This window comes from Streptomyces sp. NPDC002156 (assembly GCF_053593675.1).
Window position 1 is genome coordinate 1 of the sequence record NZ_JBSFDA010000057.1, and the last position, 57,671, is coordinate 57,671.

A 57,671-nucleotide genomic window follows, 5' to 3' on the forward strand; every position below is an offset into this window, starting at 1 on the left:
GGGGTCCGGCGTCCCCCGCCCGCCGCCGCTCAGTGGCCCGTGGCGGCCGGGGTCGCCGGCGTGTTCACGGGCATCACGGGCAGTTCCCTGATCCGGATGTCACGGAAGGACACCTGGTCGTCGGCTCCGTGGTTCTGGATGCCGATGTGGCCGTCCCGCAGGCTGCGGGCCGGATCGGTGTTGGTGAAATCGTTGATCTGCACGCCGTTGAGCCAGACGCGGAGTCGTTCGCCCTCCACGCGGATCTCGTACGTGTTCCACTCCCCCGGCGGATTCAGCGCGCGGTCGCGCTTCTTCACGTCGGCGGACTTGAACCCGTACACGGCCCCCGTGGTGCGGTCGGGGGCGTCGGTCGCGTCGATCTGGATCTCGTAGCCCTGGGAGACGGCCGACCAGGGGTCGTCCGAGGGCGGGAAGCCCACGAACACCCCGGAGTTGTCGTCGCCTTGGGCCTTCCAGTCCAGCTTCAGCGAGTAGGCACCGAAGCTGCGGTCGGCGTACCAGAGCATGCCCATCCCGCCCGACGACGTCAGGGTGCCGTCGTCGGAGAGGGTGAAGGTGCCCGGGCCCGCCTGTCTCCAGCCCGTCTGGGAGGTGCCGTCGAAGAGCGGCTGGTAGCCGTTCTCCGGGCGGCAGTCCGCCTGGGCCTTGCCGGTGGCCCAGCGCAGGCCGCCCAACAGGTGCTGCCGGAGGGCGGGTTCGGCGTACGCGGACGACAGGTGGCCGACGCCGGTGTAGAAGGAGCGTCCGCCCGCGTAGTTCTGGCACCAGGCGATCGGATGGTCGCCGTTCATCGTGCCGCCGGTGTACGAGGACTCGTCGAGGGAGGCCAGGACACGTACCGAACTCCGGGGATTCGAGCGGTAGTTGTACCACTCGTCGATACGGTTCCAGTCCGCGCCCAGGGCCGAGGTCGCCGGGTGGGCGCGGTCCTCGACCACGGTCCGGGCCGGCTGGATCGCCGGATGGCCCTGGAAGTAGGCGCCGACCAGGCCGCCGTAGAACTGCCAGTCGTACTCCGTGTCGGCCGCCGCGTGGATGCCCACATAGCCGCCGCCGTGGTGGATGTAGCTTTCGAAGGACCATTGTTGACGGTCCGTCAGGACATCGCCAGTCGTCGAGAGGAAGACGACGGCCGCGTACCGGCGGAGGTTCGCCGGGTTGAACGCGGTCGCGTCCTCCGTCGCGTCGACCCGGAAGCCGGCGCTCGCGCCGAGTTCCTTGAGTGCAGCGATGCCGTCGGGGATCGAGTCGTGCCGGAAGGCCGCCGTCTTGGAGAAGACGAGCACCCGGTCGGTGTGCCGTGGTGCGGGCTTGGAGGCGGCCGGGGTCGACACGCATCCGAGGAGTAGTGCCGTGCCCACAACAGCGGTGATGGTTCGGCCTGTTGGTCGCATGGCGCACTCCCCTCAGCCCGTTGTGAAGTGGAAGTCGTCGACCTCGTACAGGTCGCCGCTCGCCGCTCCCTTGAAGACCAGGTAGAAGGTGGTCGTGCCCTTCGGGGTGTGGGAGAGGGGGGCGGTGACGTCCTGGTAGGTGTCCCAGCCGCCGGTCGCCGGTACGGTCGTCCGGCCCAGCACCTTGCCGGTCGGCGAGCCCGCGCGGATCTCCAGCTTGCCGCCCGCGCCGGCCGAGGCGACGCGTGCCGTGAGCGACTTGGCGTTGCTCAGGACGTACGGCGTGAAGGCGATCCAGTCGCCGTTGTCGATGTCGCCGACGGTCTTGGCGCCGTTCGCCGACTCGCGTGAACTCACCGCCGTGCCAGAGGAGTTGTTGAAGTGCTCGGCCTGGCGGTGGGTGGGCTGGACGACGTTCTGGTCGTGGGTGGTCAGGGGTGCCTGGCCGCCGCCTCCGAGGTCGGTGTACTGGGCGTCGAAGACCCCGAAGATGTTGGCGTTGGGGTCGTGGCCGCCGTCGGCGCTGGTCTGGATGGTGCCGGAGCAGCCGTTGGCCGAGGTCTGCGGGTGGCCGTGGCTGTCGTGCCCGAGGATGAAGGTGACCTCGACCTTCGAGCAGTCGATGTTCCGGCCGTCCTCGCGGTCGGTGACCTTCACCTTGAACGGGATGGCGTCGCCGAACTCGAACAGCTGGCCGTCCTGCGGGAGTTGGAGGACCACCTTGGGCGCGGTGTTGCCGACGACGACCTGGACGCTCGCACCGCCGGTGCGACCGGAGGCGTCCTTGGCGGTCACCGTCGCCGTGTACGTGCCGTTCGCCCTGTACTTGTGGGTGGGGTTCGCCGAGGTCGACGTACCGCCGTCGCCGAAGTCCCAGCTGTAGGTGAGGGCGTCGCCGTCCTGGTCGGTGGAGCCGGCGGAGGAGAACTTCACCCTCAGCGGGGCCTGTCCGGAGGTGACGTCCGCGGCGGCCTGGGCGACCGGGGAGTGGCCGTCGGTGGCGTTCTCGATGCGGTACAGGGCGGAGTGCTCGTCGCCGCCGAACCAGGAGATGCCGTAGTCGAGGACGTACAGCGCGCCGTCCGGGCCGAAGGCCATGTCCATCACCTGGGTGCCGGTCCACGGAATGTCGTTGATGGACTGGACGGTCCCGTCGGCGTCGCTGCTGATCCGCTTGATCCAGCGGCGGCCGAACTCACCGGCGAAGAAGTCGCCGTCGTAGGCCTCCGGGAACTTGACCGGGGAGTCGAGCGAGGGGTCGTAGTGGTAGACCGGGCCGCCCATCGGAGACTCGGAGCCGTCGCCGAACTCCGGTACGGACGCGCCGTTGTACGGGATCCAGGCGGCCTGCGCCGGGGGAAGGTCGGTGAGGCCGGTGTTGTTGGGCGAGGTGTTCTTGGGGGCGGCGCAGTCGAACTTGGCGCCCGAGGTGCCGGTCGCGAAGTCGTAGTCGACGTAGGCGTCGTTGGCGCCGGTGCAGTACGGCCAGCCGAAGTTGCCGGGGCCGGTGACCCGGGCGAACTCGACCTGGCCTGCGGGGCCTCGGTTCGGGTCGGCGGCGCCCGCGTCGGGACCGTACTCGCCGATGTAGATGATGCCGGTCGCTTTGTCGACGCTGAAGCGGAACGGGTTGCGGAAGCCCATCGCGTAGATCTCGGGGCGCGTCCTGTCCGTGCCGGGCGCGAAGAGGTTGCCGGCCGGGACGGCGTAGGAGCCGTCCGCGTCGACCTTGATACGCAGGATCTTGCCGCGCAGGTCGTTGGTGTTGGCGGACGAACGCTGGGCGTCGAAGGCCGGGTTGCGGCCCGCGCGCTCGTCGATGGGCGTGAACCCGTCGGACTGGAAGGGGTTGGTGTCGTCGCCCGTCGACAGATACAGGTTGCCCGCCGCGTCGAAGTCGATGTCGCCGCCGACATGGCAGCACAGGCCGCGCGAGGCCGGGACGTCGAGGATCTTCGTCTCGCTGGCGTTGTTCAGGGTGCCGTCGGCGTTGAGGACGAACCGGGAGAGCCGGTTGACGCCGTCGAAGGGCGCGAAGTCGGCCGCGGTGCCCGTCTCGGGGGCGTCGCCCGCCGGGGTGTTCAACGGGGGTGCGTAGTACAGGTAGATGAAGCGGTTGGTGCTGAACTCCGGGTCGACGCCGATGCCTTGGAGGCCCTCCTCGTCGTGGGAGTAGACGTCGAGCTTGCCGGCGAGCCGGGTGTTTCCGGCGGCGTCGGTGATACGGAGTTCGCCGTCGCGCGAGGTGTGCAGGACCGAGCGGTCGGGGAGGACGGCGAGCGACATGGGCTCGCCGACCTCCGGTTCGCCCTTGGCGAGGGTGACCTGCTGGAAGTCCTCGGCGGCGGCTGCTCCCACGGGGGCGGCCGCCTTGTCGGCGACGGCTGCGCCGGCCTGGGGAACGGCCAGTGTCAGTGACGCTCCCGCGAGCACCGCGCCCGTGAACAGGGCGAGCGCTCTGCGGAATCCGGGGTGTCGTCTGTGACTCTTGGTTCTGCCGGTGCGGGTGGTGCCGTCTTTCGCGTGCACGAATGCCTCCGAATGGGGCTCGTTGTACATGCGGGTGCGATACGCCGGGGTGCGCCGTCACCCCGGAACAATTCGGGAAGTACTCCGGAACATTCGGGAAGTACTCAGGCAGGGCTCAGTCGTTGCTGCCGAACGCCGCGTCGAACGAGGCCGACGGCGGCTCGAAGTCGTACGCCTTGAGGTGCGCCAGTGCCTCGGGGGCGCCCTGGAGCCGGTCCATGCCGGCGTCCTCCCACTCCACGGAGATGGGCCCCCGGTATTCGATGGAACGCAGCATCCGGAAGACGTCCTCCCAGGGGACGTCGCCGTGGCCCGCCGACACGAAGTCCCAGCCGCGGCGCGGGTCGCCCCAGGGCAGATGCGACCCGAGACGGCCGTTGCGGCCGTCGAGCCGCTTGCGGGCCTCCTTGCAGTCGACGTGGTAGATCCGGTCGCGGAAGTCCCACAGGAAGCCGACCGGGTCGAGGTCCTGCCACACGAAGTGCGAGGGGTCGAAGTTCAGACCGAACGCCGGCCGATGGTCAACTGCGGCCAGAGCACGCTGGGTTGTCCAGTAGTCGTAGGCGATCTCGCTCGGGTGGACCTCGTGCGCGAACCGCACACCCTGGGCGTCGAAGACGTCCAGGATCGGGTTCCAGCGGTCGGCGAAGTCCTGGTAGCCGCGGTCGATCATCGACTCCGGGGCGGGCGGGAACATCGCGACCAGATGCCAGATCGCGGAGCCGGTGAACCCGATGACGGTGTCGACGCCGAAGGCGGCCGCGGCCCGCGCGGTGTCGGCGATCTCGGCCGCCGCCCGCTGCCGTACGCCCTCCGCCTCGCCGTCGCCCCAGATGCGCGCGGGCAGGATCGCCTGGTGGCGTTCGTCGATGATGGCGTCGCAAACGGCCTGGCCGACCAGGTGGTTGGAGATCGCCCAGCACTTGAGGCCGTACTTGTCGAGGAGTTGGTGGCGGCCGTCCAGATAGGAGGGGTCCGCGAGCGCCTTGTCGACCTCGAAGTGGTCGCCCCAGCAGGCGAGTTCGAGTCCGTCGTAGCCGAAGTCACGGGCGAGGCGGCAGACCTCTTCGAGGGGCAGGTCGGCCCACTGGCCGGTGAAGAGAGTGAAATCGCGCGGCATTCTCGTCGAGCCTCCTCAGACCGATACGGGCGAGACCGTGGTGGATGAAACCGTGATGGGCGTGTAGACGGAGTTCTTCTCCGCGCTCTCCTCGACCGCCGCCAGGACGCGCTGCACCTGGAGTCCGTCCGCGAAGGACGGCCGGGGCCTGCTGCCCGTCGCGATGGCGTGGACGAGGTCGCGGGCCTGGTGGACGAAGGTGTGCTCGTAGCCGAGGCCGTGGCCCGGCGGCCACCAGGCGTCCAGGTAGGGGTGGTCGGGTTCGGTGACGAGGATGCGGCGGAAGCCCGCGTGCGTGCCGGGTTCGGTGCCGTCGTGGTAGGCGAGTTCGTTGAGGCGCTCCAGGTCGAAGGCCAACGAGCCGTGTTCGCCGTTGAGTTCGATGCGCAGGGCGTTCTTGCGGCCGGTCGCGTAGCGGGTGGCCTCGAAGGAGGCGAGGGCGCCCGAGGGGAAGCGGCCGGTGAACAGGGCCGCGTCGTCGACGGTGACCTGTCCGACGCCGGCGGTCGCGGCGGCGGAGAGGCCGCCCGTCGGGGCGCCGGGCAACGGGCGTTCCCGTACGAAGGTTTCGGTGAGGGCGGAGACTCCGGTGAGTTCCTCGCCCGCGAGGTACTGGGCGAGGTCGACGATGTGGGCGCCCAGGTCGCCGAGCGCGCCCGACCCCGCCGCCTCCTTGCGCAGCCGCCAGGTGAGCGGGAACTGCGGGTCCACCAGCCAGTCCTGAAGGTACGTCACCCGGACGTGCCGCAGGCTGCCGAGCCTGCCCTCGGCGACCATGGAACGGGCGAGCGCGGTGGCGGGCAGGCGGCGGTAGTTGAAGCCGACCATCGCCAACTGGCCGCGCTGCTCGGCCTGTTCGGCCGCCGCCACCATGGCTTCGGCCTCCTCGACGGAGTTCGCGAGGGGCTTCTCGCACAGGACGTGTTTGCCTGCGGCGAGGGCGGCGAGGGCGATCTCGGCGTGGCTGTCGCCGGGGGTGCAGATGTCGACGACGTCGACGTCGTCCCGTTCGATCAGGGCGCGCCAGTCGGTCTCGGCCGCCGCCCAGCCGTGGCGGTCCGCCGCGGCTTTGACGGCGTCGGCGTCACGGCCGCAGATCGCGGCGAGCAGCGGGCGCCGGGGCAGGTCGAAGACGCGGCCCGCTGTGCGCCAGCCCTGGGAGTGGGCTGCGCCCATGAACGCGTATCCGATCATGCCGATGCCAAGTGTCGGCTTGTTGGCCTCGCCGGCCGCCGCGTCGTCTGCCTCCGGCAGTCCCATGCGGATGTCCTCCTCGTCGTTGGCGCTGTGTGGGGGGTGTGCTCCGGGGCCAGGTGCGGTGGTGTTTCGGCTGCCGGCGCGTTGTGGCTGGTCGCGCAGTTCCCCGCGCCCCTTTGGGGCGCGACAGAACCGCACACCTGAGAAATCGCCCCCAACCCCTGACCCGGGTCCTCTACTTGAAGCCCGTCGGCATGTACTGGTCGACGTTGGTCTTGTCCACGACCGCCGAGTAGAGCGTGATGGACGACGGGATCTCGAACTCGGCGAGGCCGCTCACGCCCTTGGTCTGGCCCAGGGCGCGGGCCAGGTCGATGGCCGAGGCGGCCATGGTGGGTGGGTAGAGCACCGTCGCCTTCAGGACGCCGTTGTCCTGCTTGATGGCCTGGAAGGCGGAGAGGGCGCCCGCGCCGCCGACCATGAGGAAGTCGTCGCGGCCGGCCTGCTCGATGGCGCGGAGTGCGCCCACGCCCTGGTCGTCGTCGTGGTTCCACAGGGCGTTGAACTCGGGCTGGGCCTGGAGGAGTTGGGCCATCTTGGCCTGGCCCGACTCGACCGTGAACTCGGCGGCCTGGCGGGCCACCTTCTTGATGTTCGGGTAGTTCTTCAGGGCGTCGTCGAAGCCCTTGGTGCGCTGCTGGGTCAGTTCCAGGTTGTCGAGGCCCGCGAGTTCGATGACCTTGGCGCCGTCCACGTCCTTGAGCTGCTCGCCGATGTAGTGACCGGCGTTGAGGCCCATGCCGTAGTTGTCGCCGCCTATCCAACAGCGGTACGCCTGCGGGGTGTTGAAGATCCGGTCCAGGTTGACGACCGGGATGCCGGCGCGCATCGCCTTCAGGCCGACCTGGGTGAGCGCCTTGCCGTCGGCGGGCAGGATCACCAGCACGTCGACCTTCTTGTTGATCAGGGTCTCGATCTGGCCGATCTGCGCGGCGGTGTCGTTCGAGCCCTCGGTGATCTCCAGGGTCACGTCGGAGTACTTCTTGGCGCGGCTCTTGGCGTTGTCGTTGATCGCGTTGAGCCAGCCGTGGTCGGCCTGCGGTCCGGCGAAGCCGATGGTGACGGCCTTGCCGGGGGTGTCGCTGGCGGCCGGCTGCTCGTTGGTCGCGGGCTCGTCGTCGGACTCGTTGCTGGTGCAACCGGAGAGCAGGACTCCCGCCCCGACGGCGGCGGTCCCGAAGAGCAGCCCTCTGCGGCTCGTGAAAGGCGTCGACTCTGGCATGGCGGTGAACCCTTCCCTCAGGTCGTGCTTGCGGTACGGCGCTGGACGAGCACGGCGGCGACGATGATCGCGCCCTTGGCGATCTGCTGTACGTCGCTCTGCAGGTTGTTCAGGGCGAAGATGTTGGTGATCGTGGTGAAGATCAGGACGCCCAGGACGGAGCCGACGATGGTGCCGCGACCCCCGCTGAGCAGGGTGCCGCCGATGATCGCGGCGGCGATGGCGTCCAGCTCGTACAGGTTGCCGTTGGTGTTCTGGCCCGAGCCGGACAGGATGATGAGCAGGAAGGCGGCGATTCCGCAGCACAGTCCGGACAGCAGATAGAGGTAGAGGCGCTGGCGGCGTACGTCGATGCCGGCCAGGCGGGCCGCCTCCGCGTTGCCGCCGACGGCGACCGTACGGCGGCCGAAGGTGGTGCGGTTCAGGATCAGCCAACCGATGATCGTCACTACCGCGAAGACCAGCACCAGCGGCGGGATGCCGAGGATGTACGCGTCGCGCTCGCCGAGGTCCAGGACGCTGTCGATCGTGACGATCTGCGTCGCGCCGTCCGTGATCTGGAGGGCGAGTCCGCGCGCCGAGGCCAGCATGGCGAGCGTGGCGATGAACGGGACCATCCCGCCGTACGCGATGAGCAGCCCGTTGACCAGGCCGCAGCCCACTCCGACGAGCACCGCGGTGAAGAGGATGCCGGCGAAGCCGTACTCCTGGGTGGCGACGGTGGTCGCCCAGACCGAGGCGAGGGCGACGATCGCGCCGACCGACAGGTCGATGCCGCCCGACATGATGACGAAGGTCATCCCGACGGTGACGACACCGATCACCGAGCCCTGGGTGAGGACGAGTTGGAGGTTGCGGGTGTCGAGGAACTCGTCGGGCTTGGTGATGCCGCCGACGACGATCAGCGCGGCGAGCACGCCGAGAAGGGAGAGGGTACGGACGTCGGCGCGGGCCACCAGGCCTTTCCAGGCAGGGAGTTGACCGGTCGACGGCACCTTGTCGGTGCTGTCGCGCGGCGGGGAGACGGGCTGCGTCATGATGCCGGGCCCCTTTCACCGTCCGCAGGGCTACCGGCCGCGGGGTCACTCGGGTCTGCCTCGCGAGGTGCATGCGGGTCAGTCGGGCCGACCTGTTCTTCTGCCGGGGGTCCGGGAGTCGTCCCCCGGGAAGATGCAGCACCGTCCGCGGAGCCACGGGGTGCGGGGATGCTCGGGTCTGCCTCGCGAGGTGCACGCCGGTCTTCCGGGCCGACCTGTTTTCCTGCCGGGGGTCCGGGGGACGCCCCCCGGGAAGATGCAGCATCGGCCACAGAGCTGCCGGCCGCTGAGCTTGCGCTGGCCACAGGGGCTCCTTCCATCACGAGGTCGAGTACGCGGTGTTCGTCGAGTTCGCGGGCCGGTGCCGTGTGCACGACGCGTCCCTCGCGCAGTACGAGCACCCGGTCGGCGAGGCCGAGCACCTCGGGCACTTCGCTGGAGACCAGCAGCACGGCGAGGCCCTCGTCGGCGAGGCGGCGGATCACCGCGTACAGCTCGGCGCGGGCGCCGACGTCGACGCCCCGGGTCGGTTCGTCGAGCAGCAGGACCCGGCAGCCGCGCAGCAGCCAGCGGGCGAGGACCGCCTTCTGCTGGTTGCCGCCGGAGAGGGTCCGGACGGGCACGGAGGGGTTGTCGGGCCGCAGCGACAGTTCACGGGTGGCGGCGCGGGCGGCGCCGAGTTCGGCGCCCCGGTCGATCCAACCCCCTCGTGCGAAACGGGACATGGAGGAGACCGAGACATTGCGGGTGACGGACTCCAGCATCAGCAGGGCCTGCGCCTTGCGTTCCTCGGGGGCGAGGCCGAGTCCGGCGCGCACGGCGGCCCGTACGCTGCCCGGCCGCAACGCCTTGCCGTCGACGCAGACTTGACCGGCTGTCGGCTTGCGTGCGCCGTAGATCGTCTCCAGGATCTCGGAGCGCCCGGATCCGACCAGTCCGGCAAGGCCGACGATCTCACCGGGTCGCACGGTGAGATCGACGGGCGCGAACTCGCCTTCTCTGGCCAGCCCTTGGACTTCGAGGACCGGTGTGCCGACCGCGTCCCTCGGGGTCGCCGGCCGCTCCGGGAAGACGTACTCGACGTTCCGTCCCGTCATCAGGGCGACGACCTCGCGGGTCGGCGTGGACTTCGCGGGGAGTCCGCCCGCCACCGCCCGGCCGTCCTTGAGGACGGTGACGCGGTCGCCGATGCGGCGGATCTCCTCCAGCCGGTGCGAGATGTAGACGACGGCGACCCCGTCGGCGGTCAGGTCCCCGACGATGCGGAAGAGGTTGTCGACCTCCTCCGGGTCGAGCGCGGCGGACGGCTCGTCCATGACGATCAGCCGTACGTCGTGGGAGAGCGCCCGCGCCATCGACACGATCTGCTGCTGCGCCGCCGACAACTCCCCCACCAGCCGCCCGGGATCGACCTCAGGATGACCAAGTCGCCTGAGCAGTGCGGCAGTCGAGGACTTCGCCGCCTTTCCTCGTACGACGAATCCGGCGGTCGTGGGTTCATGGCCGAGGTGGACGTTCTCGGCGACCGACAGGTGTTCCACCAGGTCGAGTTCCTGGTAGATGGTGGCGATGCCGAGGCGCATGGCGGCGATGGGCGAGCGCAGGTTGACCGGTTCGCCGCGCCAGGTGATGGTGCCGTCGTCGGGCTGGTGGGCGCCGGCCAGGACCTTGATGAGCGTGGACTTCCCGGCGCCGTTCTGGCCGAGCAGACAGTGCACTTCACCGGCCTGGACGTCGAGGTCGACGCCGTCGAGGGCCCGGACGCCGGGGAACGACTTGGTGATGCCGGACATGCTGAGCAGCGGTGGTTCTGGTGCCATGACGGTTCCCCTTGGCGGGCGTGCGGGCCGGTTGCAGGGCAGATCCCAAGGTGGGCAAGTCGCTTGCTGAGCAGGCGTTTTCGAACAGGGCAGGGCAGAGCAGGGCGCTGTACTGGTGAGCCGTAGGTACGGGACTGATGATCCGTAGGTACGGAGTGGCTACGCGGGTGAGAACAGGTGGTCGCTGATGAGCCGGGCCGCGCCGATGACTCCGGCGGTGGGGCCCAACTCCCCCAGCACGATGGGCAGGTTGCCGGTTGCCAGCGGCAGTGACTGCCGGTAGACCTGGGTACGGATCGCGGCGAGCAGGGTGTGGCCGAGGCCGGTCACCCCGCCGCCGATCACCACCAGGCCGGGGTTGAAGAAGCTGACCAGGCCGGCGATGACCTGCCCGGTGCGGTTGCCGCCCTCGCGGATGAGGTCGAGCGAGGTGGCGTCCCCGGCGGCAGCGGCGGCGGCGACGTCGACGGCGCTCAGGGCGCCGCTCGCCTCCAGCCGGGCCGCGAGTTCCTCCGAAAGTCCCTGCTGGGCCGCCTCTTTGGCGTCACGGGCGAGTGCGGCGCCGCTGAAGTGGGCTTCCAGGCAGCCCCGGTTGCCGCAGGCGCACGGGCGGCCGTCGGGCACGGCCTGGATGTGTCCGATGTCGCCGGCGCTGCCCGTCACCCCGCGGTGGACCTCACCGCCGACGACGATGCCGCAGCCGATTCCGGTGCCGATCTTGACGCAGAGGAAGTCGCCCACGGAACGGGCGACGCCCGCGTGCTGCTCCCCCATCGCCATCAGGTTCACGTCGTTGTCGACCATGACCGGGCAGCCCAGTTCCTGGCTGAGCGCCTCCCGTACGGGGAAGCCGTCCCAGCCGGGCATGATCGGCGGGGCGACCGGTACGCCCTCGGGGAAGCGGACCGGGCCCGGGACGCCGATACCGGCGCCGTCGAACCCCTCCGCGAGCCCGGAGGCCCTCAACTTGGCCGCCATGGACAGGACTTGCTCGAAGACCGCGACCGGGCCCTCGCGTACGTCCATGGGCTGGTTGAGGTGTCCCAGCACTTCCAGTTCGGCGTTGGTGACCGCGATGTCGATCGAGGTCGCGCCGATGTCGACGCCGAGGAAGCGCAGGGCGGGGGCGAGCCGGATGTTGTGGGAGCGGCGGCCACCGCGCGAGGCGGCGAGTCCGTCGGCCACGACCAGGCCCGTCTCCAGGAGCCGGTCCACCTCCACGGCCAGCTTGGACCGGGACAGGTCGACCTGGTCCCCCAGCTGGGCCCGGGAGTTGGGCCCACCGTCACGCAACAGCCGCAGCAGCCGGGCCTGATGGGCGTTCGCGGGTCGTGCGGTCATACGTCTCACGAGCCCCTCCCCGCCTAGTCAGGCACCAACCAGCCATGATTTCCGGCCACTTCGCCGGGCTTTCGAGTGGAACGTAGCAGCGGCTGCCGGGACTGGGAAGAAGTTGCGCACAGATTGCCGCCGACTTCTTCCTCTGAGAGGACAAAGGAGGGGCGCGTACCGACGCCGGGCGCATTACCTCGCGGGTCATCGACCCGGCCCGCCCGCGACAGCACACTGGCGAAGCCCGCGCCCGTCACCGTGAGAGGACAGCCATGACCACGCCGCCCGAAGCTCCCCGCCCCGGCGAACTCGCCGCCACGATCCTCGCCGCGCTGCCCTTCGCGGGGGAGCTGGGCATCGAGCTGGAGGAGGCCGGGGCCGAACGCACCACGGGCGTGCTGGCGTGGTCCGAGCGGCTGTGCACGGTGGGCGGCACCCTGCACGGGGGTGCGCTGATGGCGTTCGCGGACACCGTCGGTGCGGTGTGCGCGTTCCTCAATCTGCCGCCGGGCGCGGGGACTTCGACGGTGGAGTCGAAGACCAACTTCTTCCGAGGCGTCCGCTCGGGCAAGGTCAGGGCCGAGGCACGGCCACTGCATGTGGGCCGGTCCTTCGTCGTCGTACAGACGGATCTGTACGACGACGAGGGCAGACGGGTGGGCCAGACGACACAGACGCAGGCGGTGCTGGGCGGCAAGTAGGGCATGCGGCACACGACCCGAAGAAACCCCAGACGCCGGAAGCCCGGCGGAGCGCTCAGTCGCGCGGGCGCTCGTGGTACGTCTTGCGGGTGTGTTCCGTATGGGCCCGCATGACCTCCGTCGCCCGCTGCCCGTCACCGTCCGTGATCGCCGCGATCAGTTCGCGGTGCTCGATCCACGACTGCCGACCGCGCTGCCGGGCCACCGGCGTGTAGTACCAGCGCACCCGGCGGTCCACCTGCGCCGCCAACTCCGCCAGAACCGTGTTGCCGGCCAGCTCCATGACCTTCGCGTGGAAGCGGGCGTTCAACGCCACCGCACCGTCCACATCGTCCTCCGTCACCGCCCGCTCGCCCTCGGCGCACAGCTGCTCCAGCACCTCGATGCCGGCACGGTCGGCGCCCGTGGCGGCGAGCCGGGCGGCCTCGGCCTCCAACAGGGTGCGGACGGTGAGGAGTTGGTCCGCCTCCGCCTCCGTCGGCTCGTGCACGAAGGCGCCCTGGGCCGGCCGCAGATCGACCCACCCGTCCGTGTTGAGCCGCTGGAGCGCCTCGCGCACCGGCTGCCGTGACACCCCCAGGTGCCCGGCGAGTTCGCTCTCGACGAGGTGCTGACCAGGTTGCAGGGCACGGGTGGTGATCAGTTCGAGCAGCGCCTCGTACACCCGGTCACGGAGCGGACCGGGACGTTCGAGCTTCGGTACCGCGCCCTGCGGCAGTCCTGTCGTCGAGAACATCGCGGTCCCCCTGGGTCAGCGCCGCGCAGAGCAGCCGGGACGCCAGTATGGATTGTCTTTCGTCTACAGTCCACGGTGCACAGGAGCCGGAGGGCGCACGGACACCGGGGCACTCAGGGACAGCGGACGACCTGTCCGGCGTACGAGAGGTTGCCGCCGAAGCCGAACAGCAGGACCGGGTCGCCGGTGGAGATCTCGCCGCGCTCGACCAGCTTCGAGAAGGCGAGCGGGATGCTGGCGGCCGAGGTGTTGCCGGACTCGACGACATCGCGGGCCACGACGGCGTTCACCGCGCCGATCTTCGCGGCCAGCGGTTCGATGATGCGCAGGTTGGCCTGGTGCAGGACGACGGCGGCGAGGTCCTCGGGGGCCAGGCCCGCGCGCTCGCAGGCCTGGCGGGCGATGCGCGGCAGCTGGGTGGTGGCCCAGCGGTACACGCTCTGCCCCTCCTGCGCGAACACCGAGGGCGTGCCCTCGATCCGTACCGCGTGCCCCATCTCGGGCACGGAACCCCACAGCACGGGCCCGATTCCGGCGGGACCGTCCGCGTCCGCCGGACAGGCCTCGACGACCGCCGCGCCCGCGCCGTCCCCGACGAGTACGCAGGTCGTGCGGTCGGTCCAGTCCGTCACGGCGGACATCTTGTCGGCGCCGATGACGAGGGCGCGCTGCGATCCCCCGGCCCGTACGGCGTGGTCGGCCGTGGCCAGGGCGTGGGTGAAGCCGGCGCACACGACGTTGAGGTCCATCGTGGCCGCCGAGGGGATGCCGATCCGGTTCGCGACCCGGGCGGCCATGTTCGGGGAGCGGTCGACGGCCGTGGAGGTGGCGACGAGGACGAGGTCGATGTCGCTCGCGGCCAGGCCGGCCGCCGCGAGCGCCTTGGCGGCGGCGTGCGCGGCCAGCTCGTCGACGGGCTCGTCGGGGCCGGCGATGTGGCGCGTACGGATGCCCACCCGGCTTCTGATCCACTCGTCGTTGGTGTCGACCAGACCCGCCAGGTCCTCGTTGGTGAGCACCTTGGCGGGCTGGTAGTGACCGACGGCGGCGATGCGCGAGCCGTTCATGAGTGGGTCCCCTTACTGCATTTCGGTAGCGGGATCCACCAGTCTGATCAGTGACTCACCAGTACGACGGCACGCGATGCCACAGGATTCGCGCGGCAGGGTTGTCGGCTTCCATCAGACCCCATGGCGACCGAACACCTACCCCGTGAACAGCTGTGTCGCCTTCTGTACCAGTTCGTAGACCCCGTAGCAGAGCGGGGCCCCCACCCATACCCAGGCGAACGCGATCAAGGGCCGCCGGTCGGGCGGTCCCGCGCTCTCAGACGGACTGCTCTCGCCGGCCATCGGCGGCCTCCTTCGGTGCGGGGATGTGGTGGCGGGGGTCGACGGGACGGACGAGTTCGTTGGCGACGAAGCCGACGGCGAGCAGTCCGATCATGATGTAGAACGACATTCCGTACAGGGCGGAGCCGGTCTTGCCCGCCTCCTCCTGCCGGTCGGCTATCCAGTTGACGATCAGCGGGCCGAGGACACCGGCCGTGGACCAGGCGGTGAGCAGCCGCCCGTGGATCGCGCCGACCTGGTAGGTCCCGAAGAGGTCCTTCAGATAGGCGGGGATGGTGGCGAAGCCGCCGCCGTAGAAGGAGAGGATCACCAGCGCGCACAGGATGAACAGCGGCTTGGAGGAGTCCCCGAACCAGGCGATCGAGGCGTACATCAGCGCGCCCACGCCCAGGTAGACGCGGTAGATGTTCTTGCGGCCGATCAGGTCGGAGGTGGACGACCAGCCGATCCGGCCCGCCATGTTGGCCGCCGACAGCAGCGCGACGAAGCCGGCCGCCGCCGACACCGAGACCGGTGTGGAGCTGTCCGCGAAGAAGTCCTTGATCATCGGCGCGGCCTTCTCCAGGATGCCGATGCCCGCGGTCACGTTCATGCAGAGGATGACCCACAGGCACCAGAACTGCGGGGTCCGCACGGCACTGCGCGCGGAGACCTGGACGCCCGAGAGGGCACTGGGCCCGCTCGCCCCGCCCGCGGCGGGCTTGTCGCCGCGCGGCACCCGCACGAGGAGCACCCCGAGGGACATGAACACGGCGTACGACAGTCCGTGCACCAGGAAGGCGAGCGCGATCCCGGAGCTGTCGGAACCGAACGACTCCAGCATCTGCGCCGACCAGGGCGAGGCGATGAGCGCGCCGCCGCCGAAGCCCATGATGGCGATGCCGGTGGCCATGCCGGGCCGGTCGGGGAACCACTTGATCAGGGTGGAGACGGGCGAGATGTACCCGATGCCGAGGCCTATGCCGCCGACGAAGCCGTAGCCGAAGACGATCAGCCAGTACTGCTCGGTGGCGGCGCCGAGCGAGGCGATCAGGAAACCGGAGGAGAAGCAGACCAGGGCGACGGTCATGGCCCAGCGCGGGCCGTTGCGCTCGACGAGGGTGCCGCCGAACGCGGCGGACAGGCCGAGCATGACGATGCCGAGCTGGAAGGGCAGCGCGCTCTGCGTGCCGCTGAGGCCGAGGGCGGACTCCAGGGGCGGCTTGAAGACGCTCCAGGCGTAGGCCTGGCCGATGGAGAGATGGACCGAGAGGGCGGCCGGAGGAACGAGCCAGCGGCTCCAGCCGGGTGGCGCTACGGGGGGACTCATGATCCCGGACGATAGGAACCGGCCGCATGGTTGGGAAGACGGCCCGTCGAACTCGCCGACCGTATGCGGTGAGCGGTATCCGGGGTGCGCCGAACGGTCGTTCGGACCGGACGAACGGCATCGCCGGGGCAGCGCCGAACACCGCTTCCGAGCCACGGACACCTCGCGCGGCCCGTCCGACCCGTGTCACACCTCTTGCCGCACCCCTTGTCGAGGCAACTACCATACTGTAGACAATATTCGCCGCACATTGTTCCTCGCCCGTGCAGGACAATGAGACCGTGAAGGCCACCCACCAGCACGTACAGAACCGGGGCTGATCAAGGACATGGGACGAGTCACGGAACGACGCAAGGTGATCCGCATCCGGGACGGCGCGGTCTCCGCCCGTCCGGACACCCTCGTCGCCGAGGAACCCATGGAGATCCGGCTGAACGGCAAGCCGATCGCCATCACCATGCGGACACCGGGCGACGACTTCGCGCTCGCCGCCGGCTTCCTGGTGAGCGAGGGCGTGCTCGCCGAGGGGCGCGAACTCCAGAACATCGTGTACTGCGCGGGCGCCACGGAGGACGGCTCGAACACGTACAACGTGGTCGATGTGCGGACGGCTCCGGACGTGGTGCTGCCCGACATCACGCTGGAGCGGAACGTGTACACGACGTCCTCGTGCGGACTGTGCGGCAAGGCCAGTCTGGACGCCGTCCGTACGACGGCCCGCTGGCCCATCGACGACGGCGCCGGCGCTCCCCCGGTCCGGCTGGCACCCGAACTGCTCGCGAGCCTCCCCGACCGGCTCCGCGCGTCCCAACGGGTGTTCGACCGGACCGGGGGCCTGCACGCGGCGGCCCTGTTCACGGAGGAGGGCGAGCTGCTCGACATCCGTGAGGACGTCGGCCGGCACAACGCGGTCGACAAACTGGTCGGGCGGGCGCTGCAGAACGGCCGGCTGCCGCTGTCCCGGACGATCCTGCTGGTCTCGGGGCGGGCCTCGTTCGAGCTGGCGCAGAAGGCGGTCATGGCCGGGATTCCGGTGCTGGCGGCCGTCTCGGCGCCCTCGTCGCTCGCCGTCGACCTGGCGGCCGAGTCGGGGCTGACGCTGGTGGGGTTCCTCCGGGGCTCCAACATGAACGTGTACGCGGGCGAGGACCGTATCGCCCTGACGGCCGCGGCCTCCCAGGGCTGACCGGCCGCCAGGGCTGACCGGCTTCCCCGCGGCACGGCGGCGGGGCCCCGAACGGCGGGGAGCGCCCCCTGCGCCGCTGGGGCCCCGCCTCTACCACCGGTCCGCCGCTACCCGGCGCCCGAGACCCGGGTGAGCAGGGACGTCAACAGTTCGCGTTCCACGACGGTGAGCGGCGCCAGCAGCTCGTCGTTGGCCTTGCGCGCGGCCCGTTCGCAGCGGGCCAGCAGCCGTCGTCCGTCCGCGGTGAGCGTCACCGCGTTCTTGCGCCGGTCGTGCGGGTCGGGTGCGCGGACGACCAGTCCGGCGTCCTGGAGGTCGTTGAGCACGCCGACCATGTCCTTGGCGTCGAGCCCCACCCCGCGCACCAGTTCGGCCTGCGCGACCGGGCCCAGCTCCGCGACGGCGGAGAGCACCACGTGATGCCACATCTTCAGCCCTTCACGGGCCAGCGCGGCGGCGACCAGCGCCCGCCCGCGGTCGGCTGCCCTCCCCAGGATCCAGCTGGGGAGGACGCGTATCGAACGAAGTTCGGCAGACATAAGAAAAGCCTAGCGAATAATCATTGGACCTCCCAACGGTTATATGTTTATCGTTGGGACTCCCAACGGTTCTCACGGAGGTGCGGTGTCGAGGTGCGGTGTGGTCGATGTCGACGGCGTGGCCCTGCCCGGCCGAATAGCAAGGTTGTCCTGATACCGCGTCACGCGGTTCTTGTGGGGCAGCTGAGCAGCCAACTACCGTCTGGTGCGCGCAAGTTGGACGTAGGTTGTCCGGATTTCCGGATGCCCTGTTGTTCAGATGTCCAGACCTCTGAAATCACCGACTCACGTTCCGAACTCTGAAGTCCAGACGCATGAAGTCCAGACGTTGAAGGGCAGGGCCGCACATGCCGTCAAGTCTTCGCGCACGTCTCAGATCCACCCTCACGGCCGTGTTCACCACGGCCGCTCTGCTGTTCGCACTGCCGAGCCCCGCGGGCGCCGAACAGTCCACCCCGACGGCCACGTTCGAGCAGCAGGTGCTCTTCCGGGCCTCCCAGGACCCCGGCTACGCCTGCTACCGGATCCCGGCCGTCGTCCGGACCCTGAAGGGCACGCTGCTGGCGTTCTCCGAGGGGCGGAAGGACAACTGCGGGGACGCCGGTGACATCGACATCGTCGTCAAGCGGTCCACCGACGACGGGGTCACCTGGGGCCCGCTCCAGGTCGTGGACGACGGCGGGGTCGACACCCACGGCAACCCGGCGCCGATCGTGGACCGGGAGACCGGCCGCATCCTCCTCGCGGAGACCTGGAACACGGGCCGGGGCGGCGGCAACTGCCCGGTGCCCTGCGACCGCAGCCCCCATCTGCAGTACAGCGACGACGACGGACTGACCTGGTCCGAGCCGCGCGACCTCAGCGCCGAGATCATGCCACCCGAGTGGAACTCCTGGTACGCGACGGGCCCCGTGCACGGCATCCAGCTCACCCGGGGGGCGCACGCGGGCCGGCTCGTCTTCGGCGTCAACACCGAGACGTGGGACGGCAGCCGGATCAGCGCCAACCACGCCGCGCTGATCATCAGCGACGACGGCGGCGACCACTGGAAGGTCGGCGCGACCGACACCTGGCCGATCGCGACGGACGGCACCTTCCGGCAGAAACCGTCCGAGGTGACGCTCACCGAGCGCCAGGACGGGGTGATCCTGGTCAGCGGGCGCGAACAGGACGGTACCGATCTCGGACACCGCACCCAGGCCTTCAGCGCCGACGGCGGCAGCAGCTTCCAAACCCCGTTCCACGCGCTCCCTGACCTCTACGCGCCCCAGGTCCAGTGCTCCACCGTCGACTTCGGCGCCCGCGTACTGCTGGCCTGCCCGGGCGATCCCGACCGGCGCCGGACGATGATGATCCGCTCGTCGTACGACGGCGGGCGCACCTGGGACAGCGTGGACCGGGGCACGGTCGTCACCCGGGACTGGTCGGGCTACTCCGATCTGGTGAAGATCGACAACACGATGGCGGGCCTGCTGTACGAGGGCGGCACCGTCGACGCCCGCGACGAGATCCGCTTCGCCCGCTTCTCCGAGGACTGGCTGACCCCGGCGCGCGGCCCGGATCCGACCACCCGTGACCTGGCCCCGGGCGCCCGTCCGGCCGCCGTCCTCGGCGGCGCCGCGCGGACCGACGGTGTGTTCGGCGGCGGCGCACTGGAGTTCGACGGCGTGGACGACGCCGTACGCCTCCCGTACAGCAACCGGCTGCCGCTCGGCACGAAGGACTTCACGGTGGCCCTCTGGTTCCGGACCACGGCGACGACGGGCGACCGGCCGCTGCTGTGGATGGGCGGGGTCGGCTCCACCCAGCCGCAGGTCTGGCTGCGCGCCGAGCCCGCGAGCAACCGTGTCCGGGGGCTGATGACCGTCCGGGACGGCGCGTCGGCGGTCAGGACGGCGTCGGCGACCTCCGTGGGCACCTACAACGACGGGCAGTGGCACTTTGCCGCTCTGCGTCGCGGCGGTGGCCAGTTCACGCTCTTCGTCGACGGTACGGCGGTGAGTGTGGCGGACGTGACCGGTTCTGTGAGCCGCAACTCGGCGTTCGGGGTGCATGTCGGGGAACGGATGGACAGTCTGCAGCACTTCAGTGGTGCGATCGACGATGTCCGGGTGTGGGACCGGGCGTTGGGCACGGCGGAGCTGTCCGCCGCGGCCATGACCGCGACGGTGGATCCGGGTGCGGCCACTAGCGATACGGTGCTTTGGCTGCCATTGGATCAGGTGACCGCGGGTCGCTCCGGGCGGTAGGCGGTTCGTCGGCCGCGGGCCGGTGGGGGCTTGTCGCGCTCACGCGGCGGAGCCGCAGATCGATACAGCCCCGCGCCCCTATCGGGGCACGCCGGTCCGCGGCCCAGCCGGTATGCGGGGCTCTGCCGCCAGGTCCGGCTCTGCGGCCACCGGGTCGTGGGCGCGGCGTTTGGCTATCACCGCGCAGACCATCAGTTGCATCTGATGGAAGAGCATCAGGGGCAGTACGGCCAGTGAGGCCTGGGGGCCGAACAGGACGCTCGCCATGGGGAGTCCGGCCGCCAGGGACTTCTTGGAGCCGGCGAACTGGATCGCGATCCGGTCCTCGCGGTTGAAGCGGAGCGCCTTGCCGCCGTACCAGGTGAGCGTCAGCATCACCGCGAGCAGTACGGCCTCGACGACCAGCAGTCCGGCGAGCCGCGCCGGACTGACCTGGTGCCAGATGCCCTCGACCATGCCCTCGCTGAACGCGGTGTAGACGACGAGGAGGATCGAGCCCCGGTCGACCAGCCCGAGCACCTTCTTGTGCCGGGTGATGAACGCGCCGATCCACCGCCGGAGCAGCTGCCCGGCGACGAACGGGACCAGCAGCTGCAGCACGATCTCCAGGAGCGAGTCGAGCGAGAAGCCGCCGCCGGTGCTGCCGAGCAGGGTGGCCGCGAGCAGCGGCGTGACGACGATGCCGACGAGGGAGGAGAAGGAACCCGCGCAGATCGCGGCGGGCACATTGCCCCGGGCCATCGAGGTGAAGGCTATGGACGACTGGATCGTGGACGGTACGAGGGTGAGGAAGAGCAGGCCGGTGTAGAGGTCGTGGGTCAGGAACACCGGTTCGAGTCCACGGGCGGCGAGGCCGAGCAGCGGGAAGACGACGAACGTACAGGCGAGGACCGTGACGTGCAGCCGCCAGTGCTTCAGCCCCTCCAGCGCCTCGCGGGTGGAGAGGCGGGCGCCGTAGAGGAAGAAGAGGAAGGCGATGGCGGCCGTGGAGGCACCGGATGCGACGTCGGCGCCCGTCCCGCGCGCCGGGAGGAGCGCCGCGAGGCCCACCGTCCCGAGCAACAGCAGGATGTAGGGGTCGATCGGCATCCAGCTCGGCCACTTCAGGCGTTTCACGGTGCTCCACTACTCGGGGACAGGGACGTCAGGTTCAGGGACGGTCGTGCCCTTTCCATCGTCCTCCTCCGGTTCGTGATCGGGAATCCCGTACACCGCTCTGACTGTCATCACGTTTCGCGATGACGCGCTAGCGTGGAGGGTGTGTACGACCCCTCTCATCTGCGGACCTTTCTGACCGTGGCCCAGACGCTCAGTTTCACGCAGGCCGCCCGGCGGCTCGGGCTGCGTCAGTCGACGGTCAGCCAGCATGTGCGGCGCCTGGAGGACGCGACCGGACGGCAGCTGTTCACCCGGGACACGCACTCCGTGGAGCTGACCGAGGACGGCGAGGCGATGCTCGGTTTCGCCCGCCGGATCCTGGACGTGCACGAGCAGGCGACGGCGTTCTTCACGGGTACGCGGCTGCGCGGCCGGCTGCGGTTCGGCGCGTCGGAGGACTTCGTGCTGACCCGGCTGCCGGAGATCCTGGAGGGCTTCCGGTACGACCATCCCGAGGTCGATCTGGAGCTGACCGTGGAGCTGTCGGGCACCCTGCACGAGCAGCTGGCGGCCGGAAAGCTGGACCTCGTGCTGGCCAAGCGGCGCCCGGAGGATCCGCGCGGCGAGCCGGTGTGGCACGACGAGCTGGTGTGGATCGGCGCGGAACGGCTCCGGCTGGACCCCGACCGCCCGGTGCCGCTGATCGTGTACCCGCCGCCGGGCATCACCCGCGCCCTCGCCATGGAGGCGCTGGAGCAGCAGGGCCGGGCCTGGCGCGTCGCCTGCACCAGCGGCAGCCTCAACGGGCTGATCGCGGCGGCCCGGGCGGGCCTCGGTGTGATGGCCCACTCACGCGGACTGATCCCGCCCGGCCTGGTCCGCGTACCCGACCGCTTCGGGCTGCCGGAGCTGGGGCGCGTCGACTTCGTCCTGGTCCACGGCCGTCGTCGTACGTCGGCCCAGAGCGCGGCGGACGCGCTGGCGGCGGCGATCCTCACGAGCGGGGACCGGCTGCACCGGCGTTAGCCGCGACAGTCTGGATCCAGGTGCGATCCAGGTGTGACAAAAACGGCGTCCGGGGCGCAGACAGAGAGGGCGAAGCGGTCGCCCGAAGTGCCCCTGGAACCTTAAAGAGCGTCCCAAGAGGCCTGGTACGGGCGGTGATCGGCTCGGTCGGATTCGGTGGAGATTACGGGACCGGAACTTACTTCGACGTAAGAAATTCTGTCCGTCCCCTACCCATACAGACGTATTTTCCGCCCGGTGGCGGCGTCGAAGCTGAACACCGCTCGGTTTGGCACCCCCTCCCGCGGCACAGGGCTGTGAGGTAGCTTTCACCGCGCCGAGCCGGAGCGTCACTAGGAGCGGGTTTGCGCGAATTCACCAACCCTCCGTTGGCGTTGGCGCCGCCCGTGGGCGGACTGGCCGACGTGGTCTACGAGCATGCCCAGGAGGACCCCCTCCGGGTCGCGCTCGGTCGCAAGGACGAGGCCGGCCAGTGGCGGGACGTGACCGCGGGCGAGTTCCGCGACGAGGTCCTCGCCCTCGCCAAGGGCCTGCTCGCCCAGGGCATCCGGTTCGGGGACCGCGTCGCGATCATGTCCCGTACACGCTACGAGTGGACGCTCTTCGACTACGCGCTCTGGACGATCGGCGCGCAGGTGGTGCCCGTCTATCCGACGTCCTCCGCCGAGCAGGTCTTCTGGATGCTGTACGACGCCGAGGTGACGGCGGCGATGGTGGAGCACGAGGACCACGCGATGACCATCGCCACGGTCATCGACCGCCTCCCCCAGCTGCGCCAGCTGTGGCAGCTCGACGTGGGCGCCGTGCAGGAGCTGTACGAGGCCGGAGCGCACCTCGACGACGAGATGGTGCACCGGCAACGCCTCGCGGTCACACCCGATTCGACGGCGACGATCATCTACACCTCCGGCACCACGGGCCGCCCCAAGGGCTGTGTGATCACCCACGCCAACTTCATGTTCGAGGCGGACACGGTCATCGAGCGCTGGGAGCCGGTGTTCCACTCCAGGAAGGGCGACGAGGCGGCGACGCTCCTCTTTCTCCCCCTCGCGCATGTCTTCGGCCGGATGGTGCAGGTGGCCGCGATCCGCGGTGGGGTGCGTTTCGGCCATCAGCCGCAGCTGAACGCGGCGGCCCTGTTGCCCGACCTCGCCGCCTTCAAACCCACCTTCTTCCTCGGGGTGCCGTACATCTTCGAGAAGGTCTTCAACGCGGCCCGCCGCAAGGCCGAGCGGGAGGGCAAGTCGGGCCCCTTCGAGAAGGCCGTCGAGGTCGCCGTGCGCTACGCGGAGGCCGTGGAGGAGAAGGCCTGGGACCTGGGCCCCGGCCCGTCGGCGGGCCTGCGGATGCAGCACCAGCTCTTCGAGAAGCTCGTGTACTCGAAGATCCGGGCCGCGATGGGCGGGCGCGTTCGCCACGCCATGACGGGCGGTTCGGGAATGGACCGGCGGCTCGGGCTCTTCTTCGCGGGCGCGGGCGTCCACATCTACGAGGGTTACGGCCTCACGGAGACGACGGCCGCGGCCACCGCGAACCCGCCCGAGCGCACCCGCTACGGCACGGTCGGCCAGGCCATTCCGGGCATGACCGTGCACATCGCGGACGACGGCGAGATCTGGCTGCGCGGCGACAACGTCTTCCAGGGCTATCTGAACAACCAGAAGGCGACGGACGCGACCCTGCACGACGGCTGGCTCGCCACCGGTGACCTGGGCTCCCTCGACGACGACGGCTTCCTCACGATCACCGGCCGCAAGAAGGAGATCCTGGTGACCTCGGGCGGCAAGAGCGTCTCCCCCGGGGCCCTGGAGGAACGCGTCCGGGACCACCCTCTCGTCGCCCAGTGCATCCTGGTCGGCAACGACCGCCCGTACATCGCGGCCCTGGTCACCCTGGACCAGGAGGCGGTCGAGCACTGGCTCACGATGCGCGACAAGCCCCAGCTGACGCCGACGGAACTGGTGCGCGACCCGGACCTGGAGAAGGAGGTGCGGCGCGCGGTGGTCGCCGCGAACACCCTTGTCTCCAAGGCCGAGTCGATCCGCACCTTCCGCATCCTGGCCCAGCCGTTCACCGAGGAACACGGTCTGCTGACGCCGTCCCTGAAGCTGAAGCGCAAGGCGATCGAGAACGCGTACGCGAAGGAGGTCGAGGCCCTGTACCGGGCCTGACCCCTTTCCGTCCCTAGGTGATGTCCACCCCCGCCTGGCGGTTGTGCGGCTGCCGGGCCGCCGGCGTCGCGTACGCCCTGCCGATCCAGGCCTCGTCGATCCGCAGCCGCTGGTAACGGGTGGTGTCGGTGGCCGCGGCCCAGGTGGAGTCGATCTCCAGGCGGACGTACCGGGCGTTGGCCGCGGTGAGGTCGATGACCTGGATTCCACGGTGACTTGGGAGCTGCCCGGTCTTGACCGGACTCCCCCAGTTCGAGCCGTCGGCGCTCAGGTAGACCTTGTAGTCCTTGATCCGCGCGGACTGCTCGGTGGCGGAGCGGGCGTAGGCGACGGAGTCCTCGCGCTGGTTGAGCCCGATGTACCGCACCCGCTTCACCGAGCCGAGATCGAAGGTCAGGTCGACGGGCAGGGTCTTGTCGCTGTCCCAGTAGGTGAGGTGGTCGCCGTCGGCGGCGGCCGATCCGGCGTGACCGCTCGTCGAGGCGCTCGCGGTGGTCGTGACGCCGGTCAGGATGCCCTGGCGGCCGGCCGTGGTGACCTTGAAGACGGTGTCGTACGGATCCCAGTCGCCGAGCCCGGTCAGGGTGAGCACGCCACCGGACTGGGACCACGAAATGGCCGCTCCGGTACGGAGGTTGGTGACCGAGGCGATGCGGTAGCCGTTGTCGCGGATGCGCAGGGTGCTGGTGCTGGGCGGGGTCAGGACATGGACGTACTGCCGGTCGGGGTTGGCCCTGCTGATCGTCGTGACGCCGTGCGCGCCGTCGTTCCAGAAGCCGGGCTTGAGGCCGCCGTACATGTAGCCGCCGCCCTCGGTGCCGTGCAGGGACTGCCGGATGGAGTCCAGATAGGAGTCGGCGAAGTCGTTGAAGGCGGCCTGGTTCGCCGGGAACCTGCCGTTGACCTGAGCTGTTTCGGCCATCAGGGCCTTCACCGAGGAGCCCGCGTTGGTGATCAGGCGGCCCAGGGTGAGTTTTCTGTCGACGGCCGGATCGGAGCCGTCGTGCCACCAGGCTCCGGTCGAGGGCAGCTTGAAGTCGGCCTCGGTCAGGCGGGGTTGGGCGGTGTAGACGGCCTGCGGATAGTCGTAGGCCGGGGTCATTCCTGTCTTCTGCTCATTGCTGACCATGTCCATGATCGGCGTGTCTTCGTTGTTGTTGCTGAGCGTGTAGTGCGGGCGCTTCTCGTAGATCTGCCGATAGAGGTCGTGGCTCTCCCAGTACGCGTTGTCGTTGTCGATCCAGAAGCCGCCGAGGTCGGGGTAGCGGTCCATGACCTCGAAGAAGTTGTCGTAGCTGTACTGCCCGAAGCCCTCGCGGGTGGTCAGGTCGACGTCCGTGCCCTTGTAGGCGGAGTAGGAGGCCGAGTCGAGCCACTCGTGTCCGCCCTCGGCGTGCCACTGGGGGTCGTCGGTCATGTAGAGGATGACCTTCAGGCCCTTGGACTTGGCCGCGGTGATCAGCTCGCCGAGGAAGTCCCGTTCGGTGGAGCAGGATCCGGGGATGTCCGACGGCCAGGCACGGGCGTAGCCGAGGCGGCTGTGGAAGCTGGCGAGGACGAGGTACTGGGTGTGCAGCTTCTGCGCCTCTTTCACCCAGTAGTCGGGCGTCCAGCCTCCGTTGGTGACGTCGTTCTCCCAGGCGGTGCAGTCGGTGTGGGCGGGCGCGGTGCGCAGACCCCAGTGCAGGAAGAGGCCGCCGACGGAGTTGCGCAGGAACACCTGGCGGGGGTTCTCCAGATCGCGGGGCCCGGCCGCAACGGCCTTGTCGCCGGCGGAGGTGGCAGCGGGTTGTCGCGGGGCTGTGAGAGCGGTCGAGGGGTTGGTCAGACCGAGCACGACGGTGAGGACCAGCAGGACGATCGTCGCCGCGCCACGGGTTCGGAGCGTGGGGGGTGGTGGCATGTGACGGCTCCTCAGACGAGTTGGTAGCCGCGGAGGTTGGTGAGCAGCAGGTAGGTGTCCTGGAGGGAGCCGGAGGTGTCGCCGAGGGAGCGGTAGATGCCCCACTTCGGGCGCAGCCGGTCGGCCAGGAAGGTGTCGACGCCGGTCTTCGAGGCGTCGATCACCGTCGATCCGCCCGACGTGAGGATCCAACGGACCGTGCCCGCCGAGCCGTTGCCGACCTTGATCTGGAAGTCGACGTCGGTCCATTTGTTGTGCAGCGGCTCCAGGTTCGTACGGCCGATCAGGATGTTGTCGATGGCCAGCTTGAGTTCGATGGTCTGCACGCCGTTCACCCGGCGCAGCGACTGCACGACGAGCGGCGAGGTGCCGCTGCCCGGCTGCTTCATCTGCATGATGTGGGTGAAGGTGGTGGTCGCCTTGAGCGAGCTGGGGATGTACATCGAGTAGGTGACCCGCCAGGTCTGCCCCTCGGTCCACTTCAGGTAGTTGCTGCCGCTTCCGTTGCGCAGGCCCGTGACCTCCTGGCGCTGGCGGTCGGTCGAGGTGTCGCGGTCGACGGTGTGCATGTTGAAGCGCCAGTTGTTTCCGGTGGCGTAGATGTGCGGGCTCGCGGAGGTGTGGGAGTCGGCGCGGTCGTCCTCGATGGTCTCGAAGGCGCCGAGGCCGTTCGCGCTCGCCGACGGGGCCCATTTCTGCTGCCAGGAGGCGGCGTGGGCGGTGGTGGCGGTCGGCAGACCGACGGCCGCTCCGGCGACACCGCCGAGGGCGGCACCCAACAGGGTCCTTCTAGATGTGCTCATGACACTCATCACCTCTCAGTTGTTCGTCACAGTCGATCCGTCTGATTCGTCTGTCCGTCGAAGTTGTTCGTTCATGATCAGGAAGGCGCCCAGGCCGTGGAAGTCGTACTTCGGGCGCCGCGCGAGAGCGCGTAGGTGAACATGCTGGAGCAGGACGTCTCGGTCCAGTTGCCGCTCTGGCCGCCCTTGTCGATCAACTGGAACCAGCGTCCGGTCGCCGGGTCCTGGTAGTTCTTCAGGCCCGCCGCCAACTTGCGGAAGATGCCGAGGAGTTGCGGGCGGCGCGGATGGTTCGCGGGGAGTCGGGGTGTAGCGGGCCATGGTCGAGTCGGTGGCGGCGGGCAGCACGGTCAGGGTGGCGGCGGTGAGGGCGAGGGTCGTCAGTGCCGTCCGCAGACGTCGGCTCATGGTGAGGCGGTCACCTTTTCATCCGATGTTTTCCGGTGCCCTCCGATGCCTTCTGCGGCTCCGACGGTTCGGTTGGCGCGGAAAGACGAGGGGTGGGGGGTTGCGGCTGCCCAGGCGAGCGCAAGTGTTCACATCCATGTACCGAGTTCACCAACTCAGCCGTCGGCGCGAACCAGCGTCGCGGCAGGACGTTCCAGGGTCAATGGTCCGGACCGAAGACGTCGGATGGATTTCCGGCCAATCTCGCTCCCCCGACGCCGACTCATCGGTCAGTTCCGACGGATTCCCCGGACAGGAATGCACCACGGCCCGTGATCGTTGACGATGGGAGCATCACTCCGACGACTGAAGGATCGAGAGCTCGTGAGCAGCAAGGTCCCCCCGATCATCCTGAACAACGGCGTCGAGATGCCTCAGCTGGGCTTCGGCGTCTGGCAGGTGCCGGACGACGAGGCGGAGCGAGCGGTCGCCACCGCGCTGGAGACCGGGTACCGCAGCATTGACACAGCCGCGATCTACGGCAACGAAGAGGGCACCGGCAAGGCCGTCGCCGCGTCCGGAGTCCCCCGCGAGGAACTCTTCGTCACCACCAAGCTCTGGAACGGCGACCAGGGGTACGAGTCGACGCTCCGCGCCTTCGACACCTCCCTGGAGAAGCTCGGCCTGGAGTACGTCGACCTGTATCTGATCCACTGGCCGCAGCCCGCCAAGGGCAAATTCGTCGACACGTACAAGGCGTTCGAGAAGCTCGCCGCGGACGGCCGCGCCCGGGCCATCGGTGTCTCCAACTTCCTTCCGGAGCACCTCGATCGGCTCCTCGCCGAGACGTCGGTCATCCCGGCCGTCAACCAGATCGAGCTGCACCCGCATCTCCAGCAGCACGCGGCCCGTGAGTACCACGCGGAGCAGGGCATCGCCACGGAGGCCTGGTCCCCGCTCGGCTCCGGCAGGGGTCTGCTGGAGGTCCCCGCGATCGTGGCCATCGCCCAGAAGCACGGGCGTACGCCCGCCCAGATCGTGCTGCGCTGGCACCTCCAGCTGGGCAATGTGGTGATCCCCAAGTCCGTGACGCCGTCCAGGATCAAGGAGAACATCGAGGTCTTCGACTTCAGCCTGGACACGGAGGACCTCGCGGCGATCAGCGCGCTGAACGAGGACCGGCGACTGGGCCCGGACCCGGCGACCTTCGAGTCCGGCTGATCCTTCGGACGGCTTCCCGGGGCTAGGCGGCGCCCGCGTTCACCGCGAACGCGGCGCCCCACGGGTCGAGGAGCGTCGCCTGGCGGCCGATCGCCTGCTGGGTCTCGGCCGGGTAGACGAGCGTGGCGCCCCGCGCGAGCGCCGCGTCGACGGTCGTGTCGCAGTCATGGACCGTGAAGTACGGCAGCCAGCGCGCCCCCGGCTCGAACCAGCTCGCGGGCGGTGTGCGCCCGAGGGCCTCGGCCGGTGTCGTCATCAGGGCGCCCTGGGCTCCCGCCAGCCCCTTGCCGGCGGGCGAGAGGATGGTGCAGGCGGCGCCGCGTTCCAGGACGACATCCATGCCGTCCCACGCGAACACCGCCTGGTAGAAGGCCTTCGCCCCCGGTACGTCCATGGTGTAGTACTGCGTCCACCACAGGGCGCCGGGGGCGTCCACGAGGCCGAGAACCGGGGCCGGCCCGGGCTCACGGAGGCCGAAACGGACGCCGGCGGGGTCGGTGACGTACAGAACGCCGGTGTCGGCATCGGCGTCCTCCGCCCGTTCGCCACCGGCCGCCGTCACCGACCCGGCCGCCGCCTCCGCGACCCGCGTGTGGAACGAGAGCACCCAACTACCCGCCGCCGCCTCGGCCTCACGCACACCGGCCACCGCCGTCCCGTCGAGCCGGAACACCTCCGCGTCCCGCTCCCAGCCGAACAGGGCCGCGTAGAACTCGCTCGCCGCCCGCACGTCCGGCGTGCGCAGCTCGACCCAGTTCGGCGCGCCCGGTACCTGGTCGGTCGTGAGCATGTGCGGCCTCCGTGCCACGAGGAACTGCCTGGACGTTCTTAGCATCCCAGGCAATTGCCGTTCCCCGCAGGGCGGTTGATCGACTCCCGGCCGATCGGGCGACGGTCAGACGGGCTGCCCGATCGGCCGTACGACCATGGTGTTGACGTCGACGCCCTCCGGCTGCCTGATCGCCCAGACGATCGAGTCGGCCAGCTGGTCGGCCGTCAGCAGGTGCCCCGGCGGGAGGCTGCCGTAGCTGTCCCAGAACGGGGTTTCGACGCGCCCGGGGGCCACCAGCGTCACGCCGACGCCGAACTCCGTGACCTGACGTCGGGTGTTCTCCGCCAGGCCGGTCACCGCCCACTTGGTCGCCCCGTAGATGTTGCCCGGCCCGTGGATGAACCCGGCGACGCTGCCGATCAGCACGATCCGGCCCCGGGTCTCCTTCAGCGCGTCGATCGAGGCCCTGATGAGCAGCGCGGGTCCGAGCACGTTGGTCAGCACCATCTCGGTCCAGCCGGCCGGGTCACCTTCGGCGACGGTGTCGTGGGTGGCGAACCCGGCGTTGGCGACGACCGTGTCCAGCCGCCCGAACTCCTTGAGTGCCGTCTCGACGGCGCCGCGCACGTCGTCGTACTCGGCCGCGTTCCCGGCGATCGTCAACAACCCCGCCGGGCGGCCGAGTTCCTCGGCGAAGCCGCGCAGCCGCTCCTCGCCCCGGCCGGTGACGACGACCCGGTGACCGGCGCCCAGCAACTGCCGCGCGACGGCGGCACCGATACCGCTGCCGCCACCGGTGATGAGCGCGACGGGTGCTTCGGACATGGTTCCCCCTGTGTGCCGTACGAGTGTCGTGAACGGCGGAGAGTCCATCACTTGAAGCGCTCTCCAAGTCAAGGAGGTTCGGGGCGGGAAGGGCTTGTCCTAGTCCTCCGGCTTGGTGCCCGTGTACAGCGTGAGCGCGGACAGGACGAAGAGGTCGGGGCGGTGGTGCAGGCCCGCCTTGTCGTCGGGGTCGAGCAGGCGGTCGAGCGTGGCGCGGTCCTCGGCGTCGAGTTCGTCCCCGAACATCGTGCGGCGCCGGTCGAAGACGTCGATCACGTGGGCGCGGGCCTCGTCGGTGAGCGGGGCGGGGAGGTCGAGGAGGAAGGTGCGGGTGCCGGAGGGGCGCAGACCAGCGGTGGTGAGCAGGGCCGGCCAGTCCTCGGTCTCGCGGACATGGCCGGGAAGCGTCGTACGCATCTCGGTGAACCAGGTCTGCTCGATCAGGTCGAGACGCGTCTCCAGTCCGGGGCGCCCGAAGCCGAGGTCGCGCGGCAGGTTCCGCTCCGGGAGGCCGCCCTCCATGACGGCGAGTGTGCCGCCCGGCGCGAGGACGGCCGCGAGCGCGGTGAGCGCGGCCCGCTGGTCGCCGACGTGGTGGACGACACGGCTCGACCACACCAGGTCGGCGGGGTACTCCAACTCGCCGAGTCCGTCCGGGAGTTCGGCCTCGATGGTGCTGAAGCGGTCGGTGTTGCCGAGGCGTTCGGCGTTCTCGCGGGCGCGCTCAAGCAGCGCCGCCGAACTGTCCGCCGCGACGATGCGCGCCTCGGGGAACGCCTCCGCGAAGAAGCCCGAGATGATGCCGGGGCCGCTGCCCGCGTCCACGATCAGCCCTGGTTCGGGCTGCTGCCGGGACAGCCAGGCAAGCGCGTCGGCGTAGAGCGGGGCGAACAGCTGGGCCTGCCCCTCCAGCATGGGGATCATCTTGGCGAAGTCGATGTCGCCGTGGTTGTGTGCCTGGGCGTGCTCGTGCGTGCGCTCGTGTGTGTGCTCGTGCCGGTGCTGATGGGCCATGGTCTACGGGCCTCCCGTCGTCGTTGCCACCAGCCTGCTCCGACCCCGCCGACCAGGCCAGTTCTGTTGCCGATACGGCAAACCGGGACGACCTCCTCGAACGCGCACAGCAAAAACCGGATGCGCGGGCCCGCCGCTCTCCCCCACGATGTGCACATGGACGACAGGCTTGTGGAGCGCTTCCTCGAAGACGGGTTCGTGAAGATCGAGGGCGCCTTCCCGCCGCGTGTCGCGGAGCACTGCGCACGGCTGTTGTGGCGGGAGACGGGGTGCGATCCGGACGACCCCGGCACCTGGACGAAGCCCGTGCACTGGGTGTCGGACATGGCGCAGGGCCCGTTCGCCGCCGCGGTCAACACCCCTGTGCTGCATGAGGCGTTCGACACGCTGGTGGGCGAGGGCCGCTGGGCGTCGCGCTACTCCCTGGGCAGCTTCCCGCTGCGCTTCCCGCACGAGGAGGAACCGGACGACGCGGGCTGGCACATCGAGGGGAGCTACGCCGTCGAGGGCGCCGACTGGCCGTATACGAACGTCCGCTCCCGGGACCGGTCCCTGCTGATGCTGTTCCTGTTCAGCGAGGTCGGCGAGCAGGACGCCCCGACACGCATCCGGGTCGGCTCCCATCTGGACGTACCACCTCTCCTGGAGCCGTACGGCGAGGAGGGTGTCTCGGGCCTGAAGATAGCCCCGGACCTGGTCGAGGCCTCCGCACACCGCCCGCTCGTACACGCCACCGGCAGCCCCGGCGACGTCTACCTCTGCCACCCCTTCCTGGTCCACGCGGCCCAGCCCCACCACGGCACCCGCCCCCGCTTCATGGCCCAGCCCCCACTGCACCCGACGGTGCAGTACGACCTGAACCGCAAGGACGAGAACTACTCGGCGGTGGAGTTCGCGATCCGCCAGGGCCTGGGGAAGAACAACTGAAGAACCCTGACGGACCGCTACTTACCTCTCCTGATGAACACGGGTGCGCCCGGCGCTTTTAAGGGGCGCGGGGAACTGCGCGACAAGCCCCCACCGGCCCGGCGGCCAAAAAACCACCGAACCACCAGAACTCAAAGCGCCGGATACGCGTTCCTCATCAGTTCCTGGAACTGCGCGGAGAACCAGTGCCCCGAAAGCGGCGAGTTCGCCAACGCCCCCGACAGGTTGTTGTTGTTCCGCGGGTTACCGGTATACGTCGGGTCGCACATCCGGTCGAACCCCTTGCCCTCGTCGTTCGGAATCGCCGTGCTGGACCCGTCCGACTCCCCCGGAGGCTTCATCCACACATACGCGTCGATCCCGGTGGCCGGAGCAGCCGTGGGCCGTTCACCCAGACCCGCCCCGGACTGGTTGCACCAGTTCCCGACATGGATGCGCCGGTCATAGCGCCCACCGTCGACATACGTGTCGACAGTCGTCGTCGCACCGGGCCCGGCGGGCCGCGCAGCGCCACCCCACCCATTCCGAGACGTGTCGATCAGCATGCCGATCCCGGACGGGAAGCCGACCGTCACCAGCTGGTTCCGGAAGGCCTGCGCGAAGGACAGCTCGTCGGTGTACCGGTTCCAGTCCACCCACTTCGACTCGCGGACGGACTTGCCGGCCACGGTGTCGTTGATGGTGAAGTTGTTCTCCTTCAGGGCGCTGTAGTTCGCCGTGTTGGTGATGAACCCGTGCACGTCGTTGACTGTCGCGCCCTCGGCGGTGGCCGCCTGCTTGAACACGTCGGCGGAGGCACCGAAGTTGTCGTCCCAGCCGATCCAGCCGTGGTGGCCGGCGTCGACGTAGTTGTAGACGTTCGGTACGTCACCGAGCTTGCCGAGCGCGTAGCCGACGCCCTTGACGTAGTTGCCGTTCGCCTTCATCACATCGCACTGGGGCGTGGCCGTGGGCCGGCTGCCGGTGTTGGTGACGAGGTTGGGCAGCGAGTCGATCTCGACGGTCGTGACGATGCGCAGACCCGCGTACTTGGTGTCCGCGAGGATCGCCGCGATCGGATCGATGTACGCGGTCTTGTAGCGGTCGATCTCCGTCGGGCCGAGTTCGCCGTTGGAGGCGAGGGCGGCGCAGTCGCGTCCTGGCAGGTTGTAGATGACCAGCTGGACGACGAGTTCGCCGGTGCCCTTCTGCTGGAGGGCCGCGTCGAGGTGGGCGCGCAGCCCCATCCCGCCGTTGACGCCGTTGATCGCGGCGATCCGGTCGAGCCACACACCGGTGGGCTGGCTGGAGATCCGGCTGCCGCCCGTCTCGGCGGCGGCCTTCGCGGACCACTCCGGGTTCACGTACACCCGGGCGCCCGCGTACGGGTTGTCGACCCGGTTGGACGGCGTCCCGGGATCCGGGTCGGTGCCGCCGCCGTCGTCGACGTTGCAGGTGACGCCGTCGAGGGTGAAGGTGGTCGGGAGCGCGTTCGTGCCGCTGTAGCTGCCGTTGAAGCCGAAGCTCACCGAACCCCCGGTGGCGAGCGTGCCGTTGTAGGTCTCGTTGGCGGCGGTCACGGCTGTCCCGCTCTGGGTGATCTTCGCGTTCCAGCCGCTGGTGACCTGCTGGTTGCCGGCGTACGACCACTTCACGGCCCAACTCGACTTGGCCGCACTGTTGTTGGTGACCGTCACGGCTGCGGTGAAGCCGGTGTTCCACTGGCTCTGCACCTTGTAGTCGACGGTGCAGGGGATCGCGGCGATGCCGACGTCGGCCGGTGCGGCTGCGACGGCGGCGCCGGTGGCACCGGCGACCAGCGCCATGGCGGCGAGGATCGCTGTTCTGGTACGGCTCATGAGTGCGGGTGTCCTCTCGTGTTCCGGTTGTCTTCCGGGTGGGGTGAGAAGCGCCTTGCCATAAGGGGGAGTTGAAGCACTAGCCGATGGCGCGCAGGTGGTCGCGCAGTCCGATGCCGAAGGCCGTGGGTGTGCCGTCGTAACCGGAGATCAGGGACGGGCCGGTGGCGCAGTTCCAGGTGTTCCAGGTCCAGCCGAGGTACGACAGGGAGCGGTCGTCGAACCACTTCATGACCCGGTCGATGAAGGAGTGCGCGCAGGTGTTCTCGCCGATCTCGCCCGCGACCAGCGGGACCTGGGCGGCGACCGGCGCGAGTGTCGAGTCCCAACAGCTTTCGTTGGAGCAGGAGTTGAAGTTGTAGACATGCCAGGCGGCGGCGAGATTGCCCGTCGGGTCGGTCGGCTTGTACGCCGGCCACTGGCTGAGGTCGTTCGAGTAGGCGAGCCCGCCGGCGAGGATCACGTTCTGGGCGCCGGTGGCCCGGACCGCGTCGATCAGATCCTGCATACCGGCGACCTCGTACCCGATGCCGGGACAGGTGCCGCCGTCCCGCCAGCAGGTCCAGGCCTGGGCCGCCGTGGAGGTGGCGCGGTCCGGGTAGGGCTCGTTGAACAGGTCGAACACGACGGCCGGGTCACCCTTGAAGGTGTTGGCGACCGAGGTCCAGAAGGCGGGCGTGTACTGCATGTTGGGCATCGGCTTCTGGCAGCTGGCGTGTACGTCGGAGCAGCCGGCCGAGTTGCCGGTGTACTGGCCCCAGGTCCAGTGCAGCTCGACCATCGGCGTCATGCCGTGCGCCTTCACCTTGGCCACCAGGTCCTTGACGGCGGCTATGTAGTTGGCGCCCGCGTACTCGGGCCTGATGTTGGACAGTCCGAGCCAGCACTCCTCGTTCAGCGGAATGCGTACGGTGTTGACGTTCCAGTCGGCGATCGCCTTCACCGAGGCGTCGTCGACCGGTCCGTCCCAGATGCCGTTGCCCTGGACGCACGCGAACTCGCCGCCGGAGCGGTTGACGCCGAGCAGCCGCCGGGTGGCGCCGCCGGAGTCGACGAGCTTGTTGCCCGACACGCGCAGAGCCGGCGGTCCGTCCTCGGGGACCGGCGGATCGGAGGGCGACGGAGTCGGCGTCGGGGTGGAGGTCGGACCGGTAGTCGGGGTGGGCTCCGAATCCACGTTGCACGTCGTCCCGTTGAGCCTGAACGACGCCGGTACGGGATTGCTCCCCGACCGTGAGGCGAGGAACCCCGCGCTGACGCTCGCGCCCGTGCCCAGCGAGCCGTTGTAGCTCTCGTTGGCCGCGGTGACGGTGACACCGGACTGGGACCACTTGGCGTTCCAGCCCTGGGTGACCTTCTGACCTGCGCCGAAGTCGAAGGTGAGACTCCAACTGCTGAGCGCCGCCAGGTTGTTGGTGACCTTGACGGAGCCCTGGAAGCCGGCGTCCCACTCACTGGTGACCGAGTACTCCACCGTGCACGCGGGGGTGGCTCCCGACGCCGTGAGGACCGGCGCGACCGCGGTGCCCACAAGGGCGACGGCGGCGCCGAGCACGACTAAAAGACCTGAACGCGGGGGGTGTCGCATGAGCGACTCCTTGCAGATCGGGCGCGTCGTGACGGACGCGTCGACTGATGGAACCGCTCCCACTGGTGTCAATGAAACTAGCGCCAAGTGACGGTAAAGGACAGAGGGGTTGACGTGTTTCCATCAGATGTCGCCGTCGAATCTTTTCGACTCTTCAAACACCTTGACCCTTGACACACCTCTCCCCACTATGGGAGCGCTCCCACTGGTTCAAGGCTTGTTGCTCCTCCCCACATCTCCACGAGCACCTCCGAGCCGCTAGGAGGAACCAGCACCATGCACCCCCGACACAGACGCCGCGTCACGCGGCGGTTCTGGACCGCTGTCGTGGCGGCCCTCGCCCTCCCCCTGACCATGCTCGCAACAGGCACAACTCCCGCACAGGCGGCGGCAGTTCAGTGCAGCGTCGACTACAGGACGAACGACTGGGGCTCCGGCTTCACCGCGGACGTGACGATCACCAACCGCGGTACGGACGTCATCAACGGCTGGACACTGACGTACGCCTACGCGGGCAACCAGAGGCTCAGCAATGGCTGGAACGGCACCTGGTCCCAGTCCGGCCAGACGGTCACCGTGCAGAACGCCACGTACAACGCGACGATCGCCGCCGGCGCGGCGGTCAGCACCGGCGGGCAGTTCACGTACAGCGGCTCCAACGCGGCGCCGACCTCGTTCGCCATCAACGGCACGACCTGCGCGGGGGCCCACCAGCCGCCGGTGACCGTGCTGACCAGCCCGGCCGCGGGCGCCGTCTACTCGCAGGGTGACGCGGTGCCGATGGCGGCCACGGCAGCGGCGGCGGACAGCGCGACGATCACCAAGGTCGAGTTCTACGACGACACGACGCTGCTCGGCACGGACACGACCGCGCCGTACACGTACTCGGCCACCGGCCTTGCCGTGGGCAGTCACTCGCTGCTGGCGAAGGCATACGACAGCCTGGGCGCCTCGGCGCCGTCCACGCCGGTCGGCATCACGGTCGCCTCGGGTCCCGCCGTGGTCGCCGTACCGACCCAACTCGGCGTCCAGCAGGGCCAGTCGGCGACGTACGACGTGAAGCTGTCGACGCAGCCGAGCGCCAACGTGACCGTGACAACCGCTCGCGCGAGCGGCAACACGGGCCTGTCGGTGACGGGCGGTGCCTCGCTCACCTTCACGTCGGCCAACTGGAACACGGCCCAGAAGGTGACCATCACCGCCAACGCGACGGGCACCGGATCGGCGGCCTTCGACTCGACGGCCACCGGTCACGCCAAGGCGACGGTCACCGTCACCGAGCTGGCCGCCTCGAAGGTGTACGACGCCCGCTTCCTGGACCTCTACGGCAAGATCACCAACCCGGCGAGCGGCTACTTCTCCCCCGAGGGCATCCCCTACCACTCGGTGGAGACACTGATCGTCGAGGCGCCGGACCACGGCCATGAGACCACGTCGGAGGCGTACAGCTACCTCCTGTGGCTCCAGGCCATGTACGGCAAGGTGACGGGCGACTGGAGCAAGTTCAACGGCGCCTGGTCGATCATGGAGCAGTACATGATCCCCACCCACGCCGACCAGCCGACCAACTCCTTCTACAACGCGTCGAAGCCGGCGACGTACGCACCCGAGTACGACCTGCCGAGCCAGTACCCGGCCGCGCTCAACACCGCCGTCTCGGTCGGCACCGACCCGATCGCGGCCGAGCTGAAGACCGCGTACGGCACGGACGACGTCTACGGTATGCACTGGCTGCAGGACGTCGACAACGTCTACGGCTACGGCAACTCGCCCGGCAAGTGCGAGGCGGGTCCGGCGGACACCGGCCCCTCCTACATCAACACCTTCCAGCGCGGACCGCAGGAATCGGTGTGGGAGACGGTTCCGCAGCCGACCTGCGACGCCTTCAAGTACGGCGGTACGAACGGGTACTTGGACCTGTTCACCGGCGACGCGTCGTACGCGAAGCAGTGGAAGTTCACCAACGCCCCGGACGCCGACGCGCGTGCCGTGCAGGCCGCCTACTGGGCCGACATCTGGGCGAAGCAGCAGGGCAAGGGCGCCGATGTCTCGGCGACCGTCGGCAAGGCCGCGAAGATGGGCGACTATCTGCGCTACTCCATGTACGACAAGTACTTCAAGAAAATAGGGAGTTGTGTCGGACCGACGACCTGCCCGGCCGGTGCCGGCAAGGACGCCTCGCACTATCTGATGTCCTGGTACTACGCGTGGGGCGGCGCCACCGACACCGCCGCGGGCTGGGCCTGGCGCATCGGCTCCAGCCACACGCACGGCGGCTACCAGAACCCCCTGGCCGCCTACGCGCTCAGCTCGTACGCCGACCTGAAGCCCAAGTCGGCGACAGGGCAGGCGGATTGGGCGACATCCCTGACCCGGCAGATCGAGTTCTACCGCTGGCTCCAGTCCAACGAAGGCGGCATCGCGGGCGGCGCGACCAACAGCTGGGCGGGGCGTTACGCGACTCCGCCGGCCGGTACGCCGACCTTCTACGGCATGTACTACGACCAGCAGCCGGTGTACCACGACCCGCCGTCCAACCAGTGGTTCGGCTTCCAGGCGTGGTCCATGGAGCGGGTCGCCGAGTACTACCAGCAGACGGGCAACGCGGCGGCGAAGACCGTCCTGGACAAGTGGGTCGACTGGGCGCTGTCCAAGACGACCATCAACCCGGACGGCACATACCGTATCCCGTCGACACTCCAGTGGTCGGGCGCCCCCGACACCTGGAACGCGTCGACTCCGGGCGCCAACACGGGACTTCACGTCACCGTCGCCGACTACACGAACGACGTGGGTGTGGCGGCGGCGTACGCGAAGACGCTGACGTACTACGCCGACCGCTCCGGTGACACCGAGGCGGCGACGACGGCGAAGGCACTCCTCGACGGCATGTGGGCCAACCACCAGGACACCCTGGGCATCGCCGTCCCGGAGACTCGCGCGGACTACAACCGCTTCGACGACGGTGTCTACGTGCCGTCGGGCTGGACCGGCACGATGCCGAACGGCGACGCGATCAACTCGTCGTCGACGTTCGACTCGATCCGCTCCTTCTACGAGGACGACCCCAACTGGTCCAAGATCGAGGCGTACTTGGCGGGCGGCGCCGCGCCCTCGTTCACCTATCACCGGTTCTGGGCCCAGGCGGACATAGCCCTCGCCATGGGTTCGTACGCGGAGCTTCTCGAATAGCCCCCGTCAGGTCCACCTGGACCTGAGTTCCGCGTACCGCGCCGGGCGGCCCCTTCCCGCACTGGGGGTCGCCCGGCAACTCTCGCCCTACGGGGAAAGCGCTTACCACCCCCGTACCCACCTTCCCGAATCCCCCACCCGGAAAGGACCCCCCGTGCGAAGAACCCGTATCCTCACCGCCGTACTGGCCCTGGCCGCAGGCCTGTTGGCGGGCAGTCCGTCTGCTCTCGCGGCCCCGAGTGCGCCTGAGGTGACGCTCGCCGCGGACACGTACACCTGGAAGAACGCCCGGATCGACGGGGGCGGTTTCGTCCCCGGGATCGTCTTCAACCGTAGCGAGCGGAACCTGGCGTACGCGCGCACGGACATCGGCGGTGCCTATCGCTGGCAGGAGTCGACGAAGACGTGGACCCCGCTGCTGGACTCGGTCGGCTGGGACCGCTGGGGGCACACCGGGGTGGTCAGTCTCGCCTCCGACTCCGTGGATCCGAACAAGGTGTACGCGGCTGTCGGCACGTACACGAACAGCTGGGACCCCGGAAACGGCGCCGTGCTGAGGTCCGGTGACCGGGGCGCGAGCTGGCAACGTGCCGATCTGCCCTTCAAGTTGGGCGGCAACATGCCCGGCCGGGGCATGGGTGAGCGGCTCGCGGTCGACCCGAACAGGAACAGCGTGCTGTATCTGGGCGCGCCCAGCGGCAAGGGCCTGTGGCGGTCGACGGACTCGGGGGCGACCTGGTCGCAGGTGGCGGACTTCCCCAACGTCGGCAACTACGCGCAGGATCCGACCGACACCAGCGGGTACGCCAGCGACAACCAGGGGATCGTCTGGGTCACCTTCGACGAGTCGACGGGGACGGCGGGCAGCGCGACCCGCACGATCTATGTCGGGGTCGCCGACAAGGACAACGCGGTGTACCGCTCGACGGACGCGGGCGCGACCTGGTCGAGGGTGGCCGGCCAGCCCACCGGCTATCTGGCCCACAAGGGCGTACTGGAAGCCACCAACGGCTACTTGTATCTGCCGTACAGCGACAAGGGCGGCCCGTACGACGGTGGCAAGGGCCAGTTGTGGCGGTACGCGACGGCGACCGGCACCTGGACGAACATCAGCCCGGTCGCGGAGGCGGACACCTACTACGGCTTCAGCGGGCTGACGATCGACCGGCAGAAGCCGGGCACGGTGATGGCGACGGCGTACAGCTCGTGGTGGCCGGACACGCAGCTCTTCCGCTCCACGGACAGCGGCGGCACCTGGACGAAGGCCTGGGACTACACCTCGTACCCCAACCGCTCGAACCGCTTCACGATGGACGTCTCGTCCTCGCCCTGGCTGACCTTCGGCGCGAACCCGTCACCGCCCGAACAGAGCCCGAAACTGGGGTGGATGACGGAGTCGCTGGAGATCGACCCGTTCAACTCGAACCGCATGATGTACGGCACGGGCGCGACGATCTACGGCACGGAGAACCTCACGAACTGGGACAGCGGAAGCCAGTTCAGCATCAAGCCGATGGTCCAGGGCCTGGAGGAGACTGCGGTCAACGACCTGGCGGCTCCCCCGTCGGGCGGCGCCGTGCTGCTCAGCGCGCTCGGCGACATCGGCGGCTTCCGGCACACGGATCTCACCAAGGTCCCCTCGATGATGTTCACTTCACCGAACTTCACCTCCACGACGAGCCTCGACTACGCCGAGACCAACCCGGGGATCGTGGCCCGCGTCGGCAACCTGGACTCGGGTCCGCATGTCGCGTTCTCGACGGACAACGGCGCCAACTGGTTTGCCGGGACGGACCCTTCGGGCGTCAGCGGCGGCGGCACGATCGCGTCGGCGTCGGACGGCAGCCGGTTCGTGTGGAGCCCGACGGGCACGGGCGTGCAGTACGCGACCGGCTTCGGCAATTCGTGGTCGGCGTCGACGGGTATCCCGGCGGGCGCGATCGTGGAGTCGGACCGGGTGGACCCAAGAACCTTCTACGGCTTCAAGTCGGGCAAGTTCTACGTGAGTTCGGACGGCGGAGCGACGTTCACGGCATCGGCCGCCACAGGCCTCCCGGCCGGCGACAGCGTGCGCTTCAAGGCACTTCCGGGCACGAAGGGCGACATCTGGCTGGCGGGCGGCGCGACGGACGGGGCGTACGGCCTGTGGCACTCCACGGACGGCGGTACGACCTTCACCAAGCTGTCGAACGTCGAGCAGGCCGACACGATCGGCTTCGGCAAGGCGGCGACGGGTGCGACGTACCAGACCCTCTACACGAGCGCGAAGATCGCCGGCGTACGCGGCATCTTCCGCTCCACGGACAAGGGCGCGACCTGGACCCGCATCAACGACGATGCCCACCAGTGGGGTTGGACGGGCGCGGCGATCACCGGTGACCCGAGGGTGTACGGGCGCGTGTACGTGGCGACCAACGGGCGGGGTGTCGTCTACGGCGAGTCGTCGGACTCGAGCGGTGGCGGGGGCGGTACGGATCCGACTCCGACCGGCGCCTGCGCGGTGACGTACAAGGTGACCAGCGAGTGGTCGGGCGGCTTCCAGGCGGACGTACAGCTCAGCAACACGGGCACAACTGCCTGGGCAGGCTGGTCACTTGGCTGGTCCTTCCCGAACGGCCAGACCGTCTCCCAACTCTGGAACGCCGAGTACACCCAGTCTGGCGCGGCGGTGACAGCGAAGAACGTGAACTGGAACGCGAACGTGGCGGCGGGCTCGTCGGTGAGCTTCGGGTTCACGGGGAGCTGGTCGGGGGCGAACGGGAAGCCGACGGCGTTCAAGGTGGGCGACCAGGCCTGCACGGTCGCCTGAGCACGCAGGGCGCGTACCTGGGGCGGTACGCGCCCTCCATCCCCAAGCTTCTGAGTACGCGTGCTCATGCCGGGATTCTTCATGTCGCACAAGCTGGTCGCACACAACACCAAGAGGGAGTCACCTGTGCGTAGGACCAGCCGAACCGGTCTTCTGTCGCTCCTCGCCATGACCGGCGTAGCCGCCGCCGTCCTGACCGGCTGCTCGATCGAGGAGTCGAGCTGCGGCGGCGACGAGTATCCGGTCCTCGCCGTGGGGAGCACCGGCAGCGCCTGTGTCCCCAACGGCGAGGAGCCGCCGAAGGGATACGCCCGCTACCCGGAGGGCAAGGTCCCCGAGCACGTCGGCGACAAGTGGGACGTCTATTGGGAGACCCACACCCTCGACGAGAACGGCAAGACCGAGCTCCCGAGGAGTGAGCGGCGGCCGCCCGGAGCACGCGGGCGGCCGCCCTCACGACGTCACGGCGTGTACACCGTCGGCCTGGGTGCCGTAGGCATCCCGTTGCCGATGAAGAAGCTGGGGTGTGGGGGCTGGTTGTATGCGGTGTTCTGCCATGCGATGCCCGTGCGGTACATCGTGTCGTGCAGGAGAGTTGTGATCTTCGTTGTCGTCTCGACCGGCGTCGAGTAGATGCGCAGGGCCGTGTTCGCGCTCGTCGCCCAGACGACCTCCTCGCGCCAGTCGCCGAAGAGGTCCCCGGAGAGGGCCGGGGTGGCCTTCGTGCTGTTGTTGGAGTGGACGGACGCGCCAGTCAGCAGGCGAGTGTCGGAGGATGTGCCGTACTTGTCGATGTGGGTGCCGTCGAGGAGTTCGCGGACCGGGTCGCCGTCCCACCAGGAGAGGAAGTTGACGGAGGAGGGTTCGCGGCCCTTCGTCGCGCCGGCCTCGTCGCGGATCGACGAGTCGGAGGCCGACCAGACCTCCGCCCCGTCGTTGCCCGCCCAGATGTCCCCGGCGACTCCGCGACCGTTGTCGCAGCAGGCGGCGAGGCTCCAATTGACCGTGCCGTTGGCCGGGTTGATGTACAGCTCGGCCGGCTGGGAGGTCGACTCGGACACCTTGAAATACTCCAGGCCCGCGTGCGCCGGATCCAGGTCGCCGAGGTGCTGGGCGTCGCCGTGACCCGTCTTCGTCGTCCACAGGCCGTTGCCGTTGTCGTCGACAGCCATCGCCCCGTAGACGATCTCGTCCTTGCCGTCACCGTCGACGTCCCCGACGGACAGGCTGTGCGAGCCCTGGCCGTCAAATCCCTTGCCGGTGTTGGTGGATGAGCTGGAGTCGAAGGTCCAGCGGCGCGTGAACGCCCCGTTGCGCCAGTCCCAGGCCGCGAGCACGGTACGGGTGTAGTAGCCGCGCGCCATGATCAGGGACGGGCGGACGCCGTCCAAGTAGGCGGTGCCGGCGAGGAATCGGTCGACCCGGTTGCCGTAGGAGTCGCCCCACGACGAGACGGTGCCGCGCGCCGGGACGTAGTCGACCGTCCCCATCGCCTTGCCGGTCTGCCCGTTGAACATCGTCAGGTACTCGGGGCCGGACAGGACGTAGCCGCTCGAATTGCGGTAGTCCGCCGCCGAGTTGCCGATGACGACGCCCGTCCCGTCGACCGTCGCGTCCGCCGTCTTCATGGCGACCTCGGCCTTGCGGTCGCCGTCGTAGTCGTACACCTGGAACTGTGTGTAGTGCGCGCCCGAGCGGATGTTGCGGCCCAGGTCGATGCGCCAGAGCCGCGTACCGTCGAGCCTGATCCCGTCGACGATCGTGTTGCCGGTGTACCCGGACTGGGAGTTGTCCTTGGCGTTGGTGGGCTGCCACTTCAGTACGAAGTCGAGGGCGCCGTCACCGTCCAGGTCGCCGACCGAGGCGTCGTTCGCCTCGTAGGTGTAGGCGACCCCGTCGGGGGTCGTGCCGCCGGCGGGCGGGGTGATCGGGACGTCCTTGTATCCGGTGCGGAACTGGATCGCGTGGACGGAGTCGGCCTGTTCGACGCCGCCGACGATCGCCCGGACCGTGTAGTCGGCCTGGGACGGCGCGCCGGAGTGGAAGTAGTTCGTGGAGCCGGTGATCGGCGTCGAGTTGACCTTCGTACCGGCCCGGTAGACGTTGAAGGACACGTCGTTCGGGTCGGTGCCGAGCCAGCGCCAGCTGACCAGGTTGCCGCTGTCGACGTGCACGCTGACGACACCCCGGTCGAGCGCCTCGACCTGGCGGGCGGTGGCGGCCTCGGCCGGTGCGGCGGAGAGCGACATCAGCCCGGCGGCGGCGAGGACTCCGGCGGTCACGGCGGCCAGGAGAGTCCGGCGTCTCGTACGGATCGGGGTGGGGGGATGGGGTTGTGCGTGCGGCTGCGGGTGCTGCACGGTACCTACCTCCTGCGGGGGGACGGACGGGTTCCACCCCTCAGTCGCCGCTGCCCGCAAGGGAGTTGCCGCCTTGGTGCGCCGAGTTCGACGGACTCGATCGGTACCGTCGCCAGGGTCCGACCCTCTTCATTCGTACGGCCGTTGGCCTCGACGGCGCGTCCGGCGGTCCCCGCCGGCCGCACCACCGCCTCGTCGCGCTAGAGCCGGTCGTGGAGGTCCCGCTGATACGCCGTCCGGTACGCGGCGAGATCGAACCCTCGGGCCGCTCGAACTCCTCACCGCACGCCGCCAGTTCAAGGATCTGGTCGACCCGGAACGTACGCGGCCGACCTGGGTGACCAACTGGACGATGGCCTTCAGCCGAGTCACCGGCCCGAGGGCTACTGCTTCCGGAACGCCCGCAGAGTGAACACCGGGTCCGGGCGGGGCAGGTCCTGGTCGGGCAGGGCCTCCAGGCGGGTGGCGAAGCCGTCGGCCAGGGGGTGGCCCGGCGGCAGCGTCATGAACCAGCCGCGCCGCAGGTCGGCGACGGCCCGCCGGGGGCTGCGCCCCTGCCCGCACCCACGGAACCGCGCCTCCCCGGCCGGCACCAGCCCGTGCCCGACGGCATGCGCCTCGACGACAGCCGCCGTGTCCGGTGCCGCGCGCCAGGGGCGCGATGCGAGTACGGCGTCGATGTCGCTGCCCACGTTGTGCGCGGCGCCCTTGTCGACGGTGGTGACGTACACGCCGCCCGGCCGCAGCACCCGCGCGCACTCCCCGATGATGGCCCCGACGTCCTCGGGCCGCCCGGCGAGATGCAGCACCCACACACTGGTCACCGCATCCAACTGGCCGTCCGGGAAGGGAAGTCGGCGGCTGTCGGCGAGTACGACGGCACCGGGCAGCCGGGCGGCGGCCCGTCTGGCCATCGCGTCGGTGAGGTCGACGCCCGCCACCCGCATCCCGGCCCGCGCGGCAGCGAGCCGCCGGGTCACGATGCCCGTACCGCATCCCACGTCGAGCAGGCTGCGTGCCTCTTCGGGTACGAGGCTCAGCACGGCGTCCGCCGCTGCGGCGGCCCTGGGTTCGCCGCCGCGCAGGGCGTCGTACCGCTCGGCCTCCTGGCTGTAGTCCAGCACGATCGTGATCCTGTGGCCCGGTCAGCTCGCCCCGTGCCCCGGTGCGAGGTCCTCGACTCTGCGGGCCAGCTCGAAGTCGAGGTCCGTGACGGCACCGCCCACGCTGTGGGTGTTCACGGTGAGTGACACGGTGTTGTAGCCGAGGGTGAGGTCGGAGTGGTGGTCCAGTTCCTCCTGGACCTGGGCGATGTGGAGGACCAGCGCTGCCGCCGCGAAGTGCGAGCCGAGGCGGTAGGAGCGGGCGATCCGGTCTCCGTCGAGCGACCAGCCCGGCAGTTCCGCCAGCCGGTCCTCGATCTCCTTCTGCGACAGCGGTTCGACAGGCATGGCCACGCTCCTTCCACGATGGTGGGGTGTTCTCCCAGCGTGCCACAGTCCGCGCCTTCCGGCCCAGGTCAGGAGGGTACCGGCCGGCCTCTCGGCTACCGTCGCCGTATGACCAGGGTCCCCACCGGCGGCACCGCCCGCCCCAGCAGCCCCGTGGACACGGCCTACGAGGGAGTCGGGCCGCTGCTGCGGGCCTGGCGGGAGCGGCGGCGCGTCAGTCAGCTCGAACTTGCGCTGCGGGCCGATTCGTCCGCCCGCCACATCAGCTTCGTGGAGACGGGCCGCTCCCGCCCGAGCGAGGAACTGCTCCTGCGGCTCGCGGAGCACCTGGACGTCCCGGTCCGGGAACGCAACGCCCTTCTCCTGTCCGCCGGTTACGCCCCGCGCTACCGCGAGACCCCCCTGGACGACCCGGCGCTGGAATCCCTGCGCGACGGCGTCGAGCGGCTGATCCAGGGGTACGAGCCCTACCCGGCGTTCGTCGTCGACGCCACGTACAACGTCATGGCCGCCAACCGGGGCATCCTGATGCTGCTCGACGGCCTCCCGGAGTCCCTGCTCACGCCGCCGATCAACGCGATGCGTCTGACCCTGCACCCGGAGGGCCTGGCCCCGCGCATCCGCAATCTCCGCGAGTGGCGCGGGCACCTGCTGGCCCAGATGGAACGGGAGATCGCCCTGCACCGCTCGCCGCCGCTGCGCGCGCTGTACGACGAGGTCGCCGCGTACCCGGTACCGGAGCAGGAGGAGACCCCGGCGGACCGGACAACCGACCCCATGCCCCAGCTCGCGCTCCCGATGCGGATCGAGCACGACGGCCGGCTGCTCTCCTTCATCTCGTCGATCTCCACCTTCAACACCCCGATGGACATCACCGTCGCCGAGCTGGCCATCGAGACACTCCTCCCGGCCGATCCGGCGACGGCCAAGTACCTGCACTCGATGATGAGTTGACGATGGCCCCCGGCAAATGGGGGAAGCCCGGGTTCCGGACCGCAGTGCGCCGCATCTCCATGGCTCGAACCTGTCGAGGCGGCAGCGGAACGTGACACACTGCTCGCTGTACTTCGGCGCGTAGGGGAGGCGTGGCGTGAGTGAGCGGCGGGCTGCGCCCACCGTGGGCCAAGTGGTGCTCGGGAGACGGCTCCAGGAGCTGCGCGAGGCGGCCGGGCTGAAGCGGGAAGAGGCCGCGCGGGTTCTGCGGGTGGCCTCGGCGACCGTACGGCGGATGGAGATGGCCGAGGTCGCCCTCAAAATCCCGTACGTCCATGCGCTGTTGACGGCGTACGGCGTGCCCGAGGACGAGGTGTCCGTCTTCGTGGACCTGGCCGAGGAGGCGAACGAGCCCGGCTGGTGGCAGCGGTTCGCCGATGTCGTGCCGGACTGGTTCAGTCTGCATGTGAGCCTGGAGGGCTCCGCCCGACTCATCCGGTCGTACGAACCCCACTTCGTGCCCGGCCTGTTGCAGACCCCGGAGTACGCGCGTGCCGTCATGGAGGCCGGGACGATCGGGCACACGGGCCCCGAGGCGGTCGAACGGCATGTGTCGCTGCGGATGGCCCGGCAGAAGCTGCTGACCCGCGAACACCCGCCCCACCTCTGGGTGATCGTCGACGAGACGGTACTGCGGCGGCCCGTGAGCATCCGTGGCGAGGTCATGCGCGAGCAGCTGGACCGGCTCCTCGACGTGTCGGAGAGCGGCCATGTCACCATCCAGGTCGCCGAGTTCAGGGACGGCCCGCATCCCGGTACGTCGGCGCCCTTCGAACTGTTCCGCTTCGCCGAGCCCGAACTGCCCGACATGGTCTACACCGAGTATCTGACCGGTGCGCTCTATCTGGACTCCCGCCGCGAGGTCGCCGCGCACCTGGAGGTGCTGGACCACATGACGGCGGGCGCGGCATCGGCCCAGCGCACGAAAGAGATCATCGCCGAGTGCCGAGACGGCTACTGACCCCACAGCACCTGCTCCACGTCCCCCCACCCCACCCCCTCACGCGAACCGAAGCCATGACACAGGACCCAGGACTCAGGAGCACAGACGGCATGACCGGACCCGAGGGCGCAGCCGCCCGTATCGACACCAGCAGACCGCACCCGGCCCGGGTCTACGACTGGTGGCTCGGCGGCAAGGACAACTACCCGGTGGACGAGGAGCTGGCCCGGAAGATCCTCGCCGTGGACGGCACGGTGCTGCGCGGCGCACGCGCCAACCGCCGCTTCATGCAGCGGGCCGCACGGACCGCCGCCGAGGCCGGGATCCGCCAGTTCCTGGACATCGGCACGGGCATCCCCACCGAGCCGAACCTGCACCAGGTGGCCCAGAGCGTCGCCCCCGAGTCCAAGGTGGTGTACGCGGACAACGACCCGATCGTCCTGCGGCACGCACAGGCCCTCCTGCACGGCACACCCGAGGGCACCACCGCCTACGTGCACGCCGACGCCCGCGACCCCGAGAAGATCCTGGGCCTGGCCGCCGAGTCCCTGGACTTCACCCGGCCCATCGCACTGTCGTTGGTCGCACTGACCCACTACCTGAGTGACGACCCCGACGGCGACGACGTGCACGGCCTCCTGAAGACGTACGTCGACGCGCTCGCCCCGGGCAGCTACCTGATCCTCTCCCAGGTCACCCCGGACCTCAGCCCCGAGGCCATCACCAAGGCGGCCGAACACTTCCGCCGCAGCGGCACCCCCTTCTTCCCCCGCCCCCTCACCGAGTTCCACCACTTCTTCGACGGCCTGGAACTACTCGGCCCCGGCGTGATCCCGGTCTACGGCTGGCGCCCGGAACCGGAGGACGTAGCGGCCCAGGCGGAAGGAATCGTCCCGGTGTACGCGGGCGTGGCCCGCAAGCCCTGAAGGAGCGCGGAGCGCTTCCTTCAGGGGCGCGGGGAACTGCGCGACCAGCCACAACACACCCGCACTCCGCAACGCACCTACACCCCCGGCCCCTTCCCGTCACCACCCCCCGCTTCCCGCTCGTCATCAACAATCTCCGCATCCACCACGCCTTCCTCCTCAGCAGGAGACACGTCCTCCTGCTGAGAAGAAGCCTGCGCATACATCGCCTGCCCCATCCGCTGACTAACAGTTACAAGCTTCTCGACACCAGCCCGAAGCGCACTGATGTCACTCTCCGACGAGAGCAACCCCTTCACCTCGGCAACAGCCGAGGCAACCTCCGCCTTCGCCTCCGCAGGAACCCGCTCCTCGTTGTCCCGCACGAACTTCTCCGTCTGGTACACGAGTTGCTCCGCATGGTTACGCGTCTCGGCCGACTCCCGCCGCCGACGGTCCTCGTCGGCATACTGCTCCGCCTCCCGCATCATCCGGTCGATGTCGTCCTTGGGCAGCGCCGAGCCGCCCGTGACGGTCATCTTCTGTTCCCGGCCGGTGGCGAGATCCTTCGCCGAGACATGCATGATCCCGTTGGCGTCGATGTCGAAGGCCACCTCGATCTGCGGCACGCCACGCGGCGCCGGCGGCAGCCCGGTGAGGTCGAAGACGCCCAACTTCTTATTGTACGCGGCGATTTCACGCTCGCCCTGATAGACCTGGATGCCGACCGAGGGCTGGTTGTCGGCAGCCGTCGTGAAGATCTCCGAGCGCCGCGTCGGAATGGTCGTGTTGCGCTCGATCAGCTTGGTCATGATGCCGCCCTTGGTCTCGATACCGAGGGACAGCGGGGTGACGTCGAGCAGCAGGACGTCCTTCACATCGCCGCGGATGACACCCGCCTGGAGGGTGGCGCCCAACGCGACGACCTCGTCCGGGTTGACGCCCTTGTGCGGTTCCTTGCCGGTGAGTTCCTTGACCAGTTCGGTGACGGCGGGCATCCGGGTCGAACCGCCGACCAGGATCACATGGTCGATCGCGGCGAGCTTCACCCCCGCGTCCTTGATCGCCTGACTGAAGGGAGTCTTGCAGCGGTCGAGCAAGTCAGCCGTCAGTTCCTGGAACTGAGCTCTCGTCAGCTTCTCCTCAAGGTGCAGCGGGCCATCCGCGGACGCGGTGATGTAGGGCAGGTTGACGGTCGTCTCGGACGAACTCGACAGCTCGATCTTCGCCTTCTCGGCGCCCTCGCGCAGCCGTTGCAGCGCCATCTTGTCGTTGCCGAGATCGATGCCCTGCTGCCCCTTGAAGCGTTTGACGAGGTGGTCGACGATCCGCTGGTCCCAGTCGTCGCCGCCGAGTTGGGTGTCGCCGTTGGTCGCCTTGACCTCGATGACGCCGTCGCCAATCTCCAGGAGCGACACGTCGAAGGTGCCGCCACCGAGGTCGAAGACGAGCACGGTCTGTTCCTCGCCCCGGTCGAGGCCGTAGGCGAGGGCGGCGGCGGTCGGTTCGTTGATGATCCGCAGCACCTTCAGGCCGGCGATCTCCCCGGCCTCCTTGGTGGCCTGGCGCTGGGCGTCGTCGAAGTACGCCGGGACGGTGATCACCGCGTCCGAGACGTCCTCGCCGAGATAGGCCTCCGCGTCCCGCTTCAGCTTCTGCAGGACGCGCGCGGAGAGTTCCTGGGCGCGGTAGCGGGTGCCGTCGACGGAACCCTGCTCCGGGAACCGCCAAGCCCCGTCGCCCATATGGCGTTTGACGGAGCGGGCCGTGCGCTCCACGTTCGTCACGGCCTGCCGTTTGGCGACCTCGCCGACGAGCACCTCGCCGTTCTTCGCGAAGGCCACGACGGACGGTGTGGTCCTGGCCCCCTCGGCGTTCGCGACGACGGTGGCTTCACCGCCCTCCAGAACGGCCACCACCGAGTTCGTGGTCCCGAGATCGATCCCGACCGCACGCGCCATAGCTGTCCCCTTCCTCCGGATCCCTCCTATGAGGTACCCGGAAACGACGATGCCGCGCACCTCGGACATCGAGGGGCGCGGCAGGGGCGTGAAAAACTCCCGACGAACGTCAGGCGAGCTTGGCCGACAGGGTGATCGTCGTGCCGGTCAGGGCCTTGCTGACAGGGCAGTTCTCCTTGGCGTCCTCGGCTGCGGCGACGAAGGCGTCCTCGGCGAGGCCCGGTACCGTGCCCTCCACGATGAGGTGGATGCCGGTGATGCCCTCACCCGGCTGGAAGGTGACGTCGGCCGAGGTCACCAGCTTGGTGGCCGGGGTTCCGGCGCCGGCGAGGGCGTGCGAGAACGCCATCGAGAAGCAGCTGGAGTGGGCGGCGGCGATCAGTTCCTCGGGGCTGGTCTTGCCGTTCGCGTCCTGGGCGCGCGACGCCCACGTCACGGGCTGCTCGGCGATGGCTCCGGAGGAGTCGAAGGTGACAACGCCGCTGCCCTCCAGCAGGTTGCCTTCCCAGACGGTGTGTGCAGAGCGCGTGGTAGCCACGGTTCTTCCTTTCGCGTGTGGTCCCGATGCCGGGGTTCCGTACCCCCCATCCGATCACACTCCGGCGCGATTCCGGCTCACTGCACACGAAAGACCGGCCCCCGTGCGGTGAACGGCAGGCGAGCACCCTGCGGAATCAGATAGGCGTGCTCGCGCCGCACCCGCAGGACGTCGCACCAGCCGTCCGTGATCACCAGCACGGGCGCCCCCGGCGGGAAGTCGTCGGCCCGGTGCAGCAGATCGACGCCGGGCTGGAGCACCGTCCCGCCGCGTCCGCACACCCGGACCCGCCCGGCGATCTCGGTGACCGGCAGATAGCCCGCGTCGTGGGCGGCGGCATCGCAGAACACGACGCGCGCCGCCGGTACGTCCCGTGCGCCGGCGTACGAGGCGATCGCGCCCAGCGCCTTCCCGAGCAGCGTCCGGTCCATGGACCCGGAGGTGTCGAGGACCACGCCGAACGTGCAGCGGGCGATCTCCTCGGGCGGGAAGTACCGCCCCGCGCGCGGGATGTCGGGCGTGGAGGACTGGCGGCGGGAAGGGCGGGCATACGACCGTACGGGCTCCGGGCGGGGCACGAACTCGTCGAACCAGCGGGCGAGTTGGGCGTCCCAGGGCAGCGGCGGATGGTTGAGCGCGCGGATCTCCTCCACCAACCCGCCGGGCAGGTACCCGCGTTCCTGCTGCTCGTGCAGGTTCAGCCCCTGGCCGAGGCCGCGCCGGTAGAACTCGTCGAGGTCGACGTAGTCGCGCGGTGAGCCGAGCGGGCTGCCCAGCACATCGCAGGCACCCTTCCCGCGCAGGGTGGACAGGCGGCGCATCCGGCGCAGGTCGGTCGCGATCCGGTCGTACACCTCCTCCGCCGAGAGGCCCTTCAACTCGACGTCGTACAGCAGCCCTTGGGGCGCGGTGCCGACGTCCATCTCGGTCAGCCAGTCGTTGATGACGTAGTCGCAGGCGACGTTGAAGAGGTACGGGTCGCGGGTGCCGCAGCGGTCGCCGTGGCGCAGGGCGGCGTGCAGCATCTCGTGGGCGAGGACGAACCGCCATTCCTCGTCGTCCAGTTGGCACAGCGGGTTGATGTAGATCTCGCCCGCCTCCGCGTTGACGGCGGCGACGGAGATGCCGTGGGCGTGGACGAGTTCGAGGTCGGCGACAAGCTTGATGCCCGCCGCGATCCCGCCGAGCAGCGGGTAGGAGGTGACGAACCAGCTCAACGCCTTTTCCCAGGGCCGCAGTCGAGCAGCGTCGTCGGACATGGACTCGCGTCGGCCGCCCGCCACGTCCATCGCCGTCGCCATGGTGCGGGTCAGGGCGGAGGCGAAGGCGAGCTGCCAGTCGGGCACCGCCGGGGCCCACTTGTCGTACGGTTCGAGCCGCTGGTCGGGCTCGCTGCCCGCCGTACCGCAGCGCTCGAACGCGACCGGGATCGAGCCCGCGCGCCGCCAGCGGGCGGCCAGTTGCTCCTCGTCACCGTCGGGGTAGGCGCTCGGCAGGAGTTCGGGGGCGGTACCGACCGGGAAGCCGAGCAGGAAGCGGTTGACGACGACACAGCGGGCGGCGAGGTCGTAGCGGTCGGGCTGGACACGGTCGCCCTTGGCCGCCGGGACATGTCCGAAGCCGAGGTGGATGAGGCCGTGCGCGACCGCCCACGCCCACTCGTCCGGTTCGGCCCGCCGGGTGGGGTGGACGTGCAGCACCCCGTCCGAGTCGACGCACACCAGTCCGTCGCGGGGCGAGAGGACGCAGTCCTCGTTCCGGCAGGTGATGAAGTCCACCGAGCCGAGCGCCGGGTTGGCGCGTACGAGGGCCAGCCCGGCCTCGTACGCCTCCCGCGCGAGGTCCTTCTTCTTCTGCGCCTGCTTGCGCGCCCGGCTCAACGACGCGCCTCCACCAGCCGGGGCATGTCCCGCGCCGCCTCGACCAGGAACCAGGCGGGCAGCAGGGGGTTACCGTCGGCGTCGGACGCGATGACGCTCTGCGCGACCTCCACCGAGATCTCGGCGAGCTGCACGAGCAGCGACTTGGCGCGGTACGCGGCCTCGCGGCCGTTCGGCGACATGTGCCCCTTGCTGACGGGGAGTTCCTTGACCAGGCGCCCGCGGAACGACTCGGCGAGGTAGTAGAGCAGGTCGCGGTCCTCGACGCGGTGCGGCCAGCGCGCGTCGCCCTTGATGATCGCGTCGATGCCGAACCGGCTGCGCACGATCTTGACGTACCCGCAGAACGCGGTGGCGTGCGCCGGTGTCAGCGCGCCGTGCGCGATCACCTTCAGGGTCTCCTCGTCGAGCGCGGGCCCGAAGGAGTGCAGGGCGTCGGAGAGCATGTGCCAGGAGCGGGGCGTTGAGAAGGGCTCCTCGGTCTTCGGCGGCTTGGACCAGAGGTGGTCGGGCCGGTCGGTCAGGTGGTCCACGACCCATGGGTGAATGTCGTTGTTCGCGGCCCAGACCAGCCAGTCCTTCGGCGAGGCCTCAAGATGGACGTGGGCGAGGCGGTTGATCAGGGCGGAGGCGATCGGCCGGGCGAGGGCGTTGTCGGTGGCGCGGTTGCCGGCGCCGATCACGATCGAGCCCTTCGGCAGCTCGTAGTTGCCGATACGGCGGTCCAGGATCAGCGAGTAGAACGCCTTCTGGACGTCCGGCGTGGCCGCGTTCAGCTCGTCCAGGAACAGACAGTACGGCTCGTCCCGGGCGATGGCCTCCGGCGGACAGAACACGGACCGCCCGTCCCGGATCTGCGGTACGCCGATCAGGTCCTCCGGCGCCAGCTGGGTACCGAGCAGGCTGACGCACTCCAGTCCCAGCGACTCCGCGAACTCCCTTACCAGGGAAGACTTTCCGATGCCGGGGGCACCCCAGAGGAACACGGGCCGCACGGTCGCGAGACCGAGCAGCAGCTCCGGAATCCGGGCGGGAGTGACGGTGACGGCAGCCTGCATACAGAAAGCTCCAGGGGGTTCGCAGAGGACGGAGTGCGCGCAAAGGGCGCGATGTCCGGTACGAACAGTGTGGCTACGGAGGCGCGGGGGCGCAGCCGATTATTCGGCGGCCCGGCTGGCACGGCTGCCCCGGCCACCACGACTGCCCCGGCTCAGGCCGCCCGCTGGTCCCCCGGATCCCGGGGCGCCTCCAGGGGCACCTGCGGCCCGTTGCACTCGCGCAGCCAGCGGCGCAGTACGCGGTGGATGTGCTCGGCGCCGACCAGTTCCTCCCCGTCCTCGACCGCGGCGGACAGCGCGACCGGCGCCATCAGGAAGGGCCTGCCCTGCGCCCCGCCGAGCCCGCCGTGCGAGCCGATCTGCTCCTCGAAGGCGAGCACCTCGCCCTCGGCCGGGTCGTACCAGGAGTTGACCATGATGTCGGCGGTGTGCGGGAAGGAGTGCGTACGGCGGACCGCGTCGGCCGCGCCGGGCCCGAAGTCGGCCAGCGGGCCGGGGTGTTCGCCGTCCGGCTCGTCCAACTCGTCCACCGGGATCTCCGCGCCGTGCGCGCCCAGCACCACTCCGCCGTGCTCCTCGCTGCGGACGAGGACGAAGCCGACGCCGGGATGGTTGGCGAGTGTGGTGAGCAGCGCGGGGTGACGGGCGTCGATCTCCTCCTTGGTCATGCGGTGATGCACGTCCGGGAAGGAGATCAGGCCGAGGTTGCCGGAGGCGAGCACCAGGGGTTCGGAGTTGCGGCCCGTGGGCACGTGCTGCCCGCCGTTCTCCTCGACGGGCCTGCGCAGCGCGGCGCGTACGGCGGCCCGTGCCTCGGCCCCACTGTGGGTGCGCTGGGCCTTGCGCGGTACGGGCAGTCCGCAGCCGGCCCGGACCAGGTCGCCGAGGGTGAGGCCGTACCGTCCCCGGAAGGTCTCGCCGGGGCTCTGTCCGTGGTCGGAGAGGAGGACGATCCGGTACGGGCGCGGGGCGTGTTCGGCGACGTTCGCGATCAACGCGAGGGAACGGTCGAGGCGTTGGAGGACTTTCTCCGTGTCGCGGCTGTGCGGTCCGGAGTGGTGGGCGACCTCGTCGTAGGCGACCAGGTCGGCGTAGACGGCGGTGCGTCCGGCGAGCATGTCGCCCATCACGGCGGCGACGACCACGTCCCGTTCGACGACGGTCGCGAAGGCGCGGATGAGGGGGTAGAGGCCTCCGCGGGCGACGCGCGGGCGCTTCTCCCGCATCCGGGCCCTGGTCGACTGGCCGATCTCGCGGCCGACCTCGGCGACGAAGGAGAGGGCGGTGCGGACTGCGTTGGCGGGGTCGGAGAAGTAGGCGAAGTAGCCCGCCCGGGAACGGTTCTCCCGGCCGCGCCGCCGTACCGCGATGGACAGCACGAGGGCCTGTTGGTCGGCGCCGCCGCTGAAGAGGTTGCCGCGGCTGGCGCCGTCGACGGTCAACAGGCCGCCGTCTCCGGTGCGTTCGACGGCCCGGCGCTGGAGTTCGGCGGCGCTGGTGGGCCGGTTGCAGACCATGACCTCGCCCTTGTCCTTCTCGTACCAGCGGAAGGCGGGGATGTCGTGGTTGGTGCCGTGCAGGATGCCGAGCTGGCTGGCACCGGTCTGGCTGGACCAGTCGGTACGCCAAGGAGTGAGCCGGTGGGTGGCGTCCAGCAGGCCCGCCACGGTCGGCATCAGCCCCTTCTCCACGGCCCGCTCCAAGACGTCGTGGCCGACGCCGTCGAGCTGCAGGAACACCACGCCGGGCGTCGTGGGACCCGGGAGCGCCCGTGCGGTGCCGCGTCGGTCGGCGAGCCGGTAGAGCCGTCTGCGGTAGGCGTCGTCGTCCCGGACGGCCAGGGCCGCGCCGGTCGCGGAGGCCACGGCGGACATCACCGCGGCGACCACCACCGCGGTCTCCGGCGCCACCTCGGGGCGGTCGGCCGGGGTCAGCCGCAGGGCGACGAGCAGCAGGAAGCCGTTCAGGAAGAAGACCAGCAGGCCCAGGACGAGGGCGGGGACGAGCAGCAGCAGCCGGACCAGCACCGGCCACGCCAGGGCCGACAGCAGACCGAAGGCGCCGGCGCCGATGGCCGCGGTGATCGCGATCCGGGTGGCGCTGTCGCCGTCGTCGCTCCGGATCTGGAAGTCCGGCAGAATGCCCGCGAGCACCAGCATCGTGAGCGTCGACACGGCCCACACCGCGACGCTCCGCCCGATCTGGCTGGCGATCCGCCGCCAAGGCCCCGCACCCACGCCCGCACACCTCACGTCCCGGCCCGTCCCCGTGGCGGGCCTGCACCCACCCTGTCACAACGGGCGGGCGCGGCCCGGCGTGCCCTGTGCGGGATCAGCGACCGTCGTACCCGGCGGTCGGCATGGACAGCCGACGGTGCACCCGGGCCTTCATCTGGGCGTCGTACGACGGCTCCGCGCAGCCCACGGTCTCCACCCGCACCCCGCGCCGCTCGCACTCGGCGGTGAACTCGTCGACCGAGGTCAGCGCCTGTTCCAGGACCCGCTGGCTGGGCGCCACGAAGAGGTCGAGGCCGGGCTCGACGCCGTCCCAGAGGGCGGAGTGGTCGGGACGCAGACTGTTGACGAGCAACTCACGAGTGACGACATACCCATGTTCGGCGGCCCAGCGGGCGCACATCGCGTGCTGGCTGCGGGAGTCGACGAGGAACGGCTCCTCGTCGAGTTCTTCGAGCGGCGTCAGGCTGGCGATCGCGGTGACCCGCGGCGGCTGGCCGGGCAGGCCGGAGGCGGCGTGCGCGTGTCCCATGGCGTCCCCCTCAAAGCTCCGGGCTTCCCCGTTCACCTCAGGGTTTTCCCCACTCGCCCCGGGTTTCCCGCCGACCCTACTCCTGCCCGTAGTCTTCGGGGAGTCGCGCGAAGGAGGCAAAGGGGTGCCGGTGGACATCACGTGGTGGGGGCACGCCACCTGTACGGTCGAGGACTCGGGCGTACGTCTGCTGACCGACCCCCTGTTCGTGCGCCGGCTCGCCCATCTGCGCCGTCGACGGGGCGAGTTGCCGCCGCCCGGCGCCTGGAGCGCGCAGGTGGCGCTCGTCTCCCACCTTCACTCCGATCATCTCCATGTCCCCTCCCTCGCGCGCCTCGCGCCCGGCGCACACCTGATCGTGCCCCGGGGCGCACCGAAGGCGGTGCCGGGCCTGACGCGCCGCCTGGCGCACCTGCGGATCACGGAGGTGGCCCCCGGGGACCACACCAAGGTCGGTGACCTGGTCGTACGGGCCGTGTCCGCGCGGCACGACGGGCGGCGGCTGAACTTCGGACCGCAGCGGGCGCCCGCGCTCGGCTATGTGATCGAGGGCGAGGCGCGGACGTACTTCGCCGGGGACACGGGCCTGTTCGATTCGATGGCCGAGGAGGTCGGGCCGGTCGACGTGGCGCTGCTGCCGGTGGGCGGCTGGGGCCCGTACCTCGGCGAGGGCCATCTGAACGCGGAGCGGGCGGCCGAGGCGCTGGCCCGGCTGGCGCCGCGCACCGCCGTGCCGGTGCACTACGGCACGTACTGGCCGATCGGGATGGACGCCGTGCGCCCCCACGAGTTCTATTCGCCAGGTGAGGAGTTCGTACGCCTCGCGGCGGAGCGTGCGCCCTCGGTCGAGGTGCACCGGCTGGAGCACGGGGAGAGCGTGCGCCTGGAGGTCGCGCCGTGAACGTGCTCCTGGCCGCCGCGGCGACCTCGGGGCAGGGGTCGGCCGGGCAGGCGATCGGCTACCCGACACTGTTCCTGCTGGTGCTGATCGGGGCGCTGGTGCCGGTGGTGCCGACGGGGGCGCTGGTGAGTTCGGCGGCGGTGGTCGCCTTCCACGAGACCTCGCCGCTCGCCATGACCTTGGTGTTCGCGGTCGCCGCGCTGGCCGCGTTCCTCGGCGATGTGGCGCTGTACTGGCTGGGCCGGCGCGGGATGGGCTCGAAGAACGGTTCGCGCTGGCTGGCGGCGATCGAGTCGAGGGCACCCGAGGACCGTCTGGCACAGGCCCAGGAGAGGCTGAGCGAGCACGGGGTGACGGTCCTGGTGCTGTCCCGGCTGGTACCGGCCGGCCGCATCCCGGTGATGCTGGCCTGCCTGATCGCGAAGTGGCCGGTACGCCGCTTCGCCCGCGGCGACGTCCCGGCCTGCCTGGCCTGGGCGGCGACGTACCAGCTGATCGGCGTCCTGGGCGGTTCCTTGTTCGACGAGCCCTGGGAGGGCGTGGTGGCGGCGGTCG

43 protein-coding genes and 3 pseudogenes (1 of these 46 running past the window's edge) are annotated in these 57,671 nt (G+C 69.7%); 15 read left to right on the forward strand and 31 right to left on the reverse strand.

The genetic code is table 11. From position 1 onward, the window contains the following. Positions 1-29: 29 nt before the first annotated feature. The 8 genes and pseudogenes from ACWCRB_RS23155 to ACWCRB_RS23190 all read right to left on the reverse strand — a co-directional run bounded on the left by ACWCRB_RS23155 (position 30) and on the right by ACWCRB_RS23190 (position 11,723). On the reverse strand, positions 30-1,397 hold the full coding sequence (locus tag ACWCRB_RS23155) for a ThuA domain-containing protein (protein WP_450997850.1): 1,368 nt from the start codon (positions 1,395-1,397) through the stop codon (positions 30-32). 12 nt (positions 1,398-1,409) lie between these two features. Then, positions 1,410-3,926 carry a PQQ-dependent sugar dehydrogenase gene (locus ACWCRB_RS23160; RefSeq protein ID WP_450997888.1) on the reverse strand — a complete coding sequence of 839 codons (2,517 nt, stop codon included), beginning with the start codon at positions 3,924-3,926 and terminating at the stop codon, positions 1,410-1,412. A gap of 115 nt (positions 3,927-4,041) precedes the next feature. After that, positions 4,042-5,046, reverse strand: coding sequence for a sugar phosphate isomerase/epimerase family protein (locus ACWCRB_RS23165; protein ID WP_450997851.1), 1,005 nt, complete (start codon positions 5,044-5,046; stop codon positions 4,042-4,044). Positions 5,047-5,061: 15 nt separating this feature from the next. Next, the gene (locus tag ACWCRB_RS23170) at positions 5,062-6,306 is read right to left on the reverse strand and encodes a Gfo/Idh/MocA family protein (RefSeq protein ID WP_450997852.1); all 1,245 of its coding nucleotides are present in this window, start codon (positions 6,304-6,306) and stop codon (positions 5,062-5,064) included. Between the two features lie 172 nt (positions 6,307-6,478). Then, entirely contained in the window at positions 6,479-7,525 is a 1,047-nt protein-coding gene (locus tag ACWCRB_RS23175) for a substrate-binding domain-containing protein (protein ID WP_450997853.1), read from the reverse strand. A 17-nt stretch (positions 7,526-7,542) separates the two neighbouring features. Beyond that, the gene (locus ACWCRB_RS23180; protein WP_450997854.1) at positions 7,543-8,562 is read right to left on the reverse strand and encodes an ABC transporter permease; all 1,020 of its coding nucleotides are present in this window, start codon (positions 8,560-8,562) and stop codon (positions 7,543-7,545) included. Between the two features lie 299 nt (positions 8,563-8,861). Then, positions 8,862-10,382: pseudogene (locus tag ACWCRB_RS23185) on the reverse strand (sugar ABC transporter ATP-binding protein); the annotation flags it as partial. Between the two features lie 159 nt (positions 10,383-10,541). Next, the gene (locus ACWCRB_RS23190) at positions 10,542-11,723 is read right to left on the reverse strand and encodes an ROK family protein (RefSeq protein ID WP_450997855.1); all 1,182 of its coding nucleotides are present in this window, start codon (positions 11,721-11,723) and stop codon (positions 10,542-10,544) included. 263 nt (positions 11,724-11,986) lie between these two features. Here ACWCRB_RS23190 and ACWCRB_RS23195 point away from each other — a divergent pair, with 263 nt between their 5' ends. Beyond that, a complete protein-coding gene (locus ACWCRB_RS23195; protein ID WP_450997856.1) occupies positions 11,987-12,415 on the forward strand; it encodes a PaaI family thioesterase in 429 nt (142 codons plus the stop codon). A 55-nt stretch (positions 12,416-12,470) separates the two neighbouring features. Here the strand turns inward: ACWCRB_RS23195 and ACWCRB_RS23200 are convergent, their stop codons facing one another. The 4 genes from ACWCRB_RS23200 to ACWCRB_RS23215 form a co-directional block, all read right to left on the reverse strand. Then, entirely contained in the window at positions 12,471-13,151 is a 681-nt protein-coding gene (locus ACWCRB_RS23200) for a GntR family transcriptional regulator (RefSeq protein ID WP_450997857.1), read from the reverse strand. Positions 13,152-13,264: 113 nt separating this feature from the next. Then, positions 13,265-14,218, reverse strand: coding sequence for a beta-ketoacyl-ACP synthase III (locus ACWCRB_RS23205; protein WP_450997858.1), 954 nt, complete (start codon positions 14,216-14,218; stop codon positions 13,265-13,267). 138 nt (positions 14,219-14,356) lie between these two features. Then, a complete protein-coding gene (locus ACWCRB_RS23210; RefSeq protein WP_450997859.1) occupies positions 14,357-14,503 on the reverse strand; it encodes an MFS transporter small subunit in 147 nt (48 codons plus the stop codon). Further along, the gene (locus ACWCRB_RS23215; protein WP_450997860.1) at positions 14,478-15,812 is read right to left on the reverse strand and encodes an OFA family MFS transporter; all 1,335 of its coding nucleotides are present in this window, start codon (positions 15,810-15,812) and stop codon (positions 14,478-14,480) included. Before ACWCRB_RS23215 ends, ACWCRB_RS23210 begins: the two co-directional genes overlap by 26 nt. Positions 15,813-16,140: 328 nt before the next feature. Here ACWCRB_RS23215 and fdhD point away from each other — a divergent pair, with 328 nt between their 5' ends. Beyond that, positions 16,141-16,998: a formate dehydrogenase accessory sulfurtransferase FdhD gene (fdhD, locus tag ACWCRB_RS23220; RefSeq protein WP_405534592.1), complete on the forward strand. Its 858-nt coding sequence runs from the start codon at positions 16,141-16,143 to the stop codon at positions 16,996-16,998. A 107-nt stretch (positions 16,999-17,105) separates the two neighbouring features. Here the strand turns inward: fdhD and ACWCRB_RS23225 are convergent, their stop codons facing one another. After that, positions 17,106-17,537 carry a MarR family winged helix-turn-helix transcriptional regulator gene (locus ACWCRB_RS23225; protein ID WP_450997861.1) on the reverse strand — a complete coding sequence of 144 codons (432 nt, stop codon included), beginning with the start codon at positions 17,535-17,537 and terminating at the stop codon, positions 17,106-17,108. Positions 17,538-17,884: 347 nt separating this feature from the next. Between ACWCRB_RS23225 and ACWCRB_RS23230 the strand changes: the two genes are divergently transcribed. Continuing rightward, positions 17,885-19,786 carry an exo-alpha-sialidase gene (locus ACWCRB_RS23230; protein WP_450997862.1) on the forward strand — a complete coding sequence of 634 codons (1,902 nt, stop codon included), beginning with the start codon at positions 17,885-17,887 and terminating at the stop codon, positions 19,784-19,786. Between the two features lie 78 nt (positions 19,787-19,864). On the opposite strand, the gene ACWCRB_RS23235 is transcribed toward ACWCRB_RS23230, so the two are convergent. After that, a complete protein-coding gene (locus ACWCRB_RS23235; protein ID WP_450997889.1) occupies positions 19,865-20,875 on the reverse strand; it encodes a bile acid:sodium symporter family protein in 1,011 nt (336 codons plus the stop codon). Positions 20,876-21,046: 171 nt separating this feature from the next. On the opposite strand from ACWCRB_RS23235, the gene ACWCRB_RS23240 reads away from it, so the two are divergent. Both ACWCRB_RS23240 and ACWCRB_RS23245 read left to right on the forward strand, forming a co-directional pair. Further along, a complete protein-coding gene (locus ACWCRB_RS23240; RefSeq protein WP_235473832.1) occupies positions 21,047-21,910 on the forward strand; it encodes a LysR substrate-binding domain-containing protein in 864 nt (287 codons plus the stop codon). Between the two features lie 344 nt (positions 21,911-22,254). Next, positions 22,255-24,081 carry an AMP-dependent synthetase/ligase gene (locus tag ACWCRB_RS23245; RefSeq protein ID WP_450997863.1) on the forward strand — a complete coding sequence of 609 codons (1,827 nt, stop codon included), beginning with the start codon at positions 22,255-22,257 and terminating at the stop codon, positions 24,079-24,081. A gap of 13 nt (positions 24,082-24,094) precedes the next feature. Here ACWCRB_RS23245 and ACWCRB_RS23250 read toward each other — a convergent pair whose 3' ends face one another. From ACWCRB_RS23250 to ACWCRB_RS23260, 3 genes and pseudogenes are all read right to left on the reverse strand, one after another. Next, positions 24,095-25,984: a discoidin domain-containing protein gene (locus ACWCRB_RS23250; protein ID WP_450997864.1), complete on the reverse strand. Its 1,890-nt coding sequence runs from the start codon at positions 25,982-25,984 to the stop codon at positions 24,095-24,097. Between the two features lie 11 nt (positions 25,985-25,995). After that, on the reverse strand, positions 25,996-26,787 hold the full coding sequence (locus ACWCRB_RS23255; protein ID WP_450997865.1) for a Tat pathway signal sequence domain protein: 792 nt from the start codon (positions 26,785-26,787) through the stop codon (positions 25,996-25,998). A 110-nt stretch (positions 26,788-26,897) separates the two neighbouring features. Beyond that, positions 26,898-27,089 (reverse strand): annotated as a pseudogene (locus ACWCRB_RS23260) (glycoside hydrolase family 88 protein); the annotation flags it as partial. A 469-nt stretch (positions 27,090-27,558) separates the two neighbouring features. Here ACWCRB_RS23260 and ACWCRB_RS23265 point away from each other — a divergent pair. Beyond that, entirely contained in the window at positions 27,559-28,395 is an 837-nt protein-coding gene (locus tag ACWCRB_RS23265) for an aldo/keto reductase (RefSeq protein ID WP_450997866.1), read from the forward strand. A gap of 22 nt (positions 28,396-28,417) precedes the next feature. Here ACWCRB_RS23265 and ACWCRB_RS23270 read toward each other — a convergent pair whose 3' ends face one another. The 3 genes from ACWCRB_RS23270 to ACWCRB_RS23280 all read right to left on the reverse strand — a co-directional run bounded on the left by ACWCRB_RS23270 (position 28,418) and on the right by ACWCRB_RS23280 (position 31,006). Further along, positions 28,418-29,185, reverse strand: coding sequence for a VOC family protein (locus ACWCRB_RS23270; RefSeq protein WP_450997867.1), 768 nt, complete (start codon positions 29,183-29,185; stop codon positions 28,418-28,420). Between the two features lie 105 nt (positions 29,186-29,290). Further along, positions 29,291-29,992, reverse strand: a complete 702-nt coding sequence (locus ACWCRB_RS23275) for an SDR family oxidoreductase (RefSeq protein ID WP_450997868.1) — start codon at positions 29,990-29,992, stop codon at positions 29,291-29,293. 99 nt (positions 29,993-30,091) lie between these two features. Beyond that, positions 30,092-31,006, reverse strand: coding sequence for a class I SAM-dependent methyltransferase (locus ACWCRB_RS23280; RefSeq protein ID WP_450997869.1), 915 nt, complete (start codon positions 31,004-31,006; stop codon positions 30,092-30,094). Between the two features lie 156 nt (positions 31,007-31,162). Between ACWCRB_RS23280 and ACWCRB_RS23285 the strand changes: the two genes are divergently transcribed. Next, complete coding sequence (locus ACWCRB_RS23285; protein ID WP_450997870.1) at positions 31,163-31,933, forward strand: phytanoyl-CoA dioxygenase family protein; 771 nt, start codon at positions 31,163-31,165, stop codon at positions 31,931-31,933. 131 nt (positions 31,934-32,064) lie between these two features. Here ACWCRB_RS23285 and ACWCRB_RS23290 read toward each other — a convergent pair whose 3' ends face one another. Continuing rightward, complete coding sequence (locus tag ACWCRB_RS23290) at positions 32,065-33,771, reverse strand: glycoside hydrolase family 6 protein (protein ID WP_450997871.1); 1,707 nt, start codon at positions 33,769-33,771, stop codon at positions 32,065-32,067. A 79-nt stretch (positions 33,772-33,850) separates the two neighbouring features. Further along, on the reverse strand, positions 33,851-35,359 hold the full coding sequence (locus ACWCRB_RS23295) for a cellulase family glycosylhydrolase (RefSeq protein ID WP_450997872.1): 1,509 nt from the start codon (positions 35,357-35,359) through the stop codon (positions 33,851-33,853). 276 nt (positions 35,360-35,635) lie between these two features. Between ACWCRB_RS23295 and ACWCRB_RS23300 the strand changes: the two genes are divergently transcribed. From ACWCRB_RS23300 to ACWCRB_RS23310, 3 genes and pseudogenes are all read left to right on the forward strand, one after another. Further along, complete coding sequence (locus ACWCRB_RS23300) at positions 35,636-38,551, forward strand: glycoside hydrolase family 48 protein (protein WP_450997873.1); 2,916 nt, start codon at positions 35,636-35,638, stop codon at positions 38,549-38,551. A 154-nt stretch (positions 38,552-38,705) separates the two neighbouring features. Then, on the forward strand, positions 38,706-41,360 hold the full coding sequence (locus ACWCRB_RS23305) for a cellulose binding domain-containing protein (protein ID WP_450997874.1): 2,655 nt from the start codon (positions 38,706-38,708) through the stop codon (positions 41,358-41,360). Between the two features lie 168 nt (positions 41,361-41,528). Next, positions 41,529-41,771 (forward strand): annotated as a pseudogene (locus ACWCRB_RS23310) (SCO0607 family lipoprotein); the annotation flags it as partial. 50 nt (positions 41,772-41,821) lie between these two features. Here ACWCRB_RS23310 and ACWCRB_RS23315 read toward each other — a convergent pair. The 3 genes from ACWCRB_RS23315 to ACWCRB_RS23325 all read right to left on the reverse strand — a co-directional run bounded on the left by ACWCRB_RS23315 (position 41,822) and on the right by ACWCRB_RS23325 (position 45,171). After that, positions 41,822-43,720 (reverse strand): rhamnogalacturonan lyase, encoded by a 1,899-nt coding sequence (locus tag ACWCRB_RS23315; RefSeq protein ID WP_450997875.1) that lies wholly within the window; start codon positions 43,718-43,720, stop codon positions 41,822-41,824. Positions 43,721-44,103: 383 nt separating this feature from the next. Next, positions 44,104-44,844: a class I SAM-dependent methyltransferase gene (locus ACWCRB_RS23320; protein ID WP_450997876.1), complete on the reverse strand. Its 741-nt coding sequence runs from the start codon at positions 44,842-44,844 to the stop codon at positions 44,104-44,106. 21 nt (positions 44,845-44,865) lie between these two features. Further along, positions 44,866-45,171 (reverse strand): 4a-hydroxytetrahydrobiopterin dehydratase, encoded by a 306-nt coding sequence (locus tag ACWCRB_RS23325; protein ID WP_450997877.1) that lies wholly within the window; start codon positions 45,169-45,171, stop codon positions 44,866-44,868. Positions 45,172-45,279: 108 nt separating this feature from the next. Between ACWCRB_RS23325 and ACWCRB_RS23330 the strand changes: the two genes are divergently transcribed. The 3 genes from ACWCRB_RS23330 to ACWCRB_RS23340 all read left to right on the forward strand — a co-directional run bounded on the left by ACWCRB_RS23330 (position 45,280) and on the right by ACWCRB_RS23340 (position 48,033). Further along, entirely contained in the window at positions 45,280-46,125 is an 846-nt protein-coding gene (locus ACWCRB_RS23330) for a helix-turn-helix domain-containing protein (RefSeq protein WP_450997878.1), read from the forward strand. Between the two features lie 136 nt (positions 46,126-46,261). After that, positions 46,262-47,125: a helix-turn-helix domain-containing protein gene (locus ACWCRB_RS23335; RefSeq protein ID WP_450997879.1), complete on the forward strand. Its 864-nt coding sequence runs from the start codon at positions 46,262-46,264 to the stop codon at positions 47,123-47,125. Between the two features lie 92 nt (positions 47,126-47,217). After that, positions 47,218-48,033: an SAM-dependent methyltransferase gene (locus ACWCRB_RS23340; RefSeq protein ID WP_450997880.1), complete on the forward strand. Its 816-nt coding sequence runs from the start codon at positions 47,218-47,220 to the stop codon at positions 48,031-48,033. Positions 48,034-48,110: 77 nt separating this feature from the next. On the opposite strand, the gene dnaK is transcribed toward ACWCRB_RS23340, so the two are convergent. The 6 genes from dnaK to ACWCRB_RS23370 all read right to left on the reverse strand — a co-directional run bounded on the left by dnaK (position 48,111) and on the right by ACWCRB_RS23370 (position 56,215). Beyond that, positions 48,111-49,973, reverse strand: coding sequence for a molecular chaperone DnaK (gene dnaK / locus ACWCRB_RS23345; RefSeq protein WP_450997881.1), 1,863 nt, complete (start codon positions 49,971-49,973; stop codon positions 48,111-48,113). 109 nt (positions 49,974-50,082) lie between these two features. Continuing rightward, on the reverse strand, positions 50,083-50,511 hold the full coding sequence (locus ACWCRB_RS23350) for an OsmC family protein (protein ID WP_369031282.1): 429 nt from the start codon (positions 50,509-50,511) through the stop codon (positions 50,083-50,085). 77 nt (positions 50,512-50,588) lie between these two features. Beyond that, a complete protein-coding gene (locus ACWCRB_RS23355; protein WP_450997882.1) occupies positions 50,589-52,391 on the reverse strand; it encodes a vWA domain-containing protein in 1,803 nt (600 codons plus the stop codon). After that, complete coding sequence (locus ACWCRB_RS23360) at positions 52,388-53,449, reverse strand: ATP-binding protein (protein ID WP_450997883.1); 1,062 nt, start codon at positions 53,447-53,449, stop codon at positions 52,388-52,390. Before ACWCRB_RS23360 ends, ACWCRB_RS23355 begins: the two co-directional genes overlap by 4 nt. 152 nt (positions 53,450-53,601) lie before the next feature. Next, on the reverse strand, positions 53,602-55,686 hold the full coding sequence (locus tag ACWCRB_RS23365) for an alkaline phosphatase family protein (RefSeq protein ID WP_450997884.1): 2,085 nt from the start codon (positions 55,684-55,686) through the stop codon (positions 53,602-53,604). 94 nt (positions 55,687-55,780) lie between these two features. Further along, on the reverse strand, positions 55,781-56,215 hold the full coding sequence (locus ACWCRB_RS23370; protein WP_450997885.1) for a hypothetical protein: 435 nt from the start codon (positions 56,213-56,215) through the stop codon (positions 55,781-55,783). 124 nt (positions 56,216-56,339) lie between these two features. Here ACWCRB_RS23370 and ACWCRB_RS23375 point away from each other — a divergent pair, with 124 nt between their 5' ends. Together ACWCRB_RS23375 and ACWCRB_RS23380 are read left to right on the forward strand one after the other, a co-directional pair. Next, positions 56,340-57,116, forward strand: a complete 777-nt coding sequence (locus ACWCRB_RS23375; protein ID WP_450997886.1) for an MBL fold metallo-hydrolase — start codon at positions 56,340-56,342, stop codon at positions 57,114-57,116. Continuing rightward, positions 57,113-57,671, forward strand: the 5' portion of a protein-coding gene (locus ACWCRB_RS23380; RefSeq protein ID WP_450997887.1) for a DedA family protein. It continues 71 nt past the right edge of the window; 559 of the gene's 630 nt are visible here — the first part of the coding sequence; the start codon lies at positions 57,113-57,115; its stop codon lies beyond the right edge, outside the window. Before ACWCRB_RS23375 ends, ACWCRB_RS23380 begins: the two co-directional genes overlap by 4 nt.

Excerpts from the sequence above, each read along its gene's own strand:
- ACWCRB_RS23155 (WP_450997850.1), bottom strand. The coding sequence starts at position 1,397 with ATGCGACCAACAGGCCGAACCATCACCGCTGTTGTGGGCACGGCACTA.
- ACWCRB_RS23165 (WP_450997851.1), bottom strand. The coding sequence starts at position 5,046 with ATGCCGCGCGATTTCACTCTCTTCACCGGCCAGTGGGCCGACCTGCCC.
- ACWCRB_RS23170 (WP_450997852.1), bottom strand. The coding sequence starts at position 6,306 with ATGGGACTGCCGGAGGCAGACGACGCGGCGGCCGGCGAGGCCAACAAG.
- ACWCRB_RS23175 (WP_450997853.1), bottom strand. The coding sequence starts at position 7,525 with ATGCCAGAGTCGACGCCTTTCACGAGCCGCAGAGGGCTGCTCTTCGGG.
- ACWCRB_RS23180 (WP_450997854.1), bottom strand. The coding sequence starts at position 8,562 with ATGACGCAGCCCGTCTCCCCGCCGCGCGACAGCACCGACAAGGTGCCG.
- ACWCRB_RS23190 (WP_450997855.1), bottom strand. The coding sequence starts at position 11,723 with ATGACCGCACGACCCGCGAACGCCCATCAGGCCCGGCTGCTGCGGCTG.
- ACWCRB_RS23195 (WP_450997856.1), top strand. The coding sequence starts at position 11,987 with ATGACCACGCCGCCCGAAGCTCCCCGCCCCGGCGAACTCGCCGCCACG.
- ACWCRB_RS23200 (WP_450997857.1), bottom strand. The coding sequence starts at position 13,151 with ATGTTCTCGACGACAGGACTGCCGCAGGGCGCGGTACCGAAGCTCGAA.
- ACWCRB_RS23205 (WP_450997858.1), bottom strand. The coding sequence starts at position 14,218 with ATGAACGGCTCGCGCATCGCCGCCGTCGGTCACTACCAGCCCGCCAAG.
- ACWCRB_RS23210 (WP_450997859.1), bottom strand. The coding sequence starts at position 14,503 with ATGGCCGGCGAGAGCAGTCCGTCTGAGAGCGCGGGACCGCCCGACCGG.
- ACWCRB_RS23215 (WP_450997860.1), bottom strand. The coding sequence starts at position 15,812 with ATGAGTCCCCCCGTAGCGCCACCCGGCTGGAGCCGCTGGCTCGTTCCT.
- fdhD (WP_405534592.1), top strand. The coding sequence starts at position 16,141 with ATGGGACGAGTCACGGAACGACGCAAGGTGATCCGCATCCGGGACGGC.
- ACWCRB_RS23225 (WP_450997861.1), bottom strand. The coding sequence starts at position 17,537 with ATGTCTGCCGAACTTCGTTCGATACGCGTCCTCCCCAGCTGGATCCTG.
- ACWCRB_RS23230 (WP_450997862.1), top strand. The coding sequence starts at position 17,885 with ATGCCGTCAAGTCTTCGCGCACGTCTCAGATCCACCCTCACGGCCGTG.
- ACWCRB_RS23235 (WP_450997889.1), bottom strand. The coding sequence starts at position 20,875 with ATGCCGATCGACCCCTACATCCTGCTGTTGCTCGGGACGGTGGGCCTC.
- ACWCRB_RS23250 (WP_450997864.1), bottom strand. The coding sequence starts at position 25,984 with ATGCCACCACCCCCCACGCTCCGAACCCGTGGCGCGGCGACGATCGTC.
- ACWCRB_RS23255 (WP_450997865.1), bottom strand. The coding sequence starts at position 26,787 with ATGAGCACATCTAGAAGGACCCTGTTGGGTGCCGCCCTCGGCGGTGTC.
- ACWCRB_RS23270 (WP_450997867.1), bottom strand. The coding sequence starts at position 29,185 with ATGCTCACGACCGACCAGGTACCGGGCGCGCCGAACTGGGTCGAGCTG.
- ACWCRB_RS23275 (WP_450997868.1), bottom strand. The coding sequence starts at position 29,992 with ATGTCCGAAGCACCCGTCGCGCTCATCACCGGTGGCGGCAGCGGTATC.
- ACWCRB_RS23280 (WP_450997869.1), bottom strand. The coding sequence starts at position 31,006 with ATGGCCCATCAGCACCGGCACGAGCACACACACGAGCGCACGCACGAG.
- ACWCRB_RS23285 (WP_450997870.1), top strand. The coding sequence starts at position 31,163 with ATGGACGACAGGCTTGTGGAGCGCTTCCTCGAAGACGGGTTCGTGAAG.
- ACWCRB_RS23290 (WP_450997871.1), bottom strand. The coding sequence starts at position 33,771 with ATGAGCCGTACCAGAACAGCGATCCTCGCCGCCATGGCGCTGGTCGCC.
- ACWCRB_RS23295 (WP_450997872.1), bottom strand. The coding sequence starts at position 35,359 with ATGCGACACCCCCCGCGTTCAGGTCTTTTAGTCGTGCTCGGCGCCGCC.
- ACWCRB_RS23300 (WP_450997873.1), top strand. The coding sequence starts at position 35,636 with ATGCACCCCCGACACAGACGCCGCGTCACGCGGCGGTTCTGGACCGCT.
- ACWCRB_RS23325 (WP_450997877.1), bottom strand. The coding sequence starts at position 45,171 with ATGCCTGTCGAACCGCTGTCGCAGAAGGAGATCGAGGACCGGCTGGCG.
- ACWCRB_RS23330 (WP_450997878.1), top strand. The coding sequence starts at position 45,280 with ATGACCAGGGTCCCCACCGGCGGCACCGCCCGCCCCAGCAGCCCCGTG.
- ACWCRB_RS23340 (WP_450997880.1), top strand. The coding sequence starts at position 47,218 with ATGACCGGACCCGAGGGCGCAGCCGCCCGTATCGACACCAGCAGACCG.
- dnaK (WP_450997881.1), bottom strand. The coding sequence starts at position 49,973 with ATGGCGCGTGCGGTCGGGATCGATCTCGGGACCACGAACTCGGTGGTG.
- ACWCRB_RS23360 (WP_450997883.1), bottom strand. The coding sequence starts at position 53,449 with ATGCAGGCTGCCGTCACCGTCACTCCCGCCCGGATTCCGGAGCTGCTG.
- ACWCRB_RS23370 (WP_450997885.1), bottom strand. The coding sequence starts at position 56,215 with ATGGGACACGCGCACGCCGCCTCCGGCCTGCCCGGCCAGCCGCCGCGG.